Here is a 57,671-nt window from a genome sequence, read left to right as displayed (position 1 = left end):
AAACTCTCTGGTGGTCAACGTCAGCGTATCGCCATCTCACGTGTTATGCTAAAAAATGCGCCCATCTTACTACTGGACGAAGCGACCAGCGCCCTTGACTCTGAGATTGAATTTGCCATTACCGAAAGCCTGAATGACATCATGACAGGTAAAACGGTCATTGCGATTGCCCATCGTCTCTCCACCATTGCCGCACTTGATCGATTGGTGGTCATGGATAAAGGTAAAATTATCGAACAAGGCAGCCATGATGAATTATTAAATCTACACGGTGTTTATGCTCGCTTGTGGCACCGTCAAAGTGGCGGATTCTTAGGCGAAGACAGCTAAGTACAATCATTAATTTTCATTGAAAATCAGACACAAGGAGGTGTGTACATTATGAAAGCATTTGCAAAAAATATTAATATTAGTGGAAAACAAGCGCGCTACTATAACCTTAGCCAGCTTACGCCATCGATACAGTCAAGTACTGCCTCTCGCGTACCAGCACACTTTTATGGTGGCAATAGTTTTACCGTTGGTACTTATAGTCCCTTATTAAATGCGCTGGCAACTGACTTCAAAATCAGCTCGCTTGCGCTTCGTGGCTATTGGTATGACAAGCCGCAGCGCCGTCGTCTTACGCGCGAGCAGGATGCTGAGATACTTATTGAATTTTTAGAAAAAACGCAAGACAAACCCATCGTTGGTATTGGTCATTCGCAAGGAGCCACTGCTACTGCCATCGCTGCAGCCCAGCGCCCAGATCTGTTTTCACAGCTATATTTAATAGAGCCTGTGACGTTTACCAAACCACAAGCCCGACTCTATAATCTATTGCCGCGTAAGCTTCTGCTTAGTCGCGAACCGTTTAAAAGCACCCTCACCAAACAATCTACTTGGGCAAGCATCGATGATTATTATGAGAACTTACGCGCTCAACGTGCTTATAGGCGCATGAGTGATGCGCATTTGCGGGTATTTGCAGAGCAAAGTTTATCCAAAGATACCAATGGCTGTTACACGCTGATATTTGCGCCTGAACAAGAGCTCGCCAACTATTTTGGCGCGCCGCATATCGATACCGCCCTCAAGCAATTAAGCTGTCCTTATACGCTTATCACTGGCAAGCCGACGTTGTTTATTAACCATAAAGTGCGACAACAATGGCAAAAATTCGTCCCTGATGACAGCATCATATCTTTGTTAGATTACGGTCATCTACTGCCGATGGAAGCACCTGAATTATGTGCTCAAGTTATCAATGAGCATTATCATAGTTATAAATAAGCTGAGCTGTCTAAGTGATGACTGACCTCTTTGCCCCTAAACCGACTGATAACCTATTGCCTTACGATGGTCAGGTCAATGACTTAGGGGTAGTTATCAATGAGGCTAACGCTCTGTATGAGAATTTACTAAATGAGCTACCTTGGCAGTCTGACATCGTGACGTTGTTTGGTAAAACACATGTTACCACTCGCCAAATCGTCTGGATGGGTGACCACGATGTCAGTTATTATTACTCTGGACAGACGCGTCGAGCCATTCCATGGTCAAAGCAGATGTTGCACGTAAAACGACATATTGAGCAGCAGTTATCAAGCAGTGGAATCAACGTTGATTTTAATTCTTGCTTGCTTAATTACTATCCCTCTGGTGAGGATGGTATGGGCTATCATGCCGACGATGAAAAAGAGCTGGGCGCGCAGCCGATTATTGCTTCTTTATCGCTCGGTGCTAGGCGAAAATTTGTTTTTAAGCATAAAACTATTAGACAAAAGAACAAGCCCGTCAAAGTTGAGCTATATCTTGAGTCCGGTCAGCTTATCGTTATGCATGGCGATACGCAGGATTTTTGGATGCATACCATTACAAAAACTAAAACTGTCACATCAGGTCGCATTAGCCTCACGTTTCGAAAAGTGCTATCGCATTAAATTAATGCAACTTAATATAAGCTAGAGCGCGTCCTCGTTTTGAAAATGGTGATAAAAATGAGATAAACGGTAGCCAAACAAGGAAAATAGCTGATTAATATCGGAAGATTAACCAGCTATTTGATGCAGTCTAGAAAGATTTAACCATTTTCAGCCCATTTAGTCGCATGCCTTCATATTGAAGACATGCCCTAGCTCACTTCCAAAACGATCTTGCCAAAAGCAGCACCTTTTTGCAGCTCATGATGAGCCGCGACCACTTCAGACAATGGATAGGTTTGCTGAATACGTAGCGTTAGCTTGCCATCAGCAACGAGCTGTAAAACTCGCGCCATATCTTCACCACTACGCTGCGCCTTATAACCCGCTACCTTTAGCTGTTTCTGGCTACCCGCTTCTTTGAGTTTATCCACCCAAATCGTTGGTAACACATTGACGCGACCACCAGATTTGAGCACGCTAAGCGCTCGCACGCCTGCTTCATTACCAACCAAATCCAGTAGCACATCTGCCTGTAACTCAGGGAATTCATCGTCTTTGGTATAATCAATCCAACCTGTAAGCTGATTGGTATCTATTATTTCATCAAGCTTGGCATATTTTTCTGGTGAGCAAATAACAGTCACCTTGATATTGTTTTTAGCCACTTTATCCATGAGCAGCTGAATCAACAAGTGACCCACGCCGCCCGCTGGCGCGTTTATCACCACATGCTCACCATCTTGAATATCTGCAAACTCTACAAACTGTATCGCCGTCTGTCCAATACAAGGCAGCGCACCTGCTTGCTCTAATGTGACAGAATCCGATACTTTTGCCAGCATGTCAGCATCGACTGCTACATACTCTGCATAACAGCCACCATGAAAAGTCAGGGCAGCGACCTGTGTACCGATAGTAAATTGCTCACTACGACTATCGACCACAGTGCCTGACATATCAAACCCCAAAATTGCAGGCTCATTTTTATCAAACTTGTCTTTTTGAATGGCATCAGCGCCCCAGCCTTTGCCTTGACGCGTTTTGTAATCGACAGGATTGATACCCGCATAAGCAACTTTGACCAATACCTGATTGTCTGTCAACACAGGAATGGCCACATCCTCTTGATAGCTCATCACTTCAGGTTCGCCAAACTCACGTATGAGTACGGCATGTTGGGTCGTTGGTAGCGGATTATGAGAAAGAGTAGACATCGTTATATATCCTTATAGGTATCTATTGCTTTATTTTTGCATTCAATTTTATTTTTAGTGAATAACTTAAGCTTATCTAATAATCATTTATAAATGTGCCAATTCCGCACTGAGCGGCAGATGATCAGACAGTGTCGACCATGGTTTGCCCGTATGCACCCAGGCATTTTTCACTCTTAGATTACGCACATAAATACGATCTAAGCTAAGCACAGGAAGCTTGGCTGGGAAAGTTGGCAGCAGTTTGCCATGACAATGCTTGAAAGCTTCGGTCATACCCAAGCTAGTAGCCAGCTTATCACAAGACATTTTTTTCCAATCATTAAAATCTCCTGCCAAAATCAGTGGTTGATCAGGTGCAATCTCATTACGAACATAGTTGGCAATGGCTTCATATTGCTTGATGCGATCACGCTCAAACAAATTTAGGTGTGCACACAGTACAACCACTGGTACATCCCATCCAACTGGTTGTACTTCGCAGTGCAAGACGCCACGCTGCTCAAGCTTATTAACGGTGATATTGACGTTATGTTTAGGATCCAATGGAAAACGGCTCAATACCGCATTGCCATGATGACCGTTTTCATACTCTGAATTTTTACCATAGCTATTTTGCAGCTGTAAATACTCACCAAACCATTCATGTTGCGATTGGTCAGGGTATTCGTTGTACTGCATATTGCGCTTAAGATTCTGACCTTGCACTTCTTGGAGACACAGTACATCGGAGCCAATAATATCGAGCGCTTGGGCGATACCTTGTATTTTAACTTGGCGATTCATCGGCGACATGCCTTTATGAATGTTATAGCTGGTTAGCACAAAAGAGGTTGTGGTAGTCATAGAATTAGTCATCATACTTAAAATAAATGGAACATTGGTTATCTCGCCACACTGATTGCAAGTGACGCCTAAATACTGATTTTTGAGTAGCTGATAGCGCTGATTGCTGTAGTAATTTTTCATCAATCTTGTAGTCACCACCGTAATAACCAGTAGCATCAACTGGCTGGTCTGTCTTGGCGTTACAAATTGCAGAGTTACCACGTACAGCAAATTTTTGCTGCCCTTCGTACATGATTACTTTCATCTCATCATAACTTACGTCACCACGACAACCGAGATAATAAGGCACACTCACTTCGATAACACCGTTATTATTAATATCAGTCACTACGGCGGTGTTTTTAGCGAATTCTGCGATTACATCTAACCCATCGCAGGGTACATAATCATATATTTGCCATACTCGTAAAGCCTCTTGTTCATCTATAACATATAAATGCGTGAAGACCTCTCCTGCTGGCTCGCCGGGGCTATTGGTTGAATTGAAACGCTGTAATTGAACCAAATACTGTTCTCCTACTGTGCCAATCCAAGAACGAATAGCAACAATATCTTTGGTCTTTAGCCTCATTTTATTTTTTTTAGAGTCTATTTGATAATAGTTTTGAATAGAAGGCGGCAATTGACCCCATGATAGATGGCTCACAGATATATTATTCACATCTGTCTCTGCCATACTGAGACTGGAGCTAAAGGCTATCATTGCTGTGATGCTAAATAGCATGAGAGTACTTGGTATGTTATTTAGCATCATTTAACAACCTACGGCAATCAAGTATAAGTTTTAGATAAAGGCTTAATATATCATCAATGTAAAAAGAGCATTGATTCTTATCGAACCAATGCTCCCATACTATACCTATCTTCTATCAATGGCGAATTCGCAAAGGATTGTCATCAATAGGCACTATCTAGCAACTAATAGCGTGTCACCAAAGCAATTGGTTGATCTTCACCCATAATATCTTGTGGCATAAATACTGCTTCACCACCATTATGAATGACATGCTCAATGATTTCGCCAATGGCATCATCAGTAACGCCTTCTGAAGCCGCATCATCTGCAAGACTCAAAGTCTGTGCCTTTTCATCAATTTTAGCCGATTGTATATAACCACGACGGACATAAAGCGTCTCGCCTGCACCTTGGAAGGCACTGCGGTAGACTTCTTGTAGATCTGTTTGCAACATATTGGCACCGCGTGCTTTATCAATCTCACCCATGGCAGCTTGATGCAGTGATGTACGATAGCCTTCCACCGCCTCTTGCACACTATTGATAATATGCTGAGCACTACCATCTTCTAGATTAGTCGCATTTGACACTGTGGCAATGATGTTGTCTGGACGATCACAAACTTCTTTATAGTAGCCGATATTTTTAGCATCGCCAACGACAACCAAAGGCATTTTGTGCTCACCCCACAACTCTTGTACGCTTTTATCCACTTGGTTAAAAAACTCTTTTAGATAGCTGCTTTCATTATTAGATGAGCGATCTGAGCCACCGTCGCCTGTCGTATACAAACCATTGTTTTCAATAGGAAATGGAATATTATCCATATTTTTTTGCAGGTCATCGTCCTTATCAAACTCTCTCACCACACGATCATTAGACGCTTCAATCAAGCGGGCATTATCACGAGTGAGTACCAAGGTGTAATAATGCACCGCACTTGCCATATCACGCACCAAATCTCGAGTCGCAAAACGATGTGAAATCACCACACGCTCCGTGGTGTCAATCGGCATACGGATGACTTGCACATCGTCGGTACTGGCAAAAATAGCCAAGGTATCAAGATTTAAGTTGTGATTTAGCTCTTTGGTTTTATCATGAATCTTATCGAGTATGGTAGTCGCTGTGCGCTTATCGTATTCGTTGGTTAAGCGTTCTTCAGCCACTTTTAATTGGTTCTTCAGGGCAATGGGATCTTGATCATTAGCAGGATGCTCGCGATGAGTCTTAACAAAGATACTAACCGCAGGATTGGCTTTGGTTTCACGTAAACTTTTGAGAGTCGCTTTCATTTATTGCTCCTTGTTTTATTATCATTTACTTTTAACATTGTGATTTTTACTATTAATCAACTGATTCATAGTTTTTGCTATCAGCAGTACTTAATATTTCTATTCCATTGCCTTGATGCTAGCAGTCAAACCTCACTCGCTGTAGGGTTAATTTGCAAGCAAATGATAGCACTTTGTAAGTAGAACACTCTGTATTGTTCTAAAAGCCTGACGGATCGACTTTAAACCCGCTTAATATTCACTATCTACTCGCTTCATACTTTGTATAGTCAATAATTAGGTTGCATTTTCGTCAAACGAACCCATCTTTTATATAGCTTATCGATAAGACAGCAAAAGAAGAAAAATAACACAAAGCTAATGATGTTCTAAATGTCACGGCAAGCCAATCTCTTATATAAAGCTACGTTTACTCAATAATAATTCATTCACTACGATCAGATATCGGATACTTTTATGAAAACCCTTCCTGCAGATTTACGCCTTGTCGATTTTGACAACGTTTCGCCAAGTACATTACAAAGCCATGTCATCAGTGCCATTGATGCAGCCAATACATTTTTAGATGAGATGAGTGCAGATACTGATAGCCATAACCGTGCTGCTAATATCAATGCTGAGCAAGCGCTAGCCGATGTGATGACTTTTGATCATATTAATCTGGCATTGGATCGCAGTTGGGGCATTTTATCGCACCTGAATAGCGTCATGAGCAATGACGACATTCGTCATGTCCATCATGAACTGCTACCTAAATTATCTGCTTATGGCACACGAGTGGGACAGCATCAGCCGCTATTTAATCGTTATCAAACTATCGTCAATGACACAGAATTTTTTGCGGCGCTTGAGCCTGCACGAGCGCGGGCTATTGAGCTTGCGCTACGCAGTTTTGAGCTGTCAGGTGTCGCATTACCAAAAGATGAACAAGAAAAGTTTGCGGCTATTCAAAGTCAGCTTTCTACCTTATCAGCGACCTTTTCAGATAACGTATTGGATGCCACCCAAGCTTATGCCTTACCGCTGCAGCAAGAGCAATTAGCAGGTCTAACCGAAAGTGGACTGGCGCTACTCGCAGATGCTGGCGAACAGTATAAAGCGCGCGCGCTTGCCAACGGTACGCTTACGCAAGTAGAATTCGATGCGTTGCCAAGTCCTTATTACGTGGCAAGCTTAAACATCCCTGTTTATCTTGCCATCATGACCCATGCGGATGACCGCGAGCTGCGTGAGACCCTATACCGCGCTTATGTCACGCGTGCTTCTGAGTTTGATGCGCATACCAATGCCAAAGGTGAGTCGCTAAATAACGCCGATATCATGAGTCAAATCCTGCAACTATGTGAGCAAAAAGCCAAGCTATTGGGTTTTGACAATTATGCAGAAGTCTCACTATCGACTAAAATGGCAGATAACGTGGCAGAAGTAGAAACCTTTTTACGGAGTTTGGCCACGCAAGCAACTCCAGCGGCTAAGCAAGACTTAGCTCAGTTGCAAAAGTATGCGCAAGATTATGGTATAGATGAGTTACAGGCATGGGACAGTGCGTATATCGCTGAAAAAGTCAAACAAAGCGAGTTCAGCTTATCGCAAGAAGAAATCCGCCCGTACTTTCCCTTACCAAAAGTGATTAGCGGATTATTTGCCATCGTTGAGCGTCTGTACGGTATCAAAGTCCAAGAGCAAAGTGAATCCGTATCACGCTGGCACGACGATGTCAGCTTTTATCAGTTGTTTGATGCTGATGATAACTTGCTTGGTGGCTTTTACTTTGACTTATTTGCACGCAGTGGTAAACGCGGCGGCGCTTGGATGAGTGGTTTTCAGTCACGTTATACTTACAGTGAAAAAAATCATCAGCAGCTGCCCGTTTGCTTTATGGTGGGTAACTTTACCCCTGCCCTCGATGGCAAACCAAGCTTATTGACGCATGATGAAGTATTGACTCTATTCCATGAGTTTGGTCACGGCCTACATCATTTATTAACCCAAGTGACGGTCGGTGATGTCGCTGGTGTCAATGGCGTTGAGTGGGACGCGGTCGAGCTGCCCAGTCAATTTATGGAAAACTGGGCGTGGGATGCCGAAGGTATTGCGCTGATTAGTAGCCACGTCGAAACCGGTGCGCCATTACCAAAAGACAAACTTGCAGCGTTATTGGCGGTGAAGAATTTCCAAAGCGGCATGCAAACCCTACGTCAAATCGAATTCGCACTGTTTGACTTATTGATTCATGCGCAGACGCCAGCGCTAGATTATGATGGTATATTAGCCACGCTAAATACCGTTCGAGACGACATTGCTATCATGCAGACACCTGACTACAACCGTTTTGCCAACGGCTTTAGTCATATCTTTGCAGGCGGCTATGCGGCAGGTTATTACTCGTATAAATGGGCAGAGTTGCTATCGGCAGATGCCTTTAGCAAGTTTGAAGAAGAAGGTATTTTTAACCCTGTCACTGGTAAAGCCTTCCGTGAGACAATTTTATCCGTTGGTGGTAGTTTCCCTGCCAAGATCAACTTTGAAAACTTCCGTGGTCGCAGTGCCAGTATCGATGCGTTGTTACGTCATAGCGGTTTTTCTGATACTAAAAAAGGCAGTGCTGCTGCTAATGCCTCAACAACACATGGGATGATTTAAATGCGCTATCAATCAACGCGACCAAAGCGGCAGTTTTTATCTGGTGTTCGCTGCCCTAAGTGTCAAGCGATGGATGCGGTGGTACAAATCAACGTCGTCACCCCAGAACCTGATGAGTATATTGAATGCACATTATGTGGACATAGCGAACATCGCCCTGATCCTGATGCAATCAGTGCCAAAAACCATGCTGAAGACCAAATTGCTCGTGATGCTATGGCTACTGGTACCAGCGGCACAGTAAAATTCAAGCCTTAAATATTAAGCGTTAAGTCTTAATAGCTACCAGCCTATCTAGCAATAGATAGGCTTTTTATTTTGAGTTTGCTATAGTATGGCTACTTATATTTCTAACATAAATCGACTATAGTATGAAAAGCCAAAAAATGCGTCCTCTATCAACCAAATCACTGAAAAAAAAGCCCACTAAGTCACTCCAGAAATGGTGGTCAATTATTATATTAGCGGCATTATTGATTGGCTACTTGGTCTGGAAAAACAATTCGATAGACACTAATACTGCGCCTATCGAAAGTACACCACCGACGACCGAACAAGATAGCGCTACTCAATTAGATGCTACGTCCTTAGGTAATAATGACAATAGTTCAAACAATAGTGACTTAACGTCAAATACTAATGAGACAACTACAGTTAATCAAATACCTAATGCTGATGAGATCTTAAATGCGGCTTTGCCAGAAACAGATAGTCTTGCTAAAGAAGAAATAGATCGCTTAGAAGACGAGCGTAAGCGCTTAGCTGAACAAGAAAAATTGGCTGCTGAACAACTGACGATGAACAAGCAATTAACTGATATGAAAGCAGAGCAAATCGCCCTACTTGAACAACAAATAGCGCAATTAGAAGCCGAGACAAACGGCGACAAACAGTAGCTAATTATTTAGACTTTTATCAAGGGGCTGACATTGGCGACTTTGCAACTTACCCACGCCCCTATCTTAAATAGTAGCGCGCAGCTGCTTATTCTACCAGTCAATACTGCAGGGATTCTTTTAGATCCTGTTCTCACAAAAGCTAAGACTTTATTTGCTGATAATTATCAACGTTACTATCGTGCATGCCGCGATGGCAGTCTGAGTGTTGGCAGCTGCTTACTGCATAAACGCGTGCTTGAGCAAGCTGGTTTAAGTATCAGCAGTAATGGCAATCAGCCCAGTTATATCGCTAATCTTGTGGTATCAAATCATCCTTACCACCCCACACGGTCACAATGGTTAATTGCCGCGTTGAATGATTTATCTGAGCAGCTTATCCCGCTTATCCGTTATCAAGGTATCCGTAGGGTTGCCCTCCTCGCACGCCCACTTATTCATAACCACTCACGAAATGAGACAGCTAACGTGTCCAACGCAGCCAATTTAGCAAACGCAGGCTCACTTGCGTTAGACTGGCACGCTGATATCTTACCGTTACTCTTACAGCACCTACAAGATTTGCCTAAAGTTCGAATCGATATTCACCTTCCTAAAGACTTTTATATAGACCAATCACTTTGATATAGGCCAGTTACTTTAATAAGATATTCTACTGAAAACAAGATTTTACACCCATAAAAAAACCGCCTTAAGCACTCATGACGAGAGACTTAAAGCAGTTTTTATATGTTGACTACATTAGATATCGATTAGCTTTGCTCGATACCTTTCATAGTCAATTTAATACGACCACGGTTATCGACGTCTTGGACGAAGACTTTAACGATTTGACCTTCTTTTAGGTAGTCAGAAACATTCTCAACGCGCTCTTCAGCGATTTGTGAGATGTGTACCAAGCCATCAGTGTTTGGCAAGACGTTAATAAACGCGCCAAAATCAACGATACGAGCAACCGTACCTTCATAAGTTTTGCCCACTTCAACTTCTGCCGTCAACGCTTCGATTCTACCGATAGCTGCTTTAGTTGCCGCTTTGTTTTCACCAAAGATACGAATCGTGCCGCCATCATCGATATCGATAACTGCGCCAGTCTCTTCGGTTAGCTGACGAATCATCGCGCCGCCTTTACCGATTACGTCACGGATTTTATCCGGATTGATTTCGATAACCGCATAGTTTGGTGCATGAGCGTTGATTTCAGTACGGCTCTCAGGCAATACTTTATTCATCGCGTCCAAAATATGGATACGACCGGCATGGGCTTGCTTAAGCGCTTGCTCCATGATGTCAGGCGTAATACCTTCGATTTTGATATCCATCTGCAGCGCAGTAATACCGTCTTTAGAACCAGCAACTTTAAAATCCATATCGCCAAGATGATCTTCATCACCTAAGATGTCTGACAGTACAGCGAAACGCTCACCTTCTTTAACCAGACCCATGGCGATACCAGCAACTGGTGCTTTTAGTGGAACACCAGCATCCATCAATGCCAAACTTGCACCACAAACAGACGCCATAGAAGATGAACCGTTTGACTCAGTAATCTCTGATACCACACGGATGACATACGGGAAGCGTTCGCTATCCGGTAGCATCGCTTGTACACCGCGGCGAGCTAGACGACCATGACCGATTTCACGACGTTTTGGAATACCTTCGCGGCCCGTCTCACCAACTGAGAAATGCGGGAAGTTGTAATGCAGCATGAAATGGTCACGAATCGTGCCACCTAGTGAGTCAATCATGTTGACATCACGGCTGTTACCAAGCGTGGTCGTAACCAATGCTTGCGTTTCACCGCGTGTGAACAATGCTGAACCATGCGTGTATGGCAATACACCAACTTGTACGTCAAGGGCACGAACAGTCTCAAGATCACGACCATCAATACGCGGCTTGCCTGACAAGATATTGTCACGAACCGTACGATATTTAAGATCGTTATAAATTTCTTTAAGCTCAGATACTGTATCAGCGTAAGTTTCTGACTCAGCATCACCAGCAAGTGCATCAATAATTGACTGCTTGATTTCATCAAGCTTAGTGTAGCGCGCTTGCTTATCAGTAATCGTATAAGCGTCAGCGACTTGCTCACCAAACTGCTCTTTCATGCTGCTGGTAAGCGCTTGATCACGCTCAGGAGCAGAATATTGCTGCTTAGCAGTACCGATTTCTTCTGCCATTGAGGCGATGTTATCAATAACGATTTGCTGTTGCTGATGACCATATAATACCGCGCCTAGCATTTGATCTTCTGAAAGCTCTGCCGCTTCAGATTCAACCATCAATACAGCAGATTTAGTACCGGCAACCACTAGGTCAAGGTCACTCTCTTTAAGCTGCTCAATCGTTGGGTTAAGGATGTACTCGCCGTTGATGAAGCCAACACGAGCAGCTGCGACTGGACCATTGAATGGTGCATCAGATATGGCTAGTGCCGCTGAAGCACCGATTAGGGCAGCGATATCTGCAGACTGAGTCTTATCTGATGAAACAACCGTTGCCGTAATTTGGATTTCGTTAACATAGCCTTCAGGGAATAGCGGGCGAATCGGGCGGTCAATCAAGCGTGAAGTTAGGGTTTCGAACTCGCTTGCACGACCTTCACGTTTGCCATAGGCACCTGGGATTTTGCCCGCTGCATACATTTTTTCTTGATAGTTGACCGTTAGCGGAAAGAAGTTTTGACCTTCTTTAGCCTCTGACTTTACCACTGCTGCGACAAGTACCGTAACGCCGCCCATATGTACTAAGATAGAGTTTGCTTGACGAGCAATACGACCTGTCTCGATCACAACCTGTTGGTTGCCATACTGAAATTCACGCTTAATGGTGTTAAACATTGTCATATAATCTTCCTAATGTTGACTGACGAAAGTAATATAAGCATTATAAAAAGCTGATATTTTTCATTAAAATTCTGTATATGTGACTACTAGTGTATATGACTAATAATTGACAGTCTTTCTCTCAGAAATCATCTCAACCAGTGCCAATAACATTACCTAGTTATTCCATATGCCTATCGGTGCTAGACATCGTACTATTGTGTATATTTGGTCATTCAATTTTGGCTTTACTATAAATACTATCAAAAAGACCTTAAGTCAAAAGACTTCGGTGCTAAAAACCCTATAGGCTATTTTTCTGCGCTTTTGAGCGTTGGATATTAGCGCAGCTAGCTATTCTATAAGCTAAGAAACGGGTATTTTATAAATAGTCACCATATATGTAGTAGATATACTATCAAACTCACAAGGCATTATTTTACAGTGATTTATAGCCATTGACCAATGAATTGCGGAACACAGCAATTATCGATAGAAAACACTTAGCTCTAGGCTCTAGTGTTACTGTTTTTACGAAAACTTCTATTACCTACTTTGAATTGGTCTTTATAACCAATGCTATCCAAAATCAATCTTGAAAATGAATAAGCATAAAAAAACGGCGTGAAACTATTCCACACCGTTTTTAGAAAAATCTATTTTATCGATAGCAACAAGCAAGTTCCAAGCGATTCAGCAAAAATTCTAAAATAGCACCATATGATGGCTTCTTTTATTTTAGCATCCACTCGTACTATTGTCGTTAGATTAACGACGTAGACCTAACTGGCTGATAAGCGTGGTGTAACGACCAAGATCTTTACCTTTTAGATAATCAAGCAATTTACGACGCGTGTTAACCATACGGATAAGACCGCGACGGCTATGATGATCAGCTTTATGTGCTTTAAAATGGTTCTGCAAATCGTTGATACGAGCACTCAATAGAGCTACTTGAACTTCTGGAGAACCAGTGTCATTTTCGCCACGTTGGTATTGAGCAATGATTTGTTCGCGATCGGTATTAGTTAGCATAAATATCTCCGGCAATGCTAAAAGCTTTAAGACATTCTCGAATTTGAGTAAGATCTAAAGCAGTAGAATAGTAAATAAAATAACCTGCACGTCATTCAGGACAACCCTGCATTACTAGAGTTGACCTAGTGTACGACAAGCTAATTAGTCATAACGACCATTTAGGATAAGCTGCGATGAGAGAGCACTTAATATAACTATCCGTTTTGGACAGCCTATGAAGCACGATGTCTTATCTCAACCTAATGTAAATGTGACAGTGATTATAACAAAAAACTGCTGAACTAGCAGCAGTTTTTCATAATACTTGTAAAGTCAGATTTATTTTTTATAGTTAAATCATCCGTCAATAGGCAAAAGAATTTGCTTATTTCTTAACGTCATCTTCCGTCGCGTTACCGCCTAGTTCATCATCTTCAAGCGGTGCAGCTGTGGTAACTTCTGCTAAACTATCAGGAGTAGCATGTTCGCTAGGATTGATGTCTTTTGCAAGCCTTTCAATCTCTTTTTCTTGCTCATCCATGTTATTCAATGAATTACTCATATTAGCTCCTGAATTATTATTTTTTGAAGTAGCTGTTTTATACTTTTTACATTGAGATGCAAATGTCATCAGTGGCATTGAGATGTAGAGATGATCAGCAAATATATCAGTGTTACCTTATTATGGATAACACGTTACATACTCTATTTGTCTTCTTTAGCATTTCCTAGGTTGTCTGCAATACGATCTGCTGCGGCTTCACTATCTTCAGTATGATTGTTCTCAGTTTGGCTTTTAAGTGCTGCAGTTACTGACTCAGAACGTTGTTGCTCAAGCTTGGTATCGTTTGGGTTAGAGTTTGACATAATGTTTTCCTCAGTTACGGTTGTGGATGTTTAAGAAATATAAGTTGTGAATGTTTAAGAAATATAAATAATTGATTATTCAGTAAATGGGTAGAAAAATTAAGATAATGCCTTATCAATAGCATCAACGAAATTGCTGATATCATCTGGATTACGTGAGGTAATCAAATTACCGTCTACCTGTACTGTTTGATCTACAAATTTTGCACCAGCGTTTTCTAAATCTATCTGCAGCGTATGATAAGCAGTGAGCGTTTTACCTTTGGCAATACCTGTATTGATAAGTACCCAAGGAGCATGGCAAATGACGGCTAATGGCTTGCCTGCATCATTGATAGCATTGATAATACTATGAGCCTCTTCATTGCCACGAATCGTATCCGCATTGACAGTACCACCTGGTAGTACCAACGCATCATAATCAGAAACGCTTGCGTCCTTTGCAAAAATATCAGCAATAAAGGTGTCGCCTTTGTCTACATCTTGCTGCATGGCTTGCACTTCTTTTTCTTTATTTGTGGTTATAAGAAGTGTCTTGTAACCTTTATTTTTGAGTTGATTATTAACCTCTTCGTATTCTGCTTGCTCGAAGTTATTGTGTAGTAAAAAAGCGATGGTTTTCATGATATTCCTTTTTTCGTTATGAGTGATTTTCTTTTAGTTGTTTTATTATTCATACTTTATTTTTATGAGTCGTTGTTATTATTGGCTGTATAGTCTTCCTCTGACCCATCTTGTTCATATTAAATATTCTCTTTCGAACCTAGTTTTTATTTTTGATATATGACTTTTTATCTTATTATTTTTTTATGTTCTTATTCTTAGAGTCTTAGTTCGATTTATTTTTCTATCCAGACTTCCTATCCGGTAGATCTAAAGTACAAAAAAAACAGGTTCCACCATAGGTGAAACCTGCAATAAAATGTGAGGATATGTGATTAGTGTAAACTATTAGTAAGCTAAATCGTGTTTAAACGAGGGTTATATAAGAACCGTAACATTAACGCTGGATCAATTTTTTAGGCTGCAATCTACCGTTGAGACTTACGGCACCCAATCCAAGAAACTGACCTTGCTGATTTATCAAACGAATATCAGCTGGAATCTCATGGATCAGGGGTTGTTGGTCATCTTCACTACTAACCATATCACTATCTAGTTGAATATCGTTGTTTTCTGACACAGACGACTGATGGCTGATACTAGTTGAAATATAGTCGCGCAGACTGTCTGTCAGTTGCTCAAATACATTCAAACGTTGACCCATGTGTATACGCTCACACTGCTCAACCGTCAATACCATCTCAGCTTCAATATTAATGCAAGCATCTACCGGCATCAATTGCTCTTGCCTGTTATCAAACGCTAATGCTTCCAAGTCTGACAAAGTAATCGCATCATTGATTTTAAAATCACCAACCTGCGTACGGCGTAATGCAGTCAAATGCCCTAATGTACCCATCGCTTTGGCGATGTCTTCACCGAGTACACGCACATAAGTACCTTTAGTACAGGTCACTGTCAATTGAATTTGCTCATGATCAAGCGCTTTTAAATCAATGGCCTTGATTACAATATTTCTAGGCGCTCGTTCTACCTCGATTCCCGCACGAGCATACTCATAGAGTTTTTTGCCATCTTTTTTTAGTGCAGAATACATCGGTGGTATCTGCTGCTGAGCACCTAAAAACTGCTGGGCAACTTTGCCTAACAGTGCATTATCAAACGCTAGAATGGGTGCTTGTGCAACGATTTGACCATCGGCATCACCCGTATCAGTCTGACTGCCAAGTAAAATAGTTGCTTGATAGGATTTGTCCGCATCTAGCTGATAATGACTAAATTTCGTCGCTTCACCCATACAAATCGGCAATAGACCGGTTGCCATTGGGTCAAGTGTCCCTGTGTGCCCCGCTTTTTTACTGTCATGATTTGGCGACTTAAAAAGATACTTCACCTTTGAAACCACTTGCTGTGAAGTCATGCCTTTGGGTTTGTCGACTAAAATAACACCCGAGACTTTAATCTTGTTAGGGTGATTACTAGACTTTTTATCCGCTTGCGTAGATGCGATAGACATAACGACTTTTACCCTTCTACTCTTCGTTTTCTTGCTCGTCAGACTCATTTTCTTCAGTCTTAATAACTGCTTTACTGATTAAATCCATCATGTAATTACCACGAGCAGTCACTTCGTCATAATGAAAACGCAAGCGTGGTGTGGTACGTGTTTTGAGACTGTGGCTCAATTCAGTACGCAAAAAGCCCGCCGCTTTATTAAGTACTTTGATACTCTCTTCATGATTGGTCTTATTCATGGAATCATTAAGCTCAGGCTCCATGATGGTGACATAGACATCAGCATATCCTAAGTCAGGACTAACCTTGACACTGGAAATAGTGACAAAACCAGTCAAACGAGGGTCATTGACTGCATCACGGATGAGAACAGCAAGCTCACGTTGAATTTGGTCGGCTAAGCGTTGTAGACGTTGGTTCATATTGTTACCTTACTTTAATATGGCTTATTTTCACTGATTGATATATTGGCTTATTAACAAATTTTAGGACTAATAGTTGGTAAAAAAGGCCTAGCAGGATGTACCTGTTAGGCCTAAGTACAGCTAGATATTAAGAAGATACTAATCTGCTCAGCTGATTAAGCATATTGCATGATTAGATATCCTGCTATCGAACTGTAACGTTAGATAGTACGTGCAAACTCTTGGATTTCAAAGACTTCGATCTTATCGCCAGCTTCGACATCATAGCCACGAACAGCCATACCGCATTCCATGCCAGTACGTACTTCATTAACGTCTTCTTTATAGCGACGCAATGATTGCAATTGACCGGTAAAGATAACTTGGTCATCACGCAATACGCGGATCGGTTTGTTGCGATAAATTGTACCTTCAACCACCATACAACCAGCAGCAGCACCGAACTTACTAGAACGGAATACTTCACGAACGTCTGCAACACCAAGGATTTTCTCACGATGTTCTGGCGCAAGCATACCACTCATAGCTGCTTTCACATCATCAATCAAACCATAGATAACGCTGTAATAACGGATATCCATGTTGGCGGCATCCGCTTTGCGACGTGCGGTCGCATCAGCACGAACGTTGAAACCTAACAATACCGCTTCGCTAGATTCTGCAAGTGTCACATCAGATTCAGAGATAGGACCGACGCCTGAGCTGATTACTCTGACTTTAACTTCATCAGTTGATAGCTCATTCAATGCAGAAAGCAGTGCTTCAAGCGAACCACGAACATCCGTTTTCAATACGATATTCAAGAATGACACATCACCTTGTTCCATCTGATCAAACATGCTTTCTAAACGCATGGCATTCTGACGTTCAAGTTGACGCTCACGCTCACGGTTACTTCTAAACTCTGCCACTTCGCGAGCTTTTTTCTCGTCGGTTAAGACTAAGAACTCGCTGCCAGCTGCTGGCGTTTCAGGTAGGCCTAAAATTTCCACAGGGATAGAAGGACCCGCTGATTGAATACGCTTACCATGTTCATCAGTCATCGCACGAACTTTACCATAATGCTCGCCAGCCAAGACCAAGTCACCTTGCTTCAATGTGCCTTTTTTAACCAAGACACTAACAACCGGACCGCGCCCTTTTTCAAGTCTTGATTCAATGACCACACCTTGAGCAGCGCCATCTAACGGTGCTTCTAGCTCCATTAGTTCAGCTTGTAGGCTAATAAGTTCTAGCAGCTCATCAATACCATCGCCGGTTTTGGCTGAGATGCGAGCCATTGGGGTATCGCCGCCCCACTCTTCTGAAACGACTTCTTTAGCAGTCAATTCATTAAGGACGCGATCTGGATCAGCGCTTGGCTTATCCATTTTATTAATTGCAACGATAATTGGCGTACCAGCAGCACGAGCATGATCAATAGCTTCTGCTGTTTGCGGCATCATACCATCATCAGCGGCAACAACTAACACAACAATATCAGTCGCCTGTGCACCGCGTGAACGCATAGCACTAAAGGCCGCGTGACCTGGAGTATCAAGGAAGGTAATCACACCACGATCGGTTTTAACGTGATAAGCACCGATATGCTGAGTAATACCACCCGCTTCACCAGTTGCCACTTTTGTTTCACGAATTTTATCAAGTAATGATGTCTTACCGTGATCGACGTGACCCATGATCGTGACTACTGGCGGACGAGTTTGAACGTTACTGCTACGCTCATCAACGGCGTCTTGTAGATCGTCTTCAACCTTAGTATCACTGACCAGTACTGGATTGTGACCCATCTCTTCGACGAGTAAACTTGCTGTCGCTTGATCAATCGTATCTGACTCACGAGCCATCTCACCCATTTTCATAAGCAATTTGGTGACTTCGCGCGCTTTAACTGCCATACGTTGAGCAAGATCTGCAACTGTAATTTGTTCACTAATCTCAACATCGTAAACAATTTTTTCAACAGGTTTTTCGAACTTATGCTGTGATGCTTGCGTTGAACGCAAACCGTTTTTACGGTTTTTGATTTCACGCTCATCTTGATTCTTACGACGACCACGGCCACGAGCACTAGTACTACTGGTGCCACGCTTGATTTCACGACGTTCTTTTTCAAACGATTCTTCTAAGGCATCACCAACCAAACCTTCTGCTAGTGGCTCATCTTTACGAACTTCAGATGCAGGCTGATCTGTATATTTTCCAGCCATTTTACGCATTTGTTCAAGCGTACGTTTCTGTGCTTCTTCAGCTTGAGCGCGGCGTGTTTCTGTTTCGATTTCACGTAAACGAGCTTCTTCTTTCTCACGCATTTCGCGCGCTTTACGCTCAACCGCCGTTTCAACTTTCGGTTTCGTCGCTGCAATTTTTTTCTTCGGTTGGTCTTTAGGTTTTACTTCGACAGTGGTTTTGCCACCTTTTTTCACAACCACTGAGGTTGAGATATCGTCGTTTTTATCATCTGACTTTTTGCTAGAGCCTAAGCTTGCACGCATTGCCGCCAAGGTTGCAGCTTGACGTTCTTCAGATTTCTTCTTGGTAGCAGCACGCTCTTCAGCATCTTTAGCAGCACGTTCTTGCGACTCAATCATCGCTTGCTCACGCGCAGCCAACTCTTCAGCCATTTTTTCTGGATCAGGCTTTTCAAATACTTTCTTTTTACGCACTTCCACATTGACGCTCTTAGATTTACCTGAAGAGCCGGTCACGCGCGCAGTGCTAGTTGTCTTAGATTTAAGACTAATACGACGCTTTTCTTGCTGACCATGACTTTGCTTTAAATACGTCACCAACTTCTCTTGCTCAAGCTCAGTGACTAGGTCACCCTCTGCACGAGCAGGCAGTCCAGCATCTACCAATTGCTGTTGTACAGCACTTGCGGTTTTGCCTACCATATCTGCCAGTTCTTTGACGGTCTTATCTGCCATTTATTATCACCTACTGTCTATTATTTGCTATATGTTCAATTCAGTTGTTGGCTACAAATGATTGGGGTAAGGCTGGTATTGGTACTGCGTTCATACCAGCACTTTATTATCGATAGCATATCACTAAAAGACAGCGATATGCAGTTACCGCTTATTCATTGAACCAAGATTCCCGAGCTTTCATGATGAGTTTTCCTGCGGTTTCAGAGTCTAAACCTTCGATATCTTCGAGATCGAAGACTGCTTGTTCTGCCAAATCATCAACGGTAATAATGTCTTTTTGTGCCATTTTATAGGCCCAATTGACTGTCATACCTTCAAGCTCTTGTAGCTCTTGACTTGGCTCTTTCATGTTCTGTTGTTTGACCAGCTCATCAGCGATGACGACTTCTTTTGCACGCTCTTGAATCATCTCAATCGCTTCATCATCTAGACCTTCAATATCATAAAAGGTTTCAACTGGTACGTAAGCCACTTCTTCAATACTGGTAAAACCAATATCGACAAGTGCTTGCGCTAAGTCTTTATCTACTTCTAAACGTTCATAGAATAATTCGATAAAGGCTTTAGATTCGTTTTGTTGACGCTGCTGATATTCTTCTTCTAGCATCATATTAAGCTTATAACCCGTTAGCTCAGACGCTAAACGTACGTTTTGACCTTGTGAACCGATCGCACGCGCCAACTGATCATTGGTGCTAAAGATAATATCAGCCGTTTGCGTATCTTCATCCAAGATGATGCTACTGACGTCAGCTGGCTCTAAAGCACTGATAATGAACTGTGCTGGATCGTCTGACCACACCACCACATCAATGCGTTCGCCATCAAGCTCCTGCTGTACGGCTTGGATACGTGTACCACGCATACCAATACAAGCGCCAACTGGATCGATACGATGATCGTTGGTTTTCACAGCTATTTTAGCACGAGTACCCGGCAAGCGCGCGACGTTGCGGATTTCAATAATTTGTTCGGCAATCTCAGGCACTTCTTTTTGCATCAATGCTGAAAGCATTTCAGGATGAGTACGAGACAGTAACAACTGAGCGCCGCGGTTTTCACGGTTGACATGATACAAAATGGCATTGATACGTGATTTTGCACGTAATTGCTCACGCGGCAGCATCTGATCACGTGACAAATAGCCTTCGGCATTGTCACCTAGATCAATGATATAGCCATCACGGGTCTGCTTCTTGACTTCGCCATACATCATCTCGCCAACACGTGGCTCAAAAGCATCTGCTACTAAATTACGCTCAGCTTCACGAATCTTTTGGATGATGACTTGTTTGGCTTGCGTCGCAGCAATACGACCAAACTCAATCGATTCAATCTGTTCTTCTTTGACATCGCCGATTGACCATTCTTCTGGATCAAGATCGCTGATGGCTAGCTGACAAGCAGGCATTTCATGGTCTTCATCTGCAACCACTGTCCAGTAACGATAAGTATCATAATCGCCCGTTGTACGGTCGATAGCAACCCGTACTGCCACTTCTGGCTGTTCGGTGTATACTTTTTTCTTAGTCGATACCACCAAAGCGTCTTCTATCGCTTCAAAGATATCTTCAGGATTTAAGCCCTTTTCATTACTGACAGTTTCTACTACCGTTAAGATTTCACGACTCATGCTATACCTGTCCTATCATTTTTAATTGACTTAAATTTTATAATTTATGTATTGCTATTATATTTTCACCGTAAGCTATATAAGCTGTTTGGATATTAAAATGCTGATGGATGATTTGTTACTTCAAGTTTTCAAATCAAACCAAGCTGTACAAAAGCTTAGGCATCTTCATAAATCAAATTGGCTTTATCAATATTACTCAGCGCAATCTCAAACTGCTGACCATCGCTTGATGTCAGATTTAAGACATTTGCATCAATACTATCTAAAGTACCTGTCGCTTTGCGGCGTTTTTGATCACCTTCACCAATCGCTTGTATTAAACGCAAGCTGACGGTTTGACCAACATAGGCATGCATCTGCTCATCTGAAAAGAATGCACGGTCGAAACCTGGTGAAGAGACTTCTAAGATAAACTCACCAGCAATCGGATCATGAACCTCAAGAATACCGCTCACTTGATGGTTCACTGCTGCACAGTTTTCAATGGTTACTTGTTTATTTTGGGCCTGCTCTTCTGGCAATGCCTCAATATAAATGCGTAATAAAGAGCGATTACCTTGCGGTGCAAACTCGATACCCCATAATGCCACATCGCAAGCCGCGACGGCAGGAGCAATAATATTGGTCAGTTCTGTAACTTTGGTTGAAAGCTTCATAATCTATTTATCTTTTCCTATTCACGTATCTATCGTACTTAGTAAACCGCGTAATTGTCGCTCACTCATGGAATTTATTTATTAGTAAGAGACACAGTCATTATATTATCTTAAATCACAAACATATTATTTTATATGATATGCGCTTATATAGGGATGAGCACAAAAAACATCAAGCTCAGCCAGACAATGCTTTTATTATTCACAAAGCAGTACTATCGATAAAGGAGTGAGGAATAAAGGATAGTGTGCTTAAGAAGCAGCGCGCCGATAGCGGCAGGTGACAACCAATAACGAATAATATCGCACTCTATAGAACTAGAGCTTAGCATAAGTAGGATAGATACCGCGATACCACTGACCGTCAGATACAAAAAAACCCACAAACATAATGGTGGGCTAATCGTTACTGACAAATTTAGTGTACAAAACATCAGTATAAAAAGTGGTAGCGGGGGCTGGATTTGAACCAACGACCTTCGGGTTATGAGCCCGACGAGCTACCAGACTGCTCCACCCCGCATCAATCTATGGTGCGTATTATATGGGGGTTTTATATAAGTGTCAATCTTTATTTTAAATAAATTAAACTAAATTTCTTACCTATATTACTAACGCCGTACTTAATACGTTACAACTTTAAAAACTTGGTGCGATTGGGGGGACTTGAACCCCCACAGCTTGCGCCACCACCCCCTCAAGATGGCGTGTCTACCATTCCACCACAATCGCATTTTTCACTGCTCTACTATTACCATCTAATCTATCATAATAGATGCTTAAGGTAGGCATCGATAGAATCAGACTGCTAAAACAGAAAAGCATTGTAAATCTAACGCCTTAAAATAGCAAGAGCTGCCTCAATTAAAAGGCAATGACTAAAGACAGCTAGTAAAGGCAAGTGTCTTTAAAGTACAGTTATTGAGGATTCTGTGTCAATGGACGCGGCGTTTGTGGTGCTGACACAGGTGCATCTAAACGGAACTGATCTTCAGCCTGTTTGCGCGCATGAACGGCTAGCGTCATACTGGTGATAAAAAATATCACTGTTAATACTGCTGTCGCACGCGTTAAAAAGTTCGCTGTTCCTGCCGCACCAAAGACCGTACCTGACGAGCCAGCGCCAAAAGAAGCTCCAGCGTCTGCCCCTTTACCATGCTGTATCAAAATCAAGCCGATCATGGCAATCGCCACGATAATATGCAGGGCTAATATAAACGTAAACATGGTGGCCTCTTTTGCCGCGTAATGACGACTGATAACGGAAAATAAATCTTACGGTTAATAGGAATAGCAATTGACGGGTAATGCTGCCAAATCGATTATATAAATAAGGCGCATTGTACACGATTGCAAGGGCACTGTTAAACCTACTTTTGCCAACTGATAAAGACATTTTATAATCGAGACCGCCATGAAATGCACGTTTTATCTTTATTGACTAGTCTTTAGCTCGACTAAAGGCATTGGCAATTGCCAAAAAACTCTCTACCTTTAATGATGCGCCGCCAACCAATGCCCCATCAATCATAGGATCTGCAGCGAAGCTATCGGCATTGTCCGCATTGACACTACCACCATATAGCACACTCATTATCTTTAGTGATTCTGCAAAGCCTGTGATGGTTTGCTTAATATGCTGATGCGTTTGACTGACTTCGCTCACGGTTGGGACTTTGCCAGTACCAATCGCCCACACTGGCTCATAAGCAATGATCAGTCGATTAGATAGTGATGACATGAGATCTGGTTGGATAGTAATCACTTCTTTTATTACTGATAACTGAGTGTCAATTACGTCAAGGGTTTGCTTATCATCATATTGAGCCTGAGTTTCGCCAATACAAAATACCACGCCCAAACCTTGGGTGAGTGCGTGAGTCACTTTCTGCAATAACGTATCGTGAGACTCGCTATGATACTGGCGACGCTCAGAATGACCCAGTATCGTCCAAGTTGCCCCAGCGTCTGCTATTTGCTGTGCTGAGCAATCACCCGTATAAGCGCCAACACTGGCACTATGCGCACTGACGTCTTGCGCTGCACTCAATATCGAACTACCAGCTAAACGCGCACTGACAGCTGCCAGATGAATACAGCTTGGTGCCACCATCAACTGACAGCGACTACTTGACCGTTCTGTGTCGGCTTGCTCTTTAGCATCAATCGTAGTCAACAAATTATTCAACAATAAATCGACGTCGTGACTCGTTGCTGGATTTTGTTTCCAATTACCAATTACCCAAGCTTGCATACTCATCTACCTTGTTTCATCTATTCTTGCCAATTTGGCTAATATGCGCGCCAGTATAACAAATAATTCTCAAGTGCTATAGTATGCTGCCGCCAGCAGAAAAACAGACAGTCAATGCAAATATTGACTAGGGCGTGTCCTCACTCTAAAAAATAATGATAAAAATGAGATAAATTACTGTCAAACAAGGAAAGTAGCGCAGATATTGATAGGCTATTTAACGATGTTTGGCAAAATTCAGCCATTTTCAGCTTATTTAGAGGATAGTCTATTAAATTGAGGATATGCCCTAGACATTGTCTCAAGCTATGATTTTTTGGGTCAAACACTCAATCGTCCATATAAAATCTTTAAACTCAAGTAATGTTTTATAGTATTGTGTCTATATATAACAGAACATTATCAATAATCTAATGACCAAGCTACTGATAACCTACACTATTAAAACGCTTTCTCTGCTAAATCTCTTATAAGAGCATCTCTGCATTGACTGTTACTAATAAATAGCCCAAAGGCTAACAATGACTTACAGCAGGTATTTGTTAAAAATTATAATAGTAAGTGGCTCTCAGAAGTATATGGATTTTAGACAAATATATAGCATATTGGGTATTAAGGAGAAGTCGTAATGTCTATCACCACGAGCAAATATGGTGGTTTAGCGCACCAGCTAATCAGCGAAGGTATCGTCAGCGAAGCGAATATGAAAATCGCGCAGACCGAATCGCAACAGCAACAAGTAGGACTAGTGTCCTACCTAGTCGACAATAAATTGGCAGATGCTTATCATCTTGCGCAGATGTTGTCACAAGCTTTTGGTGATCCTCTTTTCGACCTTGATGCCTTACATATTGATGTCATTCCAAAAGACTTAGTAGATGAAAAAATCGTTCGTAAATTTAATGCGTTGCCACTATTCAAACGAGGACAGCGTTTATTCGTCGCATTGAGTGATCCAACTCGTGTGGATGCAATTGACGCTATTGCTTTTAATTCACGGCTGTCTATTGAAACTATTGTCGTCGAAGAAGATAAGTTAAAAAAGCGTATTGAAAGTCTTTACGCTGATGCTATGCAAAATTTTGATAGCTTCTCTGATAGCGATTTAAATGTTGGCTTTGATGAAGGTGAAGAAGAGGAAGGCGAGACCAAGCTTAGTGATGGTGTCGAGGAAGCACCCGTTGTAAAATTTGTCAATAAAATGCTGGTTGATGCCATTCGTATGGGTGCCTCTGACTTGCACTTTGAGCCCTATGAAAAAACCTATCGCGTTCGCTTTCGTGTCGATGGGGTGATGCAAAAAATGGCCAATCCACCTGTACAACTGGCTGGGAAAATTGCGGCCCGTTTAAAAGTCATGTCGCAGATGGATATTTCAGAGCGCCGTGTGCCACAAGATGGACGTATCAAGCTCAAGATATCTAAAGATAAAGCCATCGACTTTCGAGTAAGCTGTCTACCTACCCTATTTGGCGAAAAACTTGTACTTCGTATTTTGGATCCCTCTTCAGCAATGTTGGGTATTGAAGCGCTCGGCTATGAACCTGATCAGAAAGATATGTTTTTAGAGGCACTGCATAAACCGCAAGGTATGTTGCTTATCACGGGACCAACTGGTTCTGGTAAGACCGTGTCGCTTTATACTGGTATTAATATTTTAAATACTGGCGCGACCAACATATCCACTGCTGAAGATCCAGTGGAGATTAACTTGGAGGGGATCAATCAAGTCAACGTCAATCCAAAAGTGGGTCTAACTTTCGCAAATGCCCTCAAATCTTTTTTACGCCAAGATCCTGATATTGTCATGGTTGGTGAGATTCGTGACCTTGAAACTGCTGAAATTGCAATTAAAGCAGCGCAAACAGGGCACATGGTGCTCTCAACCCTACATACCAACTCAGCACCTGAAACACTGACGCGGCTGCGTAACATGGGTGTGGCCTCCTTTAATATCGCGACTTCAGTGAACTTGGTCATTGCCCAGCGCCTAGCACGACGTTTGTGTAAAAACTGCAAAAAACCTATTAACATCCCTAAGCAAAGTCTGCTTGAGCTCGGCTTTACAGACGCTGATTTGGACAATCCAGACAACATCATTCACGAGCCAGTAGGCTGTAATGAATGCCGTGAAGGTTATAAAGGACGAGTCGGTATCTATGAAGTCATGAAAGTCAGCCCTGATATCTCACGCATCATCATGGAAGACGGTAACGCGATAGATATCAAAGACGCTGCACTTAAAAATGGCTTCCGAGACCTGCGTCGCTCTGGGATTTTAAAAGTTTTACAAGGCGTAACCAGTATTCAAGAAATGATGCGCGTCACTTCTGAGTAAACATACTGGCTATGCGTATGTTGCATACGCACAAAAATACAGACACTGCTGATCACTAAAGAGGAACGTTTGAAGTGACTAAACCAACTACTTTTTAATGTTGAATTGTCGAAAAAACAGCTTTTAGTAATGCACTGATAAAAGGGTGTTTGGAAATTTAAAACTGTCCTTATATGAGTAATGCCATTATTTATATGAGGACTGAGATGATGGGCGTTAATTGTACGGACTTTTATAAATCAGCAATAATCTCTACCAGATATACTTAAATATAAAACAGAGTTATACTGGTTTTTTACGTTAAAATAAAGTATGCCTTTTTTATGTAATGAGTCAGGCATCGTTGTACATCTTTGCAATATCTATATTAGACAATACTTTGAGGGTAGTAACATGGCAAAAGCGAAGACCGACATGCTGTTAGACTTTGTCTATGATGGGGTGAATCGACGCGGACAAAAAGTAAAAGGGGAGACCACCAGCCGTAGCTTAGAGTTGGCAAAAGCGACTTTACGCAAACAAGGTATCAGTGTCAAAGGTATTAAGAAAAAACCGAAGCCGCTTTACACTTTCAAGAAATCCATCAAACCTATTGATATTGCTATTTTTTCTCGGCAAATGGCGACCATGATGAAAGCGGGCGTACCATTGACCCAATCCTTTGAGATTGTTGCTGACTCACTTGATAATCCCAGTATGAAAGATCTGGTATTACAAATAAAATCGGACATTGAAGCGGGTGGGACTTTTGCTTCAGCATTACGCAAGCACCCACGTTATTTTGACGATCTGTTTTGTTCACTCATCGATTCTGGTGAGCAGTCAGGTGCACTGGAAACCATGCTTGAACGCGTTGCTACCTATAAAGAAAAAAGTGAATTACTTAAAGCCAAAATTAAGAAAGCAATGAAGTACCCTATCGCGGTTATCGTCGTTGCTATTATTGTGACTATCATCCTGCTAATTAAAGTAGTACCTGTATTTTCTGGTTTATTTGAATCTTTTGGTGCAGAGCTGCCTGCTTTTACCCAAATGGTTGTCAATATGTCTGAGTGGATGCAAGCATGGTGGTTTATTTTAATTATTATTATTGGCGGTACTATCATTGGCTTTTCAGAGACGAAAAAACGCTCTAAGAAATTCCGTGACTTCTTAGACCGTGCGGTTTTAAAAGCACCAATATTTGGCAATATTGCCTATCAAGCGATTATCGCACGTTTCGCTCGTACACTATCGACGACCTTTGCTGCGGGCGTGCCACTTATTGATGCCCTCGACTCTACAGCTGGTGCCACTAATAATGTTGTATTTTATAATGCCACTCAGCAAATCAAAAATGATGTTTCTACTGGTCAACAATTACAGTTTTCAATACGCTCGACCAACCTTTTCCCAAGCTTAGCCATTCAAATGGTTGGCATTGGTGAAGAATCCGGTAGTTTGGAAGAGATGTTAGACAAAGTTGCCGTCTACTATGAAAATGAAGTAGATAACGCTGTTGATGGGTTGACCAGCTTGATGGAACCTTTGATTATGGCAGTCTTAGGCGTATTGATCGGTGGCCTGGTGATTGCCATGTATTTACCGATTTTCCAGATGGGCGCAGTAGTAGGCTAAAAGCTAACTAAAGGACAGCTTGTTCATGCAATTTATAGAGTTATTACAAGATAATATGCCTATCGCTTTAGGCATATTCGGCCTATTAGGTCTTTGTGTTGGCAGTTTTTTAAATGTGGTGATCCACCGTATTCCGCTGATGATGGTTTATAGCTGGCGACAAGAGTGCAGCCAGTTTATGTCAGAACAAGCAGACATGCCTCGCGAACACACTCTGCCCCTAACAAATATCGTAGCAGCTGACCAGCCGATTACTTTGAGTCGACCAGCCTCACGCTGCCCTCATTGCGCCCACAAAATAAAGTGGTACGAAAACATACCATTAATTAGCTGGTTAATACTACGTGGCCGTTGCTCAGAATGTGAAGCTGCGATTGGACTACGTTATCCACTGGTTGAGCTAGCAACAGCCCTACTATCAATGTTAGTAATTTATCAGTTTGGCGTAACTGCAGCTGGCTTGTCAGCCCTGATTTTGGTATGGACGCTGGTTGCATTAACTGGTATTGATTTTGATACCCAATTACTGCCTGATCGCTTGACCTTTCCATTAGCGGGTTTAGGATTAGCAGTGAATTCACAAGGCTGGTTTGTCTCACCTACCCAGTCAATTTGGGGCTTATTGCTAGGATTTTTGTCATTGTGGATAGTGGTTAAGATATTTTATCTAATCACTAAAAAGCATGGTATGGGGCAGGGAGATTTCAAATTATTGGCAGTATTAGGTGCTTGGCTTGGGCCCATGATGTTGCCATTGATTATTTTATTGTCTTCTCTATTAGGCTCAATTGTTGGGATTATTTTGATGAAGAAACAGGGTGAAAGCAAGCCGTTTGCCTTTGGTCCTTATATCGCTATCGCTGGTATTGTTGCTTTATTATATGGCTCAGATATCGTCAACTGGTATCTCGGCATGTATACTTACTAAATTGTTCTAGAAAGTATTTCGGTCGCTCCTTTTTAAACAGACACCAAATCTTAAAATAGGCACCAAAATACTTTCTTAGCTTATAACCATCACTGTCATTATATCGAGCAGATAAGTCATTATTATGTCAAAACAAGCATCTTCACCTTATTCTCATAAGCCCCAGACCCCGCAAAAGAAAAGTAAAACCTTAGTAGTTGGCTTAACGGGTGGTATCGGTAGTGGTAAGTCCGCTGCGAGTGCTTGGTTCGCTGAGCAAGGCATTGATATTATCGATGCGGATGTGATTGCCCATGAAATCGTCGCTAAAGGTAGCACCACTCTGCACAAAATCCAGAAAAAATTTGGTGATTGGGTGTTGAATAGTGATGGATCAATGGATCGAGTGGCAGTAAGAACGCACGTCTTTTCACATCCTGAGGCATTGATTGAGTTAGAAGCAATCACCCACCCAGCGATACGCGAAGCAGCAAAAGCACAGTTGGCTACCAGTACTTCGCCTTACGTGATATTGTCAGCGCCTCTACTTATTGAAGCAGCAGAAGCAGGGCTTGCCAATTTATGCCAACGTATCTTAGTAATGGATGCCACCGAGGATACGCAGATTGCGCGTGCCAGTCAGCGCGACGAACAAAGTATACAAAAAATCAAGGCCATCATGGTGAATCAGCTGAGCCGCGAAGAGCGTAATCGTCATGCAGATGATGTGGTGCTCAACGAAAGTGATCTTGCGGCTCTGTATGTGCAACTAGCGCCATTACACCAAGACTATCTTAAGCTTGCCCAACAGCTAAAGTACGCTGTCGATTGACTTCATACAGCGCCATACCAGTGGCAACACTCACATTTAGACTTTGAAGGTTGCCATGCTCATTTCCTGACATCGGAATATACACCAGCTCATCACAGCTCTCCATAGTCAGGCGACGCATCCCCTCACCTTCTGAACCCATGATAATGGCTGTTTTGCCAGTCAGATCAGCAGCATGAATAGGTTTGGCATCCGCATTAAGAGCCGTACCAAACACAAATACCCCGGCATTTTTGATTTGCGTGAGCGTACGTGCCAAATTCGTAACACTAATAATCGGCATCATCTCTGCTGCACCGACCGATACTTTAGCCACTGTTGGTGTCAGACTTGCCGCATGATGTTTCGGACAAACCACGGCATCCACACCCATCGCCACGGCGGTACGCAAGCAAGCACCAAAGTTATGCGCATCCGTAATTTGATCCAAGACCAGTAATAAGCATTGGTCACGCCCAGCAAGGGTAGCAAGCAAGCCTTCATCAGCAAAGCCTAGAGGACGCGCATTTAGCACCACGCCTTGGTGCTGCGGGCTGCCACACAATTGCGTGAGTTTGTCTTTTTGCGTGGGTTGGATACTGATACCATTGTCACGTGCTTGCGCCATGATCGCTTGTACATGGCTATCAGTCTCACGACCTTGCTGCACAAACAAGCTTAGCCCATCTAAAGGACGATATTCGAGTAAGGCATCAATCGCATGAATGCCATAAAAATAGGTAGGTTTTGCCATAATAGGCCTATTGATTATAAAGTGGGTATCGCGCTATATGATAAAAACTAGGCGATAAAAAGAGATGACAGTAATTGTATCAATAAATGGATATCTGCATATAAATAATATCAGTAGAAAAAGAAAAACCTTACCAATCCGATAAGGTTTTTCTTTTTTTGAGTAAAAGGCTCTTTGCTGTCATCAATCACTTAATAACAGCTTTAGCAAACTTACCCTTCTAAGTGGCAAATATATTGAACAATTTCTTCTGTTCGCAAATTAAAACCACTATTGCCTTCAACCACGAATGATTGACCAGCGCGGTAATAGCTGAATTCTTCGTCACCATTAATTTTAACCTCACATTCACCGCCCGTGATTTCGATACGCTCGGAGGTATTGGTGCTAAAATGATAATGCTCAACCAAATTATCACAAGGCAAGATAACGCCCAATGTTTTATGTCGACCATCTTCGAACATAATAGTGTGGCTTGAACAACGACCATCATAAGATATCGTCGCTTGAGCATTGACTGTTACATTAGTAAATTGCGCCGCTGTCATAGTGGCTTCCTTATCAAATAATCATTACGAAACTAAAAAATAAGTAATTGGTTAGAGTACCGCCAGAGTTGCGTCGTTAACCGACACTTCTGTACTACGTACTGTATCCTTCTATACTAGATATCTGTGCGCTAGAGCTAGCCACAGGTTCTATGAAAATACTTTAGAATAATGACCGAGTGGCATACTCTTCCAACTATACGCCTATCATTTTACAAAATTATGACTCGTTATCGTGTATTACACTGCACTAATCTAATCAGAAGAGTTTATCATTATGTGAGATTATGCTACCACATTATATCTATAAAGTTTGTTAAAGCGACTAGGAAAATGCTGTTTGATGCGAATCTTAAACTTACTTACTCATCTTTTTTTGAGTCAGCACCTTATCACTATAATGGGGCTTTTTTTATACATTTGATCCGCAACCATTCTTAGTCTAACGCCATCATTTTGACAGGCTTAGTCATCTTAATGATTGATATTGTGAATATTATGATGATGACTCATAGCCAGTTTTCGACAGTTTTATGGTAATCTTCCAATAATAAAATCTATTATACATCGCTTGAAAGTTTGTATTTAAGCGCGTTTAACACCATACTATTTGCCTATAATATTTATCTCATTAACACGGTTAAATGAATAATTTCATTCCCTTATCTACCCTATTTTATATATGGCTTCTTGAGATGTATATGAAGTCTATTGTCTGTCATGAGAGGCATTGATGCTAGTATCATTAACTTTACATCAGTTTGCGTTGATCGCTCAGCATGAGCTGAGTGTGGCTGAAGGCTTCAATGTCATCACGGGTGAGACCGGTGCTGGCAAATCGCTCTTACTCGATGCGCTGTCTTTATGTGTCGGCGAGCGCGCAGACAGTGCGATGGTCAGACACGGGGCGGCGCAAGCCGATATTTATGCGCAGTTTGACGTAGAAAACAATACCGTAATTGCTGATTGGTTTGCCAAAAATGATAGAGCACTAGAAGAACCTGAAGTCCTCATTCGTCGTCAGCTCAGCAATACCGGACGCTCAAAAGCGTGGTTAAATGGCACGCCTGTCAGCTTGGCAGAGCTCAAAAGCTTAGGTGCATTGTTAGTTAATATCCATAGTCAGCACGCTCAGCAAGCGCTCCTCAAGCCGCAGTTTGTGGTGCAATGGTTGGACGAGATGGCGCAAATTACGTCTCTAGCTTTACAAACTGCCAGTAGCTATCAAACCTATCAGCAGCTCAAACGCCGTGCTGACGACATTGCGAGCCGTGAGGCACAGCGCCAAGACCGTATGCAACTATTGCAAAGCCAACTTGCTGATATTGCGCCGTTATTGGCGGTTGATTATGCAGAAGTTGAAGCGGAGCACGAAGAGCTGTCTAATATCGAAGCTTTGATGATCGAGGCCAGTCATGGCTTACATCTTCTTGATAATGACACGGATGAGCCAGACGTCATGACCTTGCTTGGGCAAGCGATCAAGCTTTGTGATAACCAAATGAGTGTCAGCCAAACTTTTGAGCAAGCCTCCGAACAGCTGCATTTAGCACAGCAACAAATTACTGAGGTAACAGGCTTACTGTCAGATTATGCTGAGCAACAATTGCCTGATCCTGAGCGTTTGCAGACATTAGACAGTCTTATCAGCTTAGGACATCGCTTATCACGTAAACATAGCTTGCCAACGAGCGACTTAATCGATGAAGCAAAGGGGTGGGAAGCGCAATTAGAGCAGCTAGAAAACGAGCCAAGCAGTGATGCGATGGCGGCACAAATTGAACAGGCTTGGCAAGACTATCTTGCATTCGCCACTCAGTTAAATAAAGAGCGCTCGAAAGCCGCGCCGATCGTCAGCAAACAATTAATGCAGCAGCTACAACCGCTCGCGCTACCCAACGCCCGCTGCGAGTTTGTCTTTACCAAAAAAGCCGATGCTAGCCAATATAGTGCGCAAGGTTGCTATGATATTGATTTATTATTTAGCGCCAATGTCGGTATGCCGATGCAGCCGCTACATAAGATTGCCTCAGGCGGTGAGCTGTCACGAATGGCACTGGTGATGCAAGTACTGCAAGCAACCAATGCCGATAATAATGCCGCAAAACCCATGCTAGTATTCGATGAAGTCGACGTGGGTATCAGTGGCGGCACGGCGCAAGTGGTCGGTGAGCTACTGCGCGCGCTTGGGCAGACGCAGCAGCTACTGGCCATTACTCACCAAGCACAAGTCGCGGCGCAAGCGCATCAGCATATCTTGGTACAAAAACATCATGACGAGCAGACCGAAAGCGAGCTATTGATATTAACCGATAGCGCGCAAGTCGACGAGCTGGCACGCATGTCTGGCGGTGTGATCATCACTGACGTCACCCGCGACCATGCACGTAGTTTATTGACCGATGTGAAATAAAGGCTTGGTCATTCATCAACCAGTTGTGCAGCGCTGTGTTTCATCACTGCTAAATATTTGCTTTGGTTGATTTTCACCTCAGTATCGCCATATAGTGGTGTGTCATTTCTGTTATTTTACCTTCAATATTAGGGTGCGTTTGTCTCTATGTCTAAAGCCAATTTGACCCATCATTTTTTAATCGCGGCACCAGAACTGTCAGACCCACGGTTTGAGCAGGCGCTGATCTATATTTGCCGCCATGATAAACATGGCGCACTTGGTCTGATGGTCAATCGTCCATTAGAGCAGGCACGCGTGGGCAAACTGCTAGAAGATTTAGACATTGAAGTGACGGATGCGCAAGTGATGGAAGATGTGGCATTAGAGGGTGGCCCGATGTATCCAGAGGTTGGCTTTGTGCTGCATACGGGTCAACCAGAATGGGCATCGTCTTTTGCAATCTCAGAAAACGTCTGTATTACCACCAGTCAAGATATCCTTAAACGTATCGCCGCAGGTCAAGGCGTTGGGCATTATCAGTTGTGCTTGGGTCATGCCAGCTGGGGTAAAAAACAGCTCGATCAAGAACTTAATAATGGCGATTGGCTGGTCTGTCCTGCTGATCTGAATTTATTGTTTGATACACCATTCGAAGAACGCTGGCAAATTGCCGCGGATAAGATTGGCGTTAACTTTGATTACCTTAGCAGTGATATTGGTCATGCTTAACGATTGACTATGGTTACTAAAGTATCCTTTTAAATTAAAGCTGCATTTAAATTAAAGCCGTTAAGCTAAATGAATCACGCCCAATAGAAATAGGAAGTATGCATAATGATGGTAGAGTCTGATACGAGCATTAAAATCGAAACTGCTGACACTACTGTGGCGGAACCCGCTATTAAGCCTCATCTTATTTTGGCGCTCGATTACGGGGTAAAAAAGATGGGTATGGCGCTAGGTAACACCATTACCGAGACTGCGCGTGCCTTTGATATTTTAGCGATGAATAATGGTCAGCCTGATTGGGATAACCTGCTCGGTATTATCAAAGTCTGGGGCGTAGCAAAAGTGGTGGTTGGGTTGCCACTTAATATGGATGGCAGCAGCTCAATGCTGTCTAAGCGTGCGCACAAATTTGCCCGTCGTCTGGCGCATCGAGTCATGGAACAGCATCTACCAGTGGTCGTGAGCCTGTGTGATGAGCGTCTAACCTCAGTGGCAGCGCGTGAGATCGCGTGGGAGAATGGTTGGATTAAGCATGAACGCGACCCAATTGATGATATCTCTGCCTGCATTCTGATGTCGACTTATTTCGCTGACCCCAGTAGCAGTATCGCCATCGACGCTATCAAGGCCGATTAAGTCAGCGATAAACCTGCTGTTAAAACACTCTTAATTAAAACACCGCCAATTCTGACATATCGTCACTCTACACGGATAAATACCTGATTATTATGACCACTGTCTCAGACCACTCCCTGCAAAACAAATCGCAACATGGTTTTGCGCCGCTTGCCATCGCCCGTATCAAAGGCGCTCAGCGAGCGAATCAAATAGCGATTTATCTCATTTATGCCGCTATTCTCGCCTTTATGGTCTTTGGCACCATTGCTAGTATCAAAGCCTTTCATGACAATCAACTGCTTTATCAACTTTTCTATAACTTGCCTTATGCCTTGGTTGCGCTTACGATTCCTATTACTATTTATGATGCGCTGGTGATTTATCGTTATCGATTAAACCAAGCGTCGATGATTGCCATGAGCATTGGCGTATCGACCATCATATTGGTTGGTGGCTTATTATTCGCTGATACCGCCTGGTTAGGATTGTCCTGTTGGCTAGGTGTGGCGTTTTTATTTAAAGTGAGCTTTAAGCGCTTTTTTAATTTTCTAGAAGCAGAAAAAAACACTGAAACCGCTGAAGAAGCATAAAGCATACTTATAAATGACACAAAAAACTTTCACCTTATATTATCGATTTAAATGACTATTATGAGCACTTCTACCATACAAACGACGATCAATCATCATTTAGACACTCAAGGGCTGATTTGCCCTGAGCCAGTCATGATGCTGCATCGAACCATCCGTAACGCTGATGCTGGTGAGGTGATTGAAATACTCGCCACCGACCCAGCCACCACTCGTGACATTCCTAATTTTTGTCGTCATTTGGGACATGAGCTTGTGCAGCAAGAAACGCTTGCTGAAAATGTAAATCTAAACGTCGATCCCGATGAAATAATGGTCACTGGCGATGAGGATGCACCAATCAGCGCCACGCTTTATCGTTATTTGGTTAAGAAAAAAAGCGCTTAAATGCACTCAAGTGACCGCAGCAAAGCATTGATCACAGCAGAACATTGACAGCGCAATAAACAATATAAAGATATCTTTGTATTCCGAGCAAAGTATCATTCACAGAAGGTAGGCTATTACGTGTTACAAACAGAAAAGCAGTATGTACAATGGCAAGAAAACGAAACTCTACGTAATGCCCTTTGGTTGTCTGAAAGCAATCATATGCCACCTGCGAGCATTGTATTGGTCGATGATACAACGACCGCTGATGACGCTTACCGCTTGGCGTGCGAAGGCAGCTCACTGCTATGGCGCGGCGACTTTCATAATGCACGCCAGTTGCTACAAGCGCTCGGTCGTCGCATAGATCGTACCAATGAGCGCTCTGAGCTGCGTAAAGCAAAAAAAGCGGCTAAGTCTATAACAGAATCTGATTCAGTCAGCTCTAAAGAAATACCTAATTTATTTCATCAACAGCGCCAACTGCAAGCGCAGCGTTCGCGCATATTAAGCCGTTTGCTATTAGAGCTTGATGCCAACTATGTCAGCCAACTACGCCGCGCGCCCGATGTCAGTGCAGCCTGTACAGCAGCTTTTGGCCCTTTAGATAAGGCGATGGATGAGTCTTGCGTGCTGTCGTTTCGTGACTTGCAAGGCGCACTTGGTGCGGCAGGATGGCGCGAAAAAGGCGTCCCAATAGACAGCTTAGGGTTATCAATTTTCCCGCATTATGGTGTGTTTGCACCAACCCGTCATGAATATGTACAGCTATTGCTCGATGCACCGCTACCAGCAAGCCATGATGTCGCCTATGACATCGGTACCGGCACGGGATTGCTGGCTATTATCTTAGCGCAGCGCGGTGTTCCGCAAGTGATAGCAACGGATTTAAATCCACGTGCTTTGGCCTGTGCCAACGAGAATTTTACACGATTAGAGTTACCTGCCGTACAATTGCAGCAAGCGGATTTGTATCCGACTGATGCACCACTCGCCAATCTGATTGTATGTAATCCGCCTTGGTTACCTGCTAAGCCAAGCTCGTCTCTTGAGTACGCCGTTTATGATGCCAAGAGCACGATGCTTCGTGGGGTATTGCAAGGTGCCAAACAGCACTTAGCTGAGCAAGGAGAGCTTTGGTTGATAATGTCAGACTTAGCTGAGCACCTGCAACTGCGCACCCGTGATGAGTTATTAGGCTTGTTTGCTGATGCTGGATTGGCGGTAAAATATCGTCTGGACACCCAACCTAAACATGGTCGCAGCCAAGATGGTACAGACCCTCTACATGTCGCTCGCAGTGCTGAAGTCACTTCATTATGGTGTCTAACGCTTATCTAACATTCACCCATCGAGTACCAAGTTATGAGCCGTGATCGTGCCGTGCAACAGCGCCAACCTAAGGCGCTGGCAGTAGATGACGAACCCAGTTATGTGACTGAGTTTCGTCAAGCCATGTTGGCACGTGGTCTAGCGACTCGTACTCGTAATGCGTATGTGCGCGACCTGCGCTCATGCGAGCTGACCAATCCTATTGCCCTGACACGCTGGCAGCCTGATGACGTGCTGCACTGCTTATCAACGCTTACTCAAGATGGCAAAACCCCACGTACCCAAGCACGTATGCTCTCAAGCTTGCGGCAGTTTTATCTGTGGATGATTGCCAGTAATCTGCGTGAAGACAATCCTTGCGAGCGTATCAAAAGCCCAAAGCTTGGTCGTCCATTACCCAAAGACTTAGCAGAAGCAGATGTCGATAATCTCCTTGCTGCGCCTGATACCAGCACCGCGCTCGGACTGCGTGATAAAGCCATGTTAGAGGTGTTATATGCCTGCGGTCTGCGGGTGAGCGAGTTGATTAATCTCTCATTAGAGCAAGTAAATCTAAACGCTGGCTGGCTGCAAATCACGGGCAAAGGCAATAAAACGCGCTTAGTACCACTCGGCGAATATGCCAGTGATGCGCTAGAAGATTATCTAACGCATGCTCGTGGTGATTTGATTGCGCATTTAAAATCAGGAAATTGCCAAGCGGTATTTTTGACGGCGCAAGGTGGTTATATGACGCGGCAGAATTTTTGGTACTTGCTTAAGAAATACGCCAAAGTGGCCAGTATCGATAAGGAACTATCACCGCATACGCTACGTCACGCATTTGCCACGCATCTACTGAATCATGGTGCAGACTTACGTAGCGTGCAGTTATTGCTTGGACACAGTGATTTATCAACCACGCAAATCTATACCCATGTGGCGACAGCGAGATTGCAGAAATTGCATGCCGAGCATCATCCGAGAGGTTAGAATTTTTATCATAGTAATATTGATAAACAAAGAGTTATGCTATGTACGTTGAAGTCAAAAACATTAAAGAAGATGGTAATGAGATAACATATGAGTTTTTTAATGGGTCATGTGTCTCTAATGGAATTTTTGTACTATACAAGGATAGAATGGAGCCATTTACCTTTGATATGTCGTGTCGGTTGATTAAGCCTATTGATGGTTATGCTCCTGAGGCACATTATCAAAGAGCAATGGTGGCCGTCATGAAAAGTTACAGGAAAAATGGTGAGTTACCCGAACATGCTTTTTTCATGTCAGGATAATACAATGAATGAAGCTCACATTAACTCATTACTACGTGATATTCCAACAGATGTTGATTACACAGAGTTGCCTGAAGATCTAGATCCTGAGGACATACCACCCGAACGTATTAAAGGTGTTGTTGATCTTTTGACCCATGAAGATGATTATATCGTTTTTCAGGCAGCACGGTTATTGACCTCTTGGGGTATCGAAGAAGGTTTTGATACTCTAAGAAAACTGCTAGTAGAGAATGAGTTGCAAGGAATGATACAGCATCGTATATATGGATATGATGAGACTTATAAACACGTTCTATATGCATTTATTAGCTATTGGGCAAATCAATCAGACGCAGGTAAAGGAGAACAAGCCAGAAAAGCGATATTTGAGCCTGTGTCTATTATAATTAAAGCATCTAATACACAACTATTCCAAATTGATAAAATATTTCGACTAGTGCTTGATGATGACTTTAATGAATATATTCCACTATTGAAAGAGCATCTTCAGATTATAATTAAGAACCCAGAAGATAACTATTGGAGAATTCATGATGTTATTGAACTGTTCTTAAAAGTTGACCCTGACTTCATTGCGCAAGTACTAAAAGAAAATAAGAAAGAATTATCCAATTTTAGGTTTTAGTGTACTAGTTTTAGATATTATCTTGATTACAAAGTACTTAAGACGCGTTCTACTCTTGTTCAAACCTTGCCACGATTCCATAAATAGATAGCTGCAAACCCGCTCTTTTCTCGTTACAATACCCATCATAATGTTTACGCTGTTTTATTCCATCGCGCACCGCCTTTTACTTATCCATTATCCGAGAATCTCATGAGCCATAGACCACCTGCTGACCTACTAAAGAGCGCCCAACACTGGCGCGAAGACATTAATTTTCGCCAAGACGTACTGGGTAAGCCATTTGATTTTTCGACCACGTGGGGCATTTTTTCACCGCAAAAGCTCGATGATGGTAGCTTGATGCTGCTTGATTATATTGATTTTGAAGCGGATGACGATTCGATCGATTTGGGCTGTGGCTATGGCGTCCTTGGCATGACGGCGGCGCGTGAATGTCCGAACGGTCTGCATACCTTGATTGATAAAGATTTTATGGCGGTAGAATATGCACGCCTAAATTGTGAGAAGAATGGTCTAAAAAATGTCGATGTGCATTTATCGAACGGCTTTAACCATGTGGCAAAAGACAAAGACTTTAGCTTGGTAATGTCAAACTTGCCAGCCAAAGTAGGTAAAGAACAGCACTATTTATATTTCCTCGATGCCTATGCCCGTATGCGTAAAGGTGGGCGTTTTTATGTGGTGACAATCAATGGCCTACGTCAGTTTGTGAAGCGCTCGTTTACCGAAGTGTTTGGTAATAGTGAAAAGATCAAACAAGGTAAGACCTATACCATTACCATGGCGACCAAAGACTAATACCAAACGCTAAAAATACGATTAGCTGTATCAAAATTGCTTAGCCTACAATATGTATAATCAAAGAAGCCCGCTAAAACATAGTGTTTTAGCGAGCTTCTCTATGGCAAATGATATCTGGCTACATCTGCCGTTTAAGCAAATAGCCACCCAATATCGCACTGGCGATAATCGGTAATATCACCATTAATAACGGCGAAAATCCAGTCGCCAATGAGACAAAGCCAACCAAGTCTTGCACGTAACTAAACAGCAAGCCAAACAATAATGCCACGACGATACGCAAGCCTAAGCTATGCGTACGTAGTGAGCCAAAGACGAATGAGCAGGCAACAATCACCAGCGATAAAATTGATAGCGGTGAGAGCAGTTTTTGCCAGAAAGCCAGCTCATGACTTAACGAGCGCGTGCCTTGTTGACGCATAAATTGACGATGCTCATACAACTGAGTCAATGACAAATCTTCGGCTTTACGGGTAAGCAGATATACCGATTCAGGGGCAAAGGGCAGGCTTAAAGTATCTGACGGTGAGATGGCTTGGCTACTCTCAAAGCCCTGATTAATCATCAGCTTGGTCATGTTGTTCAGCTGCCACTCATAGCGATATTGCTCGCTCGGTTTGCTGCTGGCAGGATTAACAGGTTCACGACCAATATATTTACCACCCTCAGCGTGAATGGCCGTTTGCAGATTGCCATTATTGTCTAAATGCCAGCGTTTAACTTCGCCGATATTACCTTGCACATCAGCATAATCGATATACAAAATATCGCTACCATCTGGCTTGGCACTGCCGTCTTTTGTACTCTCAAAGCGTGGCTGCAACGTCCAATAACCGCGTACCGAGGTGACCAATGAACTGCTGTCTTCATCGTTGATTTCTTTTGCCAATTGATTAGAGTGCGGCAGCACGAACTGATTGATAATCAATGCGAGCAACACAAAAATCAAAGCAGGCTGCAATACCCAACCGACGATACGATAAACGCTGACGCCAGCGGCGCGCATCACGACCAGCTCACTTTTATTGGCAAGCAAGCCCAAGCCAACCACTGCACCTAGCAATGCGCCAGTGGGAATAAATTGCTCTAAAAAATAAGGCGAGCGATAAAAAATATACTTAATCGCCTCGCCCATCGTATAGCTATCATCTAACGAATCCAGCTCAGACAAATAAGAGAATACCAGCTGTAATGCCCACAAGCCTATGACAGCTCCGACGATTGCGAGCAAAGCGTTCAGCTTGACGTAACGGCTCAGCACTTTTAGTTTGGCAGGTTTGCGAGCGTACTTATCATGAGCGTTTTGCGAGTCAGGATTGGAAGATTTAGAAGATAAGACACTCATTAGGACTGCCCTCCTTGTGAGCCACTGCTCTGATGATCGGCAACCGTTAAAGGCGTGCTCTTCGGTTTGCGAAAGCGTAATCGATGCTGCACACGGCTACCCCAATTCATATAAAGCGCCAATGCCATAAACCCTAAAATGAGCCACGCATATGCCCAGACGCTCACGCTGCCTTTGCTAACAGCATTTTTAAGTGAAATAATACCCAGCGCACAGCTGACAAACAATAAAATCGAAGGAAATAGTCGTAACCAGCGACCTTGGCGCGGACGTACTTGCGCCAGTGGTACAGCGAGCATTGGTGCAATGATCATCAACCACGGCAATGCTAGACGATAGCCAAGCTCACTTTGTGCCACACGCAGCGAGTTGCCACTACTTGCCGTACCACCCGTCGCGGCTTGCCATAATGGTCCAATCGCTTGCGTTTCGATATTATCTTCGGTGATGACTTCTTTTGAGGATTCTGTCAAAGTAATGCGGTAACGATCAAAGCCCACTTGATTGTATTTCAGACTGCCAGCACCGACTTCATAACGACGCCCTTGGAACAAGTCCAATTGGGTCACACCGCTATTACCCGTGTCTACTTGCTCGGCACGCTTAGCCAACGTAATAGTATCTTTGCTGATGTTGGTATTATTAGTAATCGCAGTTGGCATATTTGGTATGTCTGAAATATTTAATTGCTCAGCTGTTTCGGGATCGATGGTATTTTTAACATCGACGGCAGCCTCTTTAGCAGTGTTATTTTTAGCGGCACTGCCCTTTTTTTCAGGCTCAGATTGAATCAATATCACATCTTGCAATTGCTTTTTATCATCGCTCAAGCTGCCCACATACAAATGATAATTGCCACTACTAATAAATTCATTGGGACGAATTAAATCAAAAGCGCTGGTCAATGCCTGCTGTTGCCAGACACTTTCCGATGAGCGTACGCCCCACGGTTTACCAACGATGGATAAAGCCGCTTCACCAACGAACAACGCCAATATTAAAGGCGTCATCAAACGGGCAAGTTTACCACGCGACACCCCACTGGCATTAATCACTGCCATTTCTTGATCGACATACAGCCGCCCGAATACCAGCATTAGAGCGATAAAAAATGCTAATGGCAGGATAAGCTCTAAAAAGTACGGCAAATTATAACCAATGATGGTAAATAACAAGCTGATATCTAAATTGCCTTCTGCGGCAATCCCAAAGTAACGGATCAAACGACCGCCCAGCATCATCACCACTAAAAACCCCAAAACCAATGCGGTCGTTGAGGCAACTTGTTGAGTCATATAGCGGCGTAATATCACAATGGGCACTCTTTTAAAAAGGTTGATAGTCGCACGATTTATCGCAGCTTTATTGGCAAACACTGACAATTATGGACCGCTCTAAATACAATAGCTGATACCGATAACTGAACAATAGAAATACAAGACCGTGCTGCTCAATCAGATACTTAAACAGCCCTAAAAGCAACGGCAAAAGATATGAAAATATCTGCGATACAGGTTAGCAACATGCTGTAAAAATTAGCGATAAAGATAACCGCTAATCCTAGCATATTTTGCTCAAAAATGGCTGTGAAATGTGTTTGCAAACATTGCGTCCATCTTGCTATAACGCTGTATGGCTCACTAATAATAGATAAGATATGGAAAGAATAACTAGCATTTAACTCATTAGTTTGTCTTATCTAAGAAGCCTTTTTATTAAGTCTTTGCACGATATTTTTACTTGATGTCATTTGGAAACCTTTGTGTGTCATTCGTATCACTGCCCTCGCACCGTTAGGATTACTTGTTAAACTGAGAAAACTAAAAATTCCTAATTATCTCGCCCAATGGAGAATATTAATGACAAATAAACTAGGTTCTACCCCTTCTACTTTACTTGAAATCGCTGGTGGTAAATTTGATACGCTCGATTGGTCAAATTGCGCCGTGGTTTTTATTGACTATCAAAACGAATATGTCGATGGTGCGATGCCATTGGGGCAAGATGGTACGAACGCCATTGCAAATGCGCGACTATTGCTAGATAAAGCTCGTAAACAGAACGTCCCTATCTTTCATATCGCCCATCACGGCGCAGATAATGGCAACGTATTTGATCCTTTATCATCTAACGTCGAGATTATCGCTGAATTACAACCAAAGGATGGCGAAACCTTCATCGTCAAAAAAAATCCCAATGCGTTCCATGATACCCAGCTTCAAGCACTTATTTCAGCTGCGCAAAAACAGCAAATTATTTTTGCAGGCTTTATGAGTCATATGTGTGTTAGCTCAAGCGTGAGAGCTGCCTTTGATTTAGGCTTTGACAGTTTTGTTTGCCATGATGCTTGTGCCACTCGCGACCTGCCTGACTATAAAAAAGAGAAAATCAGCGCTGATATCATGCATGCTACCGCGATGGCAGCACTGCAAGATAGATTTGCCGCTTTAGTAGCAACCGATGAGTTAGTTAATAGCTAATAAGCAGTTCGAACCCATGACCTAAACCTTGCTCACTGCGCACTCACCTCGCAATATGCTACACTATTGTGATTGCTTGACTGGCCAAACAATCTGATAATTTAACAGGTATCAGCAATTAAAAAAATCTGCCATTTTCATAGCTCTAACGTCATAACTATAATGTCATAACCCCAATAAGGATAAATATATGAATATTAAATTAACCCAAACACTGCCAAAAACCCATACGCAAAAAATCCTCAAAAAAGAAGCCAAAAGTAAAGACGCGGCCTGCCTCGTCGTCTTAATCGATGATCAAAAAAATATCTTAGCTGAGTCAGTATTGAGCGATTATCAAACCCGTATTGAACAATTGATTGAAGTATCCCACTTTAACGGCAAAGCTTGCGAAACCGTCGCTGACTATGCGCTAGCGGGTGATAAGAAAACCACCAAAGAAAATCCAGTACAGCTATTATTGGTCGGTGTGGGTAATGTTGATAAATTGCGTCATAGCGTTCTAGAGAAAATTGCTAAGACCATTTATAAGAGCACCCAAAAACGCGTCGACTCTATCACTGTAGCGCTGGGCGATAGCTTAGAAGAAAACCAGTTTAGCCAATTTGCGCTGAGCCTACTGGCAGCAAGCTATCGTTTTGACAAGTACAAATCCGAGCAGCAAACACCTGTTTTAACGGATATCTACTTATTGGCAGAGTCGTCTTTAAAAGACTCATTAGACTTTGCACAAGCGGTCTTTACTGGTCAAAGCTTGACCCGTGATGTTGCCAATGAGCCGGGTAATATCTGTTTCCCAGCGTATATGGCTGAGCAAGCACAGGAATTGGCAGCCACTTATCCTGACCTCTTAAAAGTCACCGTATTAGGTGAAGACGAGATGTCAGCACTGGGTATGAACTGCTTCTTATCGGTCGCGCAAGGCTCTACCAAAGAAGGCAAACTGGTACTGATGGAGTATCGTGGCAAGTCTAACTTTAGCGTCAATGCTGATGCCGATACTAGCAAAGCCATTACCAATAGCGCAAAAGTAGCTGGCGGTCTAAAAGCGTTAGCTGATAAACTACCAACCAAAGCTGCTAGCAAAAAAGCCGCTAAAAAAGCTGACCAAAATAGCGAAGACAATGCCCAAACTACAAATGATGATGCACCTATCGTTCTTGTTGGTAAAGGCGTGACCTTTGATTCAGGTGGTATCTCAATCAAACCGGGTGCGGCGATGGATGAGATGAAATTTGATATGGGCGGTTCTGCTGCGGTACTCGGTACCCTAAAAGCATTATGTGAAGCGCGTCTACCTATCAACGTCGTCGGTGCGCTAGCTTGTGCTGAAAATATGCCATCAGGAGAGGCAACGCGCCCAGGCGATATCATTATAGCAATGAATGGTAAGTCCGTTGAAATCCTGAATACCGATGCAGAAGGTCGTTTAGTATTGTGCGATACTTTATGCTACGTACAAAAGTATTATCAGCCAAAAGCCATCATCGATGTCGCAACCTTGACTGGTGCTTGTGTGGTTGCGTTGGGTCATGTACGCTCGGCAGTCTTTAGTAATGACGAAGATGTGTTGTTTGACTTAGAAAATGCCAGTAACTTATCGGGCGATCTAATCTGGCACATGCCGATGGATGACGAATATCAAGCGCAGATTGACTCGCCTATCGCTGATATCCAAAATATCGGTGGTAAAGGTGCTGGCGCTGTGACTGCTGCCTGTTTCTTATCGCGCTTCATCGAAGAGGGTCAAGCATGGGCGCATTTAGACATCGCTGGTACGGCATGGATTTCAGGTCAAGACAAAGCTGCAACTGGCCGTCCTGTGCCATTATTCATGCAATATCTAAAAAACAGCGCAAATATAGCATAATCTATTGATGAATCACCACTCAATGAAAACCACTCTATGAAAGTTAGCTTTTATGTATTAACTGAGAATAAAGCCCAAGATTTCTTGGGCTTTATTTGTCAGCTGACCCAGACGGCGCTCAATAAAAGCAGCCAGTCGTTATTGATTCTTATCGAAAAAGACGATACATTGCTGTCGACGCTTGATGAAGCCCTTTGGGCACAAGACGATACGAGCTTTATACCGCATCAACGCCTTTTAGATTCTAATCCTGAAGGCGCTGATATTGATGGTGTTCATACTGATATTAATAATCAATTATTAGCACCAGTGTTGCTTGCCAGCTATATGCCAGCCGATTTTAAAGGGATCGTACTCAATACTACGATACGTCCCGTTAATGACTTTATAAATGCTACCAGCAATACATTGCCAACTCGTATTTTAGAGCTTATCAAACCTGATACGGTCAGCACTGAGGCAGGACGCGCTAAATATAAGCATTACCAGCAACTCGGCTATGAGCTTACCCATTTCAAAGTTTAGTCTTCTATTACAAAATCAAACGCCAGTCATGGCGTTTTTTTGTGCTTAAATGTCGACTTTTAAAATTCCTAGAGGCTTATAAGTACGTTATTGCCTACTGTCTTATAAAATCTGTCAGTAGGCGCTTATCACAAAAAATGCTAACATCCTTCGGTCGTTAAGCTAACGATTGTTAAGCTAATATTTATTTCCAAATGGACTAAAGGGGTAAAAATGCATTCATTAATAGCGATGTACCAACGAATCGGATTGGTAACGCTGATTGTTATCGGTTTAATACTAGGTACTTTGATAGGATGGCTGGCGCCAAGTGTGGGTATTGCCTTAGGTATTTTGGGGACCCTGTTCGTAGGTGCCCTAAAAGCCGTTGCCCCTATACTGGTATTTTTCTTAGTGATGGCTGCTATCTGCCAACATCGTAGCGGTAATAAGGTCTATGTAAAACCGGTACTGTTTTTATATCTGACAGGCACTTTTATAGCCGCTTTGGTCGCTGTTGGTGCCAGCTTTTTATTCCCAACCGAATTGACGTTAGTGAATGCGACAATCGAGCAAGTACCGCCAGCAAACTTAAAAGAAGTATTGAATAATTTATTACTCAGTCTCGTCGCCAATCCAGTTGCTGCACTAGCCAATGCTAACTATATCGGTATATTAGCTTGGGCCGTTATTATTGGCATTGCGCTACGACAAGCTGGCGAGACGACTCGCAGCACTGTCAATGACATTGCAGATGCCATCTCAAAAGTAGTCAAATGGGTCATCGCACTAGCACCTTTTGGTATTTTGGGATTAGTCGCCAATACCGTTGCTGATACTGGCTTTGCTGCGCTATTGGGCTATGCACGAATTTTGCTAGTATTGATAGGCTGTATGTTGTTTATTGCTTTGGTGACGAACCCTCTCCTCGTATATTTCAAAACGGGTAAAAACCCTTATCCACTGGTATTCACCTGCTTACGTGAATCTGGTATTACTGCGTTTTTTACCCGTAGCTCTGCTGCTAACATTCCTATCAATATGAACCTTGCCAGCAAATTAGGGTTACATGAAAATACTTATTCAGTCACCCTGCCATTAGGTGCCACTATTAATATGGCAGGTGCAGCGATTACGATTAATGTCTTAACCCTTGCAGCCGCGAATACACTCGGTATTGAAGTGACCTTTGGCTCAGCATTACTGCTAAGTGTAGTCGCTACAATCAGTGCTGGCGGTACCTCTGGCGTCGCTGGTGGCTCATTACTACTCATTCCTTTGGCGGCCAGTTTATTCAATATTCCTGATGATATTGCGCTACAAGTGGTGGCTATTGGCTTTATTATCAGTGTGCTGCAAGATTCCGCAGAGACCGCATTGAACTCATCAACAGACGTCTTGTTTACTGCCGCTGCTGATCCAAAATATGCACGCTAATGTTGGGTGTGTTAAAGACGACCATAACAAACCAATCATCTTAATTGATAGGTATAAAAATAAAAAAAGGGCTTAACTGCCCTTTTTTTGGTTATAATTTACCCATTTTTATTCTGTTTTACGAATCTTACCTTTATATGAGTATGAGACTAGTAAAGCAAAAAACATAAAATGGCTTGATCTCTTTTATTATTCATTAGATTGTCGGGGTAAGGATGTATTCATTTTTTGCGATGTATAAGCGCATTGGTCTAGTACCACTTATTATTATCGGTTTGATAGCGGGAGTATTGATAGGTTGGTTGGCACCAGATATCGGTATTGCCTTAGGATTGTTGGGTACCTTATTTGTAGGAGCACTAAAAGCCGTTGCACCGATACTGGTATTTGTGTTGGTCATGGCGGCCATTAGCCAGCATCGCAGCGGTAATGAAGTTTACGTCAAGCCTGTGCTTATCATGTATATGTTTGGCACTTTTTTAGCCGCACTGACAGCTGTCGGTGCGAGCTTTTTATTCCCGACAGAACTGGTATTGGTCAACGCCACAATTGAGCAAGTCCCACCAGCCAACCTCAAAGAAGTACTGACCAATCTACTACTAAATCTGGTTGCCAATCCTGTTAATGCCATCGCTGAAGCCAACTATATTGGTATTTTAGCGTGGGCAATTATCATCGGTTTCGCACTGCGCCAAGCCAGTGATACCACACGCACTGTGGTCGGTGATTTTTCTGACGCCATCTCCCAAGTGGTGAAGTGGGTCATTGCCCTAGCACCTTTTGGTATCTTGGGTTTGGTCGCCAACACTGTCGCTGAGACAGGCTTTGCGGCTTTGGCAGGTTATGCGCGTATCTTGATGGTACTAGTCGGTTGTATGCTATTTATCGCTTTGATTGCCAATCCTATTATTGTACTGATCAAAACAGGAAAAAACCCTTATCCGCTGGTATTCAAGTGCTTGCGTGAGTCAGGGATTACCGCATTCTTTACGCGTAGCTCGGCTGCTAACATTCCGGTCAATATGAACCTTGCCCGCAAACTGGGTCTACACGAAGATACTTATTCGGTGACGATTCCACTGGGTGCAACCATTAATATGGCAGGCGCGGCGATTACGATTAACGTCTTAACGCTTGCAGCCGCGCATACACTCGGTATTGAAGTGACCTTTGCCTCAGCACTGCTACTCAGTTTGGTTGCAACCATTAGTGCCTGCGGTGCCTCTGGTGTCGCTGGTGGTTCATTACTCTTAATTCCATTGGCAGCAAGCTTATTTAGCATTCCAAACGATATCGCTATGCAAGTGGTAGCGATTGGCTTTATTATTGGTGTGATACAGGATTCGGCAGAAACGGCGTTGAACTCTTCAACGGATGTACTGTTTACCGCAGCAGCTGATCCAAAATATGCGCGTTAAACGCTAAATATATTATTTGTAAAAAAGGGTCTCATTTTAGAGACCCTTTTTTTGTGCTGATTTTTTATGTACTGAATAAAAGGGAAATAATTTATTTTAAATGATCGATTTCAATTTCAATCACTGGTGTCTGCATGTCTAATTGGCGTTTAAATTGGCGTAATTGTTCGAGCTCATCCAATAACTCAAGTATCAATCCAATCGCAGGAACACTGGCTTCAAAGTCGCGGCTAAGGCGCGAGGCACGGCGCACTGTCGTCAGCTGATAACCAGTGAACTGCTCACGTTCCGGCACATCATATTCGATGATGTCCTCTTCAATCAATTCGATGACCCATTGGCGCTCTTGGCCACAGGCAGATACCAGCTCATCCAAGCTCATGATAATGTCGGTAAATTCAGGCGAGTGTTTCATAGCTATTATCCTCGTTTGCTCTTTATTTCATCGTTATCGTATGGTCTTCATCTCTATTACAGTGTTTCAATGTGAGTAATTTTTGGTGGCCATTAACGACTAATATTGATATCGGCAAAGGCTTGTTTTAGTTGCTCATAAGCTTGGGTCGCGGCCTCAGTGCTGATATCAGGGTTCACGATGTTTAAGGTTAGATACAAATCACCCGCTTGCTTAGCAGGGATACCTTTACCTTTTAGACGTAAATTGCTACCAGACTTGCTGTTCTTAGGCACAGTCACAGCGAGCGTACCAGCTGGCGTACTGACGTTAATTTTTTCACCCAACGCCGCTTCCCATGGCGCTATATTGACGGTTTGATAAACATCAGCGCCTTCGATACGGATATTGTCTGCGTGACGGATTTTTACTTTTAAAAATAAATCGCCATTTTTTCCGCCACCAATACCAGCGGCACCTTGCCCTGCTAGGCGAATTTGCTTGCCATCAGTGATGCCTTTAGGGATTTTAATTTTCAGCGTTTTGTTGTCATACTCGACACTGCCATTCGGTTGACGAATAGGGACATTCAACTTAATGCTGTAGTCGTCGCCATTATAAACGGACGCCAAATCAACCGTAATCTCTGCATGTTGATCTTGACCTTTGCTATCTTGCGAGCCAAAACCACCACGCTGCGATTGTCCACCAGCTGAACCACGTGCACCACGACCAAATGCCGAAAAGATGTCGTCGAAGCGGAAGCCACCATCGCCATAAGCTTCGCCTTCACCAAACTGATCTTTGATATCTTCCCAGCGATAGCCGCCTTGCCCGCCACTTGCAGATTGACCACCAAAACCACCACTTTGACCAGCAAAGGGATTGTCTAGCATGGCGTCATATTCGGCACGCTTTTCTTTATCTCTAATGGTTTCGTAAGCATTATTAATCTCAGCAATCTTATTGTCTGCATCTGGATCATCGCTCACATCAGGGTGATATTGACGCACAAGCTTACGGTATCTTTTTTTAATATCTGCAGCTGACGCGTCTTTTTTGACCCCTAAAATGTCATAGTAATTTTTCTCTGCCATGTTTTTGTCCTCAACATAAAAGCATGTTAATGATACTGGTATGCCCATTTTAAACGATATGGTACGGAAATTTATTCAACTGCGACATAACAGGTGGTAACGATAGTCTATCTAATAATGATAGTAATATAAAAATTCAATACCGTTATACAAATATTACCAGTAATAGTGCCGAACAACAGCAGTGTTTAGGTTGTTTGAGGCACTTAATACATTATGATTCGCCTTTGTCACTGCATTGGCATACTTCTCTATGATTCTGGCATTATTATTCTTTGATAACCACAGACGTCATATCAATTTAACACTCGCCCTAATGAAAAAATAGAGAGTCAAGCCAAAAATACCATTAACAATGTAAATCATTATTTAAAACAATTACATACAGATCACTGGTATTTAGTAGCTAGCGTGCATAAATGAGCGTTTTGACCTTGGTAGTTCTTTTACAGAACCGTAAGAATATGACAAAGTATGTGTTGTAAAATGAATATATTATTTATACTCATAGGGAGTATGAATAACATAGGCAAGTGTATCTGTCTATTTTATAAATTGCTTAAAGGTATTAAATGTCTTATTTAATCAAGTCTTTGGTTATCACATTATCACTATTGCTGAGTACCACCGTTTTTGCTGGAAACACCAGTTATTACGGTAGTCAGTTCCACGGTAAACGCACTGCTAGTGGTAGTATCTTCAACATGAACTCTTTGACCGCTGCGCATCGCACGTTGCCGTTTGGTACGAAGGTACAAGTGACCAACAAGAAGACAAAGCAGAGTGTAATCGTAAAAATTACCGATAGAGGCCCTTTCATTCGGGGTCGTATTTTGGATTTATCGAAAGCCGCTGCTGGTCAAATAAACTGTCAGTTATGTACGACCACGATGGAAATACTGTCTTATGGTGATGGTAAATACCGTAAGGAATAACGTAATAAAAAAGGGAGAGCCAGCGCTCTCCCTTTTTTGTGACTGTCTCAATCAAGTAAAAATAGCTTAAAAAACAATCAAAACCTACTATTTACTGTAACAAACAGCTCTCTACTCAAAACCCGCTTCCATTTCCTCTAATGTCGTCATCAAAAGCAATAATCTTTCTTCATTATCACTATGCTGCTGCTGTAATGCCGTTTGCTCATTGAGTAATACTAGCAAGTCAGACTTGCGACCTTCTTCGTACAAATCCGTATCAGCCAGTTTTTCTTCAAGCGTCACAAGCTGTCCATCAATTTTAGCCAATGCCTTTTCTATCTCTTCTATCTCGCGGCGAATAGGCGCGGTGAGTTTGCGTTGTTCAGCCGCCAATTTGCGCTGCGCATCTTTACTAAGCGTAGGCGTCGTCGCTTTACTTTTTGATGAATGATCAGGTGCTTTATTACTCGCTTGACCATTATCTGTTTCACGTGAAACAAACTTCTTACTCTCTTTTTTACTTTTCTTCTTACTGGTACTTTTATCTGATGAGTTCTCTTGCTTACGCTTTTCTGCCAGCCACTTACCGTAGTCGCTGATGTCACCATCGAACTCCTCGATTTGACCATCATGTACCAAAAACAGCTCATCACAGACGTTGGCAATCAACTCACGATCATGCGAAACCAGTACCACTGCTCCCTCAAATCCTTGCAAGGCGATGGTCAGCGCTTGGCGCATTTGTAAGTCCAAATGGTTGGTCGGCTCATCGAGTACCAGAACGTTCGGACGTTGCCAAACAATCAATGCCAGCGTTAAGCGCGCACGCTCGCCACCAGAGAATAGCTCACTCGGCGTATCAATACGCTCACCGCGGAAGTCAAAGCTGCCTAAAAACGAGCGTAACATCGCATCAGAGGTTTTACCGGCTAGACGACGCAACATCTCTATCGGTGTTGCCTTGGCATCCAAGATATCCATTTGATGCTGGTTAAAGTAGCCTAATTTTAGGGTATCCGAAACACGATACGTCCCTGTTAATACGCCAAGCTCGCCGACCAGCGCTTTAATCAGTGTTGATTTACCTGCGCCATTCATACCCAGCAAGCCAAGACGCGTATCCGGCGTCACTTGCACATTGGCATTATATAGAAGTGGCGTATCGCTGTAGCCAATATCCGCTTTGGTCAGCTCAATCAGTGGTGAGCTCATATTTGCTGGCTCATAAAAGCGGAAAGAGAATGGGTTATCCGCCATCATCGGTGACAGCTCAGCCATGCGCTCAAGCTGCTTGATACGGCTTTGTGCTTGCTTAGCCTTACTGGCTTTGGCACGGAAACGACGAATAAAGTCATCCAAATGTGCTTTAGTCGCTTCTTGCTTCTCAAAGGCTTGCTGCTGCTGCGCCATACGTTCGTGACGTGTGCGAATAAACTGCTGATAGTTACCGGTATAAAGGGTGATTTTTTGTTGTTCGACATGCAAGATATGACCGACCGTGGCATCCAAAAAGGCTTGGTCATGCGAGATGACGATGACCAGACCAGTATAGGCATTGATCCATGTCTCAAGCCACAAAATCGCATCCAAATCCAAATGGTTGGTCGGCTCATCGAGTAACATTAAGTCCGCACGGCTCATCAAGGTTTTGGCGAGATTCAAACGCATGCGCCAACCACCCGAAAACCCTTCTACGGGTAATTCATGCTGGCTGGTATTAAAACCAAGACCTGCCATGATTTGTGCCGCTTTAGTCGGTGTGCGATAGCCATCAATTTCATCAAATTGCTGATGCAATACCCCGATCTGCTCATCACTAACGCTACTCAAATCATTCAAAGAAGCATTAATCTCATACCACTGCTCATCACCGCTCAATACATAATCGATTGCAGACTGCGTCGTAGCACCAACTTCCTGCGCCATATGCGCCACATGCCAGCTATCAGGAATACTGACTTCACCTCTATCAAGCGTGACCTCTGTATCTCCTCTGCCCATTCGCGTCAACAATAAGGCAAATAAGGTAGATTTGCCGGTGCCGTTGTTGCCCGTCAAGCCAACTTTGTGGCCCGGATGTAGCTGGAAGCTTGCCCCTGCAAACAACTCACGACCATCACGGCGAACACCAACGTCTTTAAATTCGATCATATAATCTCTTCAACTCAACAGTAATATAAAATATAAGGCAATAAAAAACACACATCTGGCATGTTAACTGGCGGCTATTATTTCAAACGCTTGCCCCATAGGCAAACGATTAAATAACTATTTCAAAACCAAGTGTTTATTCGCACAAAAAGTCTTTCTCTTAGCATGAGTTTATGGGGATAATAACCACTAGTATCAATCAGCCACCTTCAGCCAGTAGCGTCACTCTTGACAAACGAATCAATACCCCCATTATGATATACTGCGATGAGATAAGTGCCCGTTATCAACCAAATCGTTGTAATGACACAGATATCATATTTATAATGCGCCATTAGTCATACCAATAGCAGCGCCATAATAACAGCACCCAATTGAATCAAACGCCGTGCGTATCTTTATTTGCAACTATTTCATTGCAAACCCTAACTGGACGACCGCATTTGATCCTAGCAACTGAGGTAGATATGAACGAATCAGCCAACCAATTTAATCCAAGCGCCAGCCAGCCAGTAGACCCAACTGTTTTAAGCTTAACCGATAGCGCTGCACAAAAGGTGCGACGTCTACGTGAAGAAGAAGGCGACAGCGATCTGATGTTACGTGTCTATGTGACGGGCGGCGGCTGCTCAGGTTTTTCTTACGGCTTTAACTTCGCCAATGAGCTGAATGAAGACGATGCCAATTTTGATAATGACGATGTGACCTTGGTCGTCGATTCACTAAGCTATCAGTATTTACAAGGCTCTACCGTTGACTATACTGAAGGGTTAGAGGGCGCACGCTTTATCGTCACCAATCCAAATGCCACCACCACGTGTGGCTGTGGCTCATCCTTCTCTATTTAAGTTGGCGAGATGCATGACTTTTGATCAAGATACCTTCCTCGTTAGTCAACGCTATCATAAACCGCTTAACGTCGTACTTTTGAAGCATCTATCTCGTAGGTAGATGCTTCTTGTTTTATGCGTTTTTTAGAAAACAGTAACGCGCTGTTCATAAAATTTTTTATTGAAATACCTATTAAAATCAAGATGAATGAGCGCCTGTAAAGCTTATCGTATTTGTAATTGTCCGTGGTTTTCAGGGCAGCTTTGAGCTAAACTGACGGCATTCTTAATCCAATATTTACCTTCATTATGGTCAAACGCCAGTCGTGTTTTGAGCCGCCATAATAAATAACAATAGATGACTATTATGAGTAATTTTGCGAGTAGCTTTGTGAATTTTGACATTCCTAATTGGTTTGATAGCAAGCATTTAACGGGCATGCTCCGCGGTATCGAAAAAGAAGGTCTGCGCGTAAGACCCGATGGCTACTTGGCTCAGACGCCGCATCCAGCCAAACTTGGCTCAAAGCTCACCCATCCGTTTATCACAACTGATTATTCAGAAAGCCTACTTGAGCTAATTACTGACCCCAAAACCTCACCAAAAGAGACGCTAAACATGCTGCGTCAGTTGCATGTATTGGTCTATCAAGCCATGCCTGAAGGTGAGCTGATGTGGCCGCTGTCTATGCCTTGTATGCTGTCATCGAATGATGAAGACATCCCACTGGCTGATTATGGCAGCTCTAATACGGGTAAGCTCAAGACGCTATACCGTAGCGGGCTTGGTATTCGCTATGGTCGCCGCATGCAAACGATTGCAGGTTTGCATTATAACTTGTCTTTTGGTGACGGATTATTTGAAGTCTGGCAAGCTGAAATACCTGCTGCACAAGCGCAAACGCTGACAGAATTTAAAAACGAAAAGTACTTAGGGCTTATCCGTAACTTTAAGCGTCTGACCAGTTTGGTATTGTATTTACTGGGTGCTAGCCCTAGTGTTTGTCCTTGTTTCTTAGCTGGTCGTGAGCATGATTTAGAGCTGCTAAACGACTCAACTTATTATAAGCCTGCTGCCACCAGCCTACGTATGGGCAAGCTCGGTTATACCAATAGTGTGCAAGAACAGCTCGATATTCGTTATAACTATCTGCCAGAGTATGTCGATGGACTGCGCCGTGCGATTCAGACTCCGCACGAAAGCTTTGCCAAGCTTGGCTTGGATGATGCCGATGGCAACCCTATCCAAATCAACAATCATATTTTACAAATAGAAAATGAATACTATAGCCCTATTCGTCCTAAACAAATCGCGATGAGCGGCGAGACACCGACCGAAGCATTAGAGCGCCGCGGTATCGCCTATGTTGAGTTCCGTGCAATCGATCTAGATCCTTATAGCGATGTCGGTATTCGTCTATCTAGCGCTTGTTTCTTAGAGGTCATGGCGCTGTACTGTCTGCTGAGCGACTCACCTGATCTATTACCTGAGGAAGAAGAGACCTTAGCCATCAATCTTGAGCGCGTGGTAAACGAAGGTCGCCGCGAAGGCTTACACATTATAAACAACGGCGAAGAGCAACTGCTTGAGAGCTGGATGCTGGTGCATTTAGAACGTATGCAACCACTTGCCGCGCTACTTGATGCGCATTATGGCGGCAACGATTACCGTGCAGCAGTCGCGTTAATGCAAGGCAAAGCAGGACATTCTGAATCGACTATTTCAGCACAAGTAAACTCTGATAGTCAGCGTTTAGGCAGCTTATGGCAGCTTGGCTTTACCTTGGCGCAGCAGCATCGTGAGTCTTTATTACAGCAAACGCTTAGTCCAAACACTCAAGCCAAATATGAAGTGTTGGCAGAAAAATCGATATTACAGCAAGCTGAGATTGAAAAAGCCGAAACTGAAGATTTTATGGAATTTTTACAGCAATATCGCTAAGTTTTGATTGCTGAGCTTTGATTTCTGATTTCTGATTTCTGATTTCTGATTTCTGATTTCTGATTTCTGATTTCTGATTTCTGATTTCTGATTTCTGATTTCTAAATTCTGACCGCCACTTAACGTGTATAGATGACTATTTTATAAGAGTAACTGCCCGATGATGCTAAAGCTGACCACTTACCGCAATTTGCAAATATTTTTGGTGATAATAGCCGTAATAGGTATGAGTTTTGCGCTGTTTTTTTTACAGCGCTACATGGGTTTTTCGCCTTGCCCACTGTGTATTTTTCAGCGTATTGGCCTCATAATAATGGGCAGTTTTGCTTTAATAGCGGCATTATTCAACCCTAAATCTAAGGCAGTTAGACTGGTATTATGGCTTGGTAGCTTAGCAGGTATCGGCTGGGCGACTGCCGTGGCTGGACGACATGTTTGGCTACAGCATCTGCCTGCCGACCAAGTACCTTCTTGTGGTCCGGGGCTGGATTATTGGTTAGATACGTTACCTATTTTGCAAGTATTTAAAGAAGTTTTTGCAGGTTCTGGCGAATGTGCCTCTGTTGAGTGGACATTTATGGGTCTGAGTATTCCTGAACAATCTTTGATTCTATTTAGTCTGCTATTGGTGGTACACGGGTTGATATTATGGCGCATTTTACGACCTGTTGCCCCTAGCCGTCTTGCTTGATGGCGAATTAGCCCCTACGTTGCTTTTTGCTATACCTTTTGTCTGTGCTATATCCATTCTTCCAAACGAACAGGTGTATTTATTACTAAACGTCTGTTCGTTCATGAGCCACTATTAAATATCTCCGATAATTTTGGTTCGTCATATCTATCAATGTTAAACCATTATTCTTAGCTCTTGGCTAAACCTATCATAACAAAAAGGCCACAGAGATATCTTTAACCTTTGATATCTTGACACAGTTTATTTGCTTTTTGATGGGTAAAATAGCGTTTTAAATATCCATCACTGTTGACTGATTGGCGGTAGGCTACCGATAGCTTCTTCTCGCCGCCTAGCCTCAGATGGCAATTGTAGTCTCGTAGTCTTCTACTCTAATTTAAACATTTATCCTTCCTATTATCTTTCCTTTTTGACAACGTATTGAGTTGTCGATAGTGTCGATAATCATTTGGAATGACTATTAAAAAACTGTTTTTTGGTGTGACCATGATATATTTTTTGCCTACTTGTTCTAACACGCTAACTATCCTCAAACGTGGTGGTCGTTGTTTGCTAGCGCTGCCCCTCTGTGTGCTGCTCATCGGCTGACCCCTGCTGTCAAATCCGTATAACTAAACTTGGGAGATTTTGATTACGCAGC

At 42.9% G+C, this 57,671-nt stretch carries 53 protein-coding genes and 2 tRNA genes (1 of these 55 running past the window's edge); 30 read left to right on the top strand and 25 right to left on the bottom strand.

Features of this window, described 5'->3' with window-relative positions:
• The 3 genes in view from JFC08_RS09325 to JFC08_RS09315 are tightly spaced (at most 51 nt apart) and all read left to right on the top strand, a layout consistent with a single transcriptional unit that may run on beyond the window.
• Nucleotides 1-330: the 3' portion of an ABC transporter ATP-binding protein gene (locus JFC08_RS09325; protein WP_198330493.1), read on the top strand. The gene continues 1,578 nt to the left of window position 1, outside the view; only the last 330 of its 1,908 coding nucleotides appear in the window; the start codon falls outside the window, past its left edge; its stop codon occupies nt 328-330.
• Between the two features lie 51 nt (nt 331-381).
• Nucleotides 382-1,272 carry an alpha/beta fold hydrolase gene (locus tag JFC08_RS09320; RefSeq protein ID WP_198330492.1) on the top strand — a complete coding sequence of 297 codons (891 nt, stop codon included), beginning with the start codon at nt 382-384 and terminating at the stop codon, nt 1,270-1,272.
• Nucleotides 1,273-1,289: 17 nt separating this feature from the next.
• Complete coding sequence (locus tag JFC08_RS09315; RefSeq protein WP_198330503.1) at nt 1,290-1,922, top strand: alpha-ketoglutarate-dependent dioxygenase AlkB family protein; 633 nt, start codon at nt 1,290-1,292, stop codon at nt 1,920-1,922.
• Between the two features lie 191 nt (nt 1,923-2,113).
• On the opposite strand, the gene JFC08_RS09310 is transcribed toward JFC08_RS09315, so the two are convergent.
• The 4 genes from JFC08_RS09310 to JFC08_RS09295 form a co-directional block, all read right to left on the bottom strand.
• Nucleotides 2,114-3,118: an NADP-dependent oxidoreductase gene (locus JFC08_RS09310; RefSeq protein ID WP_198330491.1), complete on the bottom strand. Its 1,005-nt coding sequence runs from the start codon at nt 3,116-3,118 to the stop codon at nt 2,114-2,116.
• 87 nt (nt 3,119-3,205) lie between these two features.
• Nucleotides 3,206-3,964, bottom strand: a complete 759-nt coding sequence (locus tag JFC08_RS09305) for an endonuclease/exonuclease/phosphatase family protein (RefSeq protein WP_045443058.1) — start codon at nt 3,962-3,964, stop codon at nt 3,206-3,208.
• A 4-nt stretch (nt 3,965-3,968) separates the two neighbouring features.
• Nucleotides 3,969-4,721 (bottom strand): M949_RS01915 family surface polysaccharide biosynthesis protein, encoded by a 753-nt coding sequence (locus JFC08_RS09300; protein ID WP_227697713.1) that lies wholly within the window; start codon nt 4,719-4,721, stop codon nt 3,969-3,971.
• Between the two features lie 164 nt (nt 4,722-4,885).
• The gene (locus JFC08_RS09295) at nt 4,886-5,998 is read right to left on the bottom strand and encodes an AOC03_06830 family ribosome hibernation factor (RefSeq protein ID WP_045443051.1); all 1,113 of its coding nucleotides are present in this window, start codon (nt 5,996-5,998) and stop codon (nt 4,886-4,888) included.
• A 456-nt stretch (nt 5,999-6,454) separates the two neighbouring features.
• Here JFC08_RS09295 and JFC08_RS09290 point away from each other — a divergent pair, with 456 nt between their 5' ends.
• From JFC08_RS09290 to JFC08_RS09275, 4 genes are all read left to right on the top strand, one after another.
• Nucleotides 6,455-8,641 carry a M3 family metallopeptidase gene (locus JFC08_RS09290; protein WP_198330489.1) on the top strand — a complete coding sequence of 729 codons (2,187 nt, stop codon included), beginning with the start codon at nt 6,455-6,457 and terminating at the stop codon, nt 8,639-8,641.
• A complete protein-coding gene (locus JFC08_RS09285) occupies nt 8,642-8,899 on the top strand; it encodes a YheV family putative zinc ribbon protein (RefSeq protein WP_198330488.1) in 258 nt (85 codons plus the stop codon). It begins immediately after the preceding gene.
• A 113-nt stretch (nt 8,900-9,012) separates the two neighbouring features.
• Entirely contained in the window at nt 9,013-9,537 is a 525-nt protein-coding gene (locus tag JFC08_RS09280) for a hypothetical protein (protein WP_198330487.1), read from the top strand.
• Nucleotides 9,538-9,570: 33 nt separating this feature from the next.
• Nucleotides 9,571-10,161, top strand: coding sequence for a hypothetical protein (locus JFC08_RS09275; protein ID WP_198330486.1), 591 nt, complete (start codon nt 9,571-9,573; stop codon nt 10,159-10,161).
• 128 nt (nt 10,162-10,289) lie between these two features.
• Here JFC08_RS09275 and pnp read toward each other — a convergent pair whose 3' ends face one another.
• From pnp to tpiA, 14 genes are all read right to left on the bottom strand, one after another.
• On the bottom strand, nt 10,290-12,392 hold the full coding sequence (gene pnp, locus JFC08_RS09270) for a polyribonucleotide nucleotidyltransferase (RefSeq protein WP_055123694.1): 2,103 nt from the start codon (nt 12,390-12,392) through the stop codon (nt 10,290-10,292).
• Between the two features lie 747 nt (nt 12,393-13,139).
• Nucleotides 13,140-13,406 carry a 30S ribosomal protein S15 gene (gene rpsO / locus JFC08_RS09265; protein ID WP_045443035.1) on the bottom strand — a complete coding sequence of 89 codons (267 nt, stop codon included), beginning with the start codon at nt 13,404-13,406 and terminating at the stop codon, nt 13,140-13,142.
• Nucleotides 13,407-13,773: 367 nt separating this feature from the next.
• Nucleotides 13,774-13,950: a hypothetical protein gene (locus JFC08_RS09260; RefSeq protein ID WP_173936684.1), complete on the bottom strand. Its 177-nt coding sequence runs from the start codon at nt 13,948-13,950 to the stop codon at nt 13,774-13,776.
• A 143-nt stretch (nt 13,951-14,093) separates the two neighbouring features.
• Nucleotides 14,094-14,255, bottom strand: coding sequence for a hypothetical protein (locus JFC08_RS09255; RefSeq protein ID WP_157908367.1), 162 nt, complete (start codon nt 14,253-14,255; stop codon nt 14,094-14,096).
• Between the two features lie 99 nt (nt 14,256-14,354).
• Nucleotides 14,355-14,879 (bottom strand): type 1 glutamine amidotransferase domain-containing protein, encoded by a 525-nt coding sequence (locus tag JFC08_RS09250; RefSeq protein ID WP_055123695.1) that lies wholly within the window; start codon nt 14,877-14,879, stop codon nt 14,355-14,357.
• Nucleotides 14,880-15,255: 376 nt separating this feature from the next.
• Nucleotides 15,256-16,335 (bottom strand): tRNA pseudouridine(55) synthase TruB, encoded by a 1,080-nt coding sequence (gene truB / locus JFC08_RS09245; protein ID WP_198330485.1) that lies wholly within the window; start codon nt 16,333-16,335, stop codon nt 15,256-15,258.
• 16 nt (nt 16,336-16,351) lie between these two features.
• Complete coding sequence (locus tag JFC08_RS09240; RefSeq protein ID WP_045443024.1) at nt 16,352-16,756, bottom strand: ribosome-binding factor A; 405 nt, start codon at nt 16,754-16,756, stop codon at nt 16,352-16,354.
• A 203-nt stretch (nt 16,757-16,959) separates the two neighbouring features.
• A complete protein-coding gene (gene infB, locus JFC08_RS09235; protein WP_198330484.1) occupies nt 16,960-19,686 on the bottom strand; it encodes a translation initiation factor IF-2 in 2,727 nt (908 codons plus the stop codon).
• 151 nt (nt 19,687-19,837) lie between these two features.
• Nucleotides 19,838-21,322: a transcription termination factor NusA gene (gene nusA, locus JFC08_RS09230; RefSeq protein WP_055123697.1), complete on the bottom strand. Its 1,485-nt coding sequence runs from the start codon at nt 21,320-21,322 to the stop codon at nt 19,838-19,840.
• Nucleotides 21,323-21,480: 158 nt separating this feature from the next.
• Nucleotides 21,481-21,981, bottom strand: coding sequence for a ribosome maturation factor RimP (rimP, locus tag JFC08_RS09225; RefSeq protein ID WP_045454872.1), 501 nt, complete (start codon nt 21,979-21,981; stop codon nt 21,481-21,483).
• Nucleotides 21,982-22,427: 446 nt separating this feature from the next.
• A tRNA-Met gene (locus JFC08_RS09220) sits at nt 22,428-22,504 on the bottom strand.
• Between the two features lie 125 nt (nt 22,505-22,629).
• Nucleotides 22,630-22,713, bottom strand: a tRNA-Leu gene (locus JFC08_RS09215).
• 186 nt (nt 22,714-22,899) lie between these two features.
• Entirely contained in the window at nt 22,900-23,208 is a 309-nt protein-coding gene (gene secG, locus JFC08_RS09210; protein ID WP_025652589.1) for a preprotein translocase subunit SecG, read from the bottom strand.
• Between the two features lie 214 nt (nt 23,209-23,422).
• Nucleotides 23,423-24,235, bottom strand: coding sequence for a triose-phosphate isomerase (gene tpiA, locus JFC08_RS09205; RefSeq protein WP_087814885.1), 813 nt, complete (start codon nt 24,233-24,235; stop codon nt 23,423-23,425).
• Between the two features lie 628 nt (nt 24,236-24,863).
• Here tpiA and pilB point away from each other — a divergent pair.
• From pilB to coaE, 4 genes are all read left to right on the top strand, one after another.
• Entirely contained in the window at nt 24,864-26,573 is a 1,710-nt protein-coding gene (pilB, locus tag JFC08_RS09200) for a type IV-A pilus assembly ATPase PilB (protein WP_198330483.1), read from the top strand.
• A 393-nt stretch (nt 26,574-26,966) separates the two neighbouring features.
• On the top strand, nt 26,967-28,190 hold the full coding sequence (locus JFC08_RS09195; protein WP_045443014.1) for a type II secretion system F family protein: 1,224 nt from the start codon (nt 26,967-26,969) through the stop codon (nt 28,188-28,190).
• A 25-nt stretch (nt 28,191-28,215) separates the two neighbouring features.
• On the top strand, nt 28,216-29,118 hold the full coding sequence (locus JFC08_RS09190; RefSeq protein ID WP_198330482.1) for a prepilin peptidase: 903 nt from the start codon (nt 28,216-28,218) through the stop codon (nt 29,116-29,118).
• 124 nt (nt 29,119-29,242) lie between these two features.
• The gene (gene coaE, locus JFC08_RS09185; RefSeq protein ID WP_198330481.1) at nt 29,243-29,929 is read left to right on the top strand and encodes a dephospho-CoA kinase; all 687 of its coding nucleotides are present in this window, start codon (nt 29,243-29,245) and stop codon (nt 29,927-29,929) included.
• On the opposite strand, the gene rlmB is transcribed toward coaE, so the two are convergent.
• Nucleotides 29,892-30,662 carry a 23S rRNA (guanosine(2251)-2'-O)-methyltransferase RlmB gene (gene rlmB / locus JFC08_RS09180; protein WP_198330480.1) on the bottom strand — a complete coding sequence of 257 codons (771 nt, stop codon included), beginning with the start codon at nt 30,660-30,662 and terminating at the stop codon, nt 29,892-29,894. The genes coaE and rlmB overlap by 38 nt on opposite strands.
• A gap of 212 nt (nt 30,663-30,874) precedes the next feature.
• Nucleotides 30,875-31,210: a pyrimidine/purine nucleoside phosphorylase gene (gene ppnP / locus JFC08_RS09175; RefSeq protein WP_198330479.1), complete on the bottom strand. Its 336-nt coding sequence runs from the start codon at nt 31,208-31,210 to the stop codon at nt 30,875-30,877.
• A 733-nt stretch (nt 31,211-31,943) separates the two neighbouring features.
• Here ppnP and recN point away from each other — a divergent pair.
• The 10 genes from recN to JFC08_RS09125 all read left to right on the top strand — a co-directional run bounded on the left by recN (nt 31,944) and on the right by JFC08_RS09125 (nt 39,949).
• Entirely contained in the window at nt 31,944-33,623 is a 1,680-nt protein-coding gene (gene recN / locus JFC08_RS09170; RefSeq protein ID WP_198330478.1) for a DNA repair protein RecN, read from the top strand.
• A 147-nt stretch (nt 33,624-33,770) separates the two neighbouring features.
• The gene (locus tag JFC08_RS09165; RefSeq protein WP_045443003.1) at nt 33,771-34,334 is read left to right on the top strand and encodes a YqgE/AlgH family protein; all 564 of its coding nucleotides are present in this window, start codon (nt 33,771-33,773) and stop codon (nt 34,332-34,334) included.
• A 108-nt stretch (nt 34,335-34,442) separates the two neighbouring features.
• Nucleotides 34,443-34,970, top strand: coding sequence for a Holliday junction resolvase RuvX (gene ruvX, locus JFC08_RS09160; RefSeq protein WP_198330502.1), 528 nt, complete (start codon nt 34,443-34,445; stop codon nt 34,968-34,970).
• A gap of 92 nt (nt 34,971-35,062) precedes the next feature.
• A complete protein-coding gene (locus JFC08_RS09155; RefSeq protein WP_198330477.1) occupies nt 35,063-35,542 on the top strand; it encodes a hypothetical protein in 480 nt (159 codons plus the stop codon).
• A 60-nt stretch (nt 35,543-35,602) separates the two neighbouring features.
• Nucleotides 35,603-35,929, top strand: coding sequence for a sulfurtransferase TusA (gene tusA / locus JFC08_RS09150; RefSeq protein WP_198330476.1), 327 nt, complete (start codon nt 35,603-35,605; stop codon nt 35,927-35,929).
• A gap of 120 nt (nt 35,930-36,049) precedes the next feature.
• Nucleotides 36,050-37,252, top strand: a complete 1,203-nt coding sequence (locus JFC08_RS09145; protein ID WP_198330475.1) for a methyltransferase — start codon at nt 36,050-36,052, stop codon at nt 37,250-37,252.
• 24 nt (nt 37,253-37,276) lie between these two features.
• Entirely contained in the window at nt 37,277-38,215 is a 939-nt protein-coding gene (xerD, locus tag JFC08_RS09140; protein WP_198330474.1) for a site-specific tyrosine recombinase XerD, read from the top strand.
• Nucleotides 38,216-38,256: 41 nt separating this feature from the next.
• The gene (locus JFC08_RS09135; RefSeq protein ID WP_055123708.1) at nt 38,257-38,520 is read left to right on the top strand and encodes a hypothetical protein; all 264 of its coding nucleotides are present in this window, start codon (nt 38,257-38,259) and stop codon (nt 38,518-38,520) included.
• A gap of 4 nt (nt 38,521-38,524) precedes the next feature.
• On the top strand, nt 38,525-39,148 hold the full coding sequence (locus JFC08_RS09130; RefSeq protein ID WP_198330473.1) for a hypothetical protein: 624 nt from the start codon (nt 38,525-38,527) through the stop codon (nt 39,146-39,148).
• Nucleotides 39,149-39,340: 192 nt separating this feature from the next.
• Complete coding sequence (locus JFC08_RS09125) at nt 39,341-39,949, top strand: class I SAM-dependent methyltransferase (RefSeq protein ID WP_198330472.1); 609 nt, start codon at nt 39,341-39,343, stop codon at nt 39,947-39,949.
• 121 nt (nt 39,950-40,070) lie between these two features.
• Here JFC08_RS09125 and lptG read toward each other — a convergent pair whose 3' ends face one another.
• Together lptG and JFC08_RS09115 are read right to left on the bottom strand one after the other, a co-directional pair.
• Nucleotides 40,071-41,297 carry an LPS export ABC transporter permease LptG gene (gene lptG / locus JFC08_RS09120; protein ID WP_198330471.1) on the bottom strand — a complete coding sequence of 409 codons (1,227 nt, stop codon included), beginning with the start codon at nt 41,295-41,297 and terminating at the stop codon, nt 40,071-40,073.
• Nucleotides 41,297-42,592 carry an LPS export ABC transporter permease LptF gene (locus JFC08_RS09115; protein ID WP_198330470.1) on the bottom strand — a complete coding sequence of 432 codons (1,296 nt, stop codon included), beginning with the start codon at nt 42,590-42,592 and terminating at the stop codon, nt 41,297-41,299. Before JFC08_RS09115 ends, lptG begins: the two co-directional genes overlap by 1 nt.
• A gap of 564 nt (nt 42,593-43,156) precedes the next feature.
• On the opposite strand from JFC08_RS09115, the gene JFC08_RS09110 reads away from it, so the two are divergent.
• The 5 genes from JFC08_RS09110 to sstT (JFC08_RS09090) all read left to right on the top strand — a co-directional run bounded on the left by JFC08_RS09110 (nt 43,157) and on the right by sstT (JFC08_RS09090) (nt 49,006).
• Nucleotides 43,157-43,777, top strand: coding sequence for a cysteine hydrolase family protein (locus JFC08_RS09110; RefSeq protein ID WP_198330469.1), 621 nt, complete (start codon nt 43,157-43,159; stop codon nt 43,775-43,777).
• A 190-nt stretch (nt 43,778-43,967) separates the two neighbouring features.
• A complete protein-coding gene (locus tag JFC08_RS09105) occupies nt 43,968-45,647 on the top strand; it encodes a leucyl aminopeptidase (protein WP_198330468.1) in 1,680 nt (559 codons plus the stop codon).
• 36 nt (nt 45,648-45,683) lie between these two features.
• The gene (locus JFC08_RS09100) at nt 45,684-46,172 is read left to right on the top strand and encodes a DNA polymerase III subunit chi (protein ID WP_198330467.1); all 489 of its coding nucleotides are present in this window, start codon (nt 45,684-45,686) and stop codon (nt 46,170-46,172) included.
• A 213-nt stretch (nt 46,173-46,385) separates the two neighbouring features.
• A complete protein-coding gene (gene sstT / locus JFC08_RS09095; RefSeq protein ID WP_198330466.1) occupies nt 46,386-47,588 on the top strand; it encodes a serine/threonine transporter SstT in 1,203 nt (400 codons plus the stop codon).
• 215 nt (nt 47,589-47,803) lie between these two features.
• Nucleotides 47,804-49,006, top strand: a complete 1,203-nt coding sequence (sstT, locus tag JFC08_RS09090) for a serine/threonine transporter SstT (protein ID WP_055123716.1) — start codon at nt 47,804-47,806, stop codon at nt 49,004-49,006.
• Between the two features lie 91 nt (nt 49,007-49,097).
• Here the strand turns inward: sstT (JFC08_RS09090) and JFC08_RS09085 are convergent, their stop codons facing one another.
• Together JFC08_RS09085 and JFC08_RS09080 are read right to left on the bottom strand one after the other, a co-directional pair.
• Nucleotides 49,098-49,421 carry a chaperone modulator CbpM gene (locus JFC08_RS09085; RefSeq protein ID WP_045442974.1) on the bottom strand — a complete coding sequence of 108 codons (324 nt, stop codon included), beginning with the start codon at nt 49,419-49,421 and terminating at the stop codon, nt 49,098-49,100.
• A gap of 92 nt (nt 49,422-49,513) precedes the next feature.
• Nucleotides 49,514-50,497, bottom strand: a complete 984-nt coding sequence (locus JFC08_RS09080) for a DnaJ C-terminal domain-containing protein (RefSeq protein ID WP_045442971.1) — start codon at nt 50,495-50,497, stop codon at nt 49,514-49,516.
• A gap of 572 nt (nt 50,498-51,069) precedes the next feature.
• On the opposite strand from JFC08_RS09080, the gene JFC08_RS09075 reads away from it, so the two are divergent.
• Nucleotides 51,070-51,432 (top strand): septal ring lytic transglycosylase RlpA family protein, encoded by a 363-nt coding sequence (locus tag JFC08_RS09075; RefSeq protein ID WP_045442968.1) that lies wholly within the window; start codon nt 51,070-51,072, stop codon nt 51,430-51,432.
• 111 nt (nt 51,433-51,543) lie between these two features.
• Here JFC08_RS09075 and JFC08_RS09070 read toward each other — a convergent pair whose 3' ends face one another.
• On the bottom strand, nt 51,544-53,565 hold the full coding sequence (locus JFC08_RS09070; protein WP_198330465.1) for an ABC-F family ATP-binding cassette domain-containing protein: 2,022 nt from the start codon (nt 53,563-53,565) through the stop codon (nt 51,544-51,546).
• Between the two features lie 467 nt (nt 53,566-54,032).
• On the opposite strand from JFC08_RS09070, the gene erpA reads away from it, so the two are divergent.
• The 3 genes from erpA to JFC08_RS09055 all read left to right on the top strand — a co-directional run bounded on the left by erpA (nt 54,033) and on the right by JFC08_RS09055 (nt 57,028).
• Entirely contained in the window at nt 54,033-54,413 is a 381-nt protein-coding gene (gene erpA / locus JFC08_RS09065) for an iron-sulfur cluster insertion protein ErpA (protein ID WP_045443732.1), read from the top strand.
• A 349-nt stretch (nt 54,414-54,762) separates the two neighbouring features.
• Nucleotides 54,763-56,337, top strand: a complete 1,575-nt coding sequence (gene gshA, locus JFC08_RS09060) for a glutamate--cysteine ligase (protein WP_083475614.1) — start codon at nt 54,763-54,765, stop codon at nt 56,335-56,337.
• 163 nt (nt 56,338-56,500) lie between these two features.
• Nucleotides 56,501-57,028, top strand: a complete 528-nt coding sequence (locus tag JFC08_RS09055) for a disulfide bond formation protein B (RefSeq protein WP_045454815.1) — start codon at nt 56,501-56,503, stop codon at nt 57,026-57,028.
• The last annotated feature ends 643 nt before the right edge of the window (nt 57,029-57,671 follow it).

Origin of the sequence: Psychrobacter cibarius, assembly GCF_016107535.1 — a bacterium.
Lineage (GTDB): Bacteria > Pseudomonadota > Gammaproteobacteria > Pseudomonadales > Moraxellaceae > Psychrobacter > Psychrobacter cibarius.
Note: the sequence above shows the minus strand (reverse complement) of the source record. Positions and strands in the feature narration are given on the sequence as shown.

Excerpts from the sequence above, each read along its gene's own strand:
- JFC08_RS09310 (WP_198330491.1), bottom strand. The coding sequence starts at position 3,118 with ATGTCTACTCTTTCTCATAATCCGCTACCAACGACCCAACATGCCGTA.
- sstT (WP_198330466.1), top strand. The coding sequence starts at position 46,386 with ATGCATTCATTAATAGCGATGTACCAACGAATCGGATTGGTAACGCTG.
- JFC08_RS09255 (WP_157908367.1), bottom strand. The coding sequence starts at position 14,255 with ATGTCAAACTCTAACCCAAACGATACCAAGCTTGAGCAACAACGTTCT.
- JFC08_RS09290 (WP_198330489.1), top strand. The coding sequence starts at position 6,455 with ATGAAAACCCTTCCTGCAGATTTACGCCTTGTCGATTTTGACAACGTT.
- JFC08_RS09125 (WP_198330472.1), top strand. The coding sequence starts at position 39,341 with ATGAGCCATAGACCACCTGCTGACCTACTAAAGAGCGCCCAACACTGG.
- JFC08_RS09155 (WP_198330477.1), top strand. The coding sequence starts at position 35,063 with ATGACCACTGTCTCAGACCACTCCCTGCAAAACAAATCGCAACATGGT.
- JFC08_RS09080 (WP_045442971.1), bottom strand. The coding sequence starts at position 50,497 with ATGGCAGAGAAAAATTACTATGACATTTTAGGGGTCAAAAAAGACGCG.
- JFC08_RS09115 (WP_198330470.1), bottom strand. The coding sequence starts at position 42,592 with ATGACTCAACAAGTTGCCTCAACGACCGCATTGGTTTTGGGGTTTTTA.
- JFC08_RS09055 (WP_045454815.1), top strand. The coding sequence starts at position 56,501 with ATGCTAAAGCTGACCACTTACCGCAATTTGCAAATATTTTTGGTGATA.
- JFC08_RS09280 (WP_198330487.1), top strand. The coding sequence starts at position 9,013 with ATGAAAAGCCAAAAAATGCGTCCTCTATCAACCAAATCACTGAAAAAA.
- JFC08_RS09190 (WP_198330482.1), top strand. The coding sequence starts at position 28,216 with ATGCAATTTATAGAGTTATTACAAGATAATATGCCTATCGCTTTAGGC.
- ppnP (WP_198330479.1), bottom strand. The coding sequence starts at position 31,210 with ATGACAGCGGCGCAATTTACTAATGTAACAGTCAATGCTCAAGCGACG.
- JFC08_RS09285 (WP_198330488.1), top strand. The coding sequence starts at position 8,642 with ATGCGCTATCAATCAACGCGACCAAAGCGGCAGTTTTTATCTGGTGTT.
- JFC08_RS09105 (WP_198330468.1), top strand. The coding sequence starts at position 43,968 with ATGAATATTAAATTAACCCAAACACTGCCAAAAACCCATACGCAAAAA.
- infB (WP_198330484.1), bottom strand. The coding sequence starts at position 19,686 with ATGGCAGATAAGACCGTCAAAGAACTGGCAGATATGGTAGGCAAAACC.
- JFC08_RS09240 (WP_045443024.1), bottom strand. The coding sequence starts at position 16,756 with ATGAACCAACGTCTACAACGCTTAGCCGACCAAATTCAACGTGAGCTT.
- JFC08_RS09305 (WP_045443058.1), bottom strand. The coding sequence starts at position 3,964 with ATGACTACCACAACCTCTTTTGTGCTAACCAGCTATAACATTCATAAA.
- JFC08_RS09315 (WP_198330503.1), top strand. The coding sequence starts at position 1,290 with ATGACTGACCTCTTTGCCCCTAAACCGACTGATAACCTATTGCCTTAC.
- JFC08_RS09100 (WP_198330467.1), top strand. The coding sequence starts at position 45,684 with ATGAAAGTTAGCTTTTATGTATTAACTGAGAATAAAGCCCAAGATTTC.
- truB (WP_198330485.1), bottom strand. The coding sequence starts at position 16,335 with ATGTCTATCGCATCTACGCAAGCGGATAAAAAGTCTAGTAATCACCCT.
- sstT (WP_055123716.1), top strand. The coding sequence starts at position 47,804 with ATGTATTCATTTTTTGCGATGTATAAGCGCATTGGTCTAGTACCACTT.
- xerD (WP_198330474.1), top strand. The coding sequence starts at position 37,277 with ATGAGCCGTGATCGTGCCGTGCAACAGCGCCAACCTAAGGCGCTGGCA.
- JFC08_RS09110 (WP_198330469.1), top strand. The coding sequence starts at position 43,157 with ATGACAAATAAACTAGGTTCTACCCCTTCTACTTTACTTGAAATCGCT.
- JFC08_RS09085 (WP_045442974.1), bottom strand. The coding sequence starts at position 49,421 with ATGAAACACTCGCCTGAATTTACCGACATTATCATGAGCTTGGATGAG.
- JFC08_RS09300 (WP_227697713.1), bottom strand. The coding sequence starts at position 4,721 with ATGATGCTAAATAACATACCAAGTACTCTCATGCTATTTAGCATCACA.
- pnp (WP_055123694.1), bottom strand. The coding sequence starts at position 12,392 with ATGACAATGTTTAACACCATTAAGCGTGAATTTCAGTATGGCAACCAA.
- JFC08_RS09075 (WP_045442968.1), top strand. The coding sequence starts at position 51,070 with ATGTCTTATTTAATCAAGTCTTTGGTTATCACATTATCACTATTGCTG.
- rlmB (WP_198330480.1), bottom strand. The coding sequence starts at position 30,662 with ATGGCAAAACCTACCTATTTTTATGGCATTCATGCGATTGATGCCTTA.
- rpsO (WP_045443035.1), bottom strand. The coding sequence starts at position 13,406 with ATGCTAACTAATACCGATCGCGAACAAATCATTGCTCAATACCAACGT.
- tusA (WP_198330476.1), top strand. The coding sequence starts at position 35,603 with ATGAGCACTTCTACCATACAAACGACGATCAATCATCATTTAGACACT.
- JFC08_RS09250 (WP_055123695.1), bottom strand. The coding sequence starts at position 14,879 with ATGAAAACCATCGCTTTTTTACTACACAATAACTTCGAGCAAGCAGAA.
- nusA (WP_055123697.1), bottom strand. The coding sequence starts at position 21,322 with ATGAGTCGTGAAATCTTAACGGTAGTAGAAACTGTCAGTAATGAAAAG.
- tpiA (WP_087814885.1), bottom strand. The coding sequence starts at position 24,235 with ATGCAAGCTTGGGTAATTGGTAATTGGAAACAAAATCCAGCAACGAGT.
- JFC08_RS09295 (WP_045443051.1), bottom strand. The coding sequence starts at position 5,998 with ATGAAAGCGACTCTCAAAAGTTTACGTGAAACCAAAGCCAATCCTGCG.
- JFC08_RS09130 (WP_198330473.1), top strand. The coding sequence starts at position 38,525 with ATGAATGAAGCTCACATTAACTCATTACTACGTGATATTCCAACAGAT.
- JFC08_RS09260 (WP_173936684.1), bottom strand. The coding sequence starts at position 13,950 with ATGAGTAATTCATTGAATAACATGGATGAGCAAGAAAAAGAGATTGAA.
- lptG (WP_198330471.1), bottom strand. The coding sequence starts at position 41,297 with ATGAGTGTCTTATCTTCTAAATCTTCCAATCCTGACTCGCAAAACGCT.
- JFC08_RS09070 (WP_198330465.1), bottom strand. The coding sequence starts at position 53,565 with ATGATCGAATTTAAAGACGTTGGTGTTCGCCGTGATGGTCGTGAGTTG.
- gshA (WP_083475614.1), top strand. The coding sequence starts at position 54,763 with ATGAGTAATTTTGCGAGTAGCTTTGTGAATTTTGACATTCCTAATTGG.
- JFC08_RS09135 (WP_055123708.1), top strand. The coding sequence starts at position 38,257 with ATGTACGTTGAAGTCAAAAACATTAAAGAAGATGGTAATGAGATAACA.
- JFC08_RS09165 (WP_045443003.1), top strand. The coding sequence starts at position 33,771 with ATGTCTAAAGCCAATTTGACCCATCATTTTTTAATCGCGGCACCAGAA.
- coaE (WP_198330481.1), top strand. The coding sequence starts at position 29,243 with ATGTCAAAACAAGCATCTTCACCTTATTCTCATAAGCCCCAGACCCCG.
- pilB (WP_198330483.1), top strand. The coding sequence starts at position 24,864 with ATGTCTATCACCACGAGCAAATATGGTGGTTTAGCGCACCAGCTAATC.
- recN (WP_198330478.1), top strand. The coding sequence starts at position 31,944 with ATGCTAGTATCATTAACTTTACATCAGTTTGCGTTGATCGCTCAGCAT.
- JFC08_RS09195 (WP_045443014.1), top strand. The coding sequence starts at position 26,967 with ATGGCAAAAGCGAAGACCGACATGCTGTTAGACTTTGTCTATGATGGG.
- secG (WP_025652589.1), bottom strand. The coding sequence starts at position 23,208 with ATGTTTACGTTTATATTAGCCCTGCATATTATCGTGGCGATTGCCATG.
- erpA (WP_045443732.1), top strand. The coding sequence starts at position 54,033 with ATGAACGAATCAGCCAACCAATTTAATCCAAGCGCCAGCCAGCCAGTA.
- rimP (WP_045454872.1), bottom strand. The coding sequence starts at position 21,981 with ATGAAGCTTTCAACCAAAGTTACAGAACTGACCAATATTATTGCTCCT.
- JFC08_RS09320 (WP_198330492.1), top strand. The coding sequence starts at position 382 with ATGAAAGCATTTGCAAAAAATATTAATATTAGTGGAAAACAAGCGCGC.
- ruvX (WP_198330502.1), top strand. The coding sequence starts at position 34,443 with ATGGTAGAGTCTGATACGAGCATTAAAATCGAAACTGCTGACACTACT.